We start from the raw sequence: 57,671 nt of genomic DNA, 5'->3' as shown, positions 1-57,671 counted from the left end.
CGACCACCTCTGCCACCGCCGCGCCCGGGGGTTCCACCGCCCAACCCCAGCCGCCGCCGGGCCGAGACGTCCAGGTATCCACCCGGGGTTCGAACATGGTGCCGAGGGCGGGATGAGCGTCGAAGACCGTGTCGACCGCGGCTCGTATGCGCGACTGATCCACCCGCGAGTGTGCGACCAACACGTTGGTGTGTGCGCTGGGCTCGATGTCCTCGAGCCGGGGCAGCTCCGCGAAATACGAGTACGACATGACCCGAGGCTCCGGCACAGTCCTCGATGAATTCTTGGCAGATTCTTGGAGCGCCGCCGCGCCGGCCTGTCACATTCGGGCGGCCCGTCTCGTCTGAGGGGTATGACCCAGAAAACCCGTATCGAACCCTTGCCCCCAAAGCGAGCCGGCCTGCTGGTCGGCGCCCTTTATCGGATAGCCAAACGGCGCCTCGGCGAAGTTCCCGAGCCATTCAGCGTGGTGGCACAGCACCGGCGTCTGCTGGTTGCCAATGCCGTGCACGAAACCATGGTCGAGCGAGCGTCACGGACGCTGCCGGCCGGCGTGCGAGAACTGGCCGTGTTCTGGACCGCGCGCCAAATCGGCTGCTCATGGTGTGTTGACTTCGGATCGATGCTGCAGCGCCTCGACGGCCTGGACGTGCACCGGCTCGAGGACATCGACGAGTACGCGACGTCACCGCTGTTCAGCGACGACGAGCGCGCCGCTATCGCCTATGCCGAGGCGATAACCACCGACCCGCACACCGTCACCGACGAGCAGGTGGCCGAGCTGCGGAGCCGCTTCGGTGACGCCGGAGTGGTCGAGCTGACCTATCAGATCGGCTTGGAGAACATGCGGGCGCGGATGAACGCCGCGCTGGGCATCACCGAGCAGGGCTTCAATTCCGGTGACGCCTGCCGCGTGCCATGGGCCACCGCCGAGCCGCAGTTCGGGAGGTAAGCGCAGTCAGACGCCGGCGGCACCCGGTGCGCCGGGGCTGCCGCCGCGCTGCCCGCCGTCCCCGCCGGCCCCGCCGGCCGCGCCGGTGCCACCGGGACTTCCGCCATCGCCACCGGCTCCCCCGCTGCCGCCATCTCCGGTCAGCTCGGCGTCCCCGCCGGCCCCACCCGCCCCGCCATTACCCCCGGTACCGCCGGAAAGCGCGCTACCACCGTCGCCACCGGCGCCACCCGCACCACCAGTGCCGTTGAGCAAACCACCATCACCGCCGGCCCCGCCGCCGCCACCGGCTCCGCTCTGCAGCCCGACGCTGTCCCCACCGCCGCCGCCTGACCCGCCGGCTCCGCCCAAACCGAACAGACCGGCATCCCCGCCGGACCCGCCGACACCACCATTTCCAGCGTTACCGCCCGCAAGAGGACTGATGTCCCCGCCGTTGCCGCCGGCCCCACCGGCGCCGCCGTTACCGCCAGCCCCGTTCAGCAGGCCCCCGAGGGCGCCGGCACCGCCGGCGCCGCCGGCCCCGCCATTTGCGTTCCCGCCCGAGCTGGACCCGCCAGCCCCGCCAGCCCCGGACAGCAATCCGGCTGCGCCACCAGCGCCGCCATTGCCATGCACCCAGCCGCCGTGGCCGCCCGCCCCGCCGGCGCCACCGTCGCCGGTTTGGCCGCCGCCGGTCATGGCCCCGCCGGCACCACCGGCCCCTCCTGAGCCCCACAACCCCGCGGCCCCGCCCGCTCCGCCGGCACCTGCGACCACGCCTGCGGAAATTGCGGCGCCCGATCCGCCATCGCCGCCGGCACCGCCGCTGCCGTACAACAACCCGCCCGCCCCGCCATTCGGATTGGCGGCCGTCCCGTCGGCACCGTTGCCAATCAGCGGGCGCCCCAACAGCGCTTGGGTCGGCGCATTGATCACAGCCAGCAGGTCCTCCTGCACGGTGGCCAACGGCGACGCGGCGGCCGCCTCGGCGGCCGCATAGGCGCTTCCGGCATTGCTGAGCGCCGACACAAACCGGCTCTGAAACTGCGTCGCCTCGGCGCTGAGCGCTTGATAGTCCTGGGCATCGGCAGAAAACACCGCCGCGACCGCCGCCGACACCTCATCGGCACCCGCGGCCAGCACCCCTGCGGTCGGGACCGCCGCCGTCAGGTTTGCTGCGTCCAGCGCCGCGCCGATTCCCCGCACATCCCTGGCCGCTGAGGTCAGCGCGTCGGGAATCGTTAGAACGTATGACATCGCCGACCTCCGCGCAGGCACTGTTGGCTAGGTACAGAAAGCTCAGGCTAGCCAGCGGTTTGGCGAAGTTTCGGCTTTCAGCCAAGCCTTTACGCGCGCGAAAAATCGGCTGCCATGCCGGTCAGGCGGGGCGCGCCGCCGCGACTAGCCGACGAGGTCGCGCAGGGGTGAACCGCTGAACTTGTCCGGGTTGGCGATATCCCAAAGGGCGCATACCTTTCCGTCGCGCACTGTCATCGCGGTGATGCGCGGCAACATCGCCCAATGCCCGCCGTCGCCGGCCGTGCCCAGTGTGTAGGAACCCAATTCGCCGTTGACCAAGGCCAACTGATTCGCCGTGTAGAACGCTGGGCCGTAGCGCCGAGCCAGGCCGAGCATGAACCGGGCCACCTTGTCCGCGCCGCAGATCACCCGAGCCGCGGTGGGGGCGCGGCCATTTGCGTCACCGGTGAAGGTCACATCCGGATGCAGCAGCGACACCACCGAATGCAGGTCACCGGAGGCCATGGCCGCCATGAGCCGACCAACCACCTCGTCGTGGGTGGGGTCGGGCTGAGGCGGGGGCGCCGCCGCCACGGCCTTGCGCGCCCGCGATGCCAGTTGGCGCGCGGCGGCCTCACTGGCCCCGATCACCCCGGCCACCTCGGCGAACGGCATGGCGAACCCGTCGTGCAACACGAACGCGACCCGCTGATCCGGGCTGAGCCGCTCCAACACCACCATGACCGCAAAGCGGGCATCCTCGGCGGCGACCACCGCCGACAGCGGATCAGCGCCCCCCGCGTCCCCGAGCCCGGTGACCACCGGTTCGGGCAGCCAATGCCCGGTGTAGGTCTCGCGCCGCCGGGCCGCCGAACGCAACTTGTCCAGGCCAAGCCGGCTGACCACGGTGGTCAGCCAAGCACGCAGGTCGGCCACGTCGTCGCGGCCCGGTGCCGCGTCCCAGCGCAACCAGGCTTCCTGCACGATGTCCTCGGCGTCGGCGACGGTTCCAGTCAGCCGATAGGCGACCGACATGAGATGCGGTCGCAGCGACTCGAATGTCGACGCCGCCTGCGCCCCAAGCACAGCCATCACCCGAGCGTAACGCTCCCAGAACCCCGGCACTGGGCACCGCAACGGCCAGCTTCGGCCTGTTTGCCAGCCGCGCAATAGCCGGGCCCTGCTGCCCCGCGGAGGGACATTGCGGTAGGCGCGAGCCGCCTCGCCGAGGACGAAGTCCGCACCGTGGTCCAGACGAAAAAAGGATCAAGACAATGACTTTGGCGATAGCCACGATCGGCGGCCCGGTCCGCTCTAGGGTGCTAATTAACGAAGATGTCACCGGTGACCGGCCGTTTGCTCGGTGGTGCTGACCCTGTCGGAGGTTTCGGGAATGTCGTTTGTGATCGCAGTACCTGAAGTGGTGGGCTCGGCCGCCAGCGAGGTGGCCGGGATCGGCTCGGCGCTGGGTGAGGCCACCGCGGCCGCGGCCGCCCCGACCGTACAGGTCCTGGCCGCGGCGCAAGATGAGGTATCCCAAGCGATCGCGGCGGTGTTTTCCACCCACGCGCAGGCCTACCAGGCCGCCAGCGCCCAAGCTCAGTCGCTTGGGCAGCGATTCGCCCAGGCCCTGGCCGCCGGGGCGGGCTCTTATTCCAGCGCCGAGGCCGCCGCGGCGGCGGTGTTGGCCAATCCAGCCCAGGTGGTGTCTGGGGATCTGCTCGCGGCGATCAACGCACCCGTGTTGTCGTTGACCGGACGCCCGTTGATTGGCAACGGCGCCAACGGCGCCCCGGGCACCGGGGCTAACGGCGCCGCGGGCGGCTGGCTGCTCGGTGACGGCGGAGCCGGCGGCTCGGGAGCACCCGGCATGGCCGGAGGCAACGGCGGGGCGGCCGGGCTATGGGGTACCGGCGGCGCCGGCGGAGCCGGCGGCCGAACCTTCAACGGGGACGGCGGAAACGGGGGCGCCGGTGGGGCCGGAGGCTGGCTGATGGGGACCGGCGGAGCCGGCGGGTTCTCGGGCGCCGGGGATGGCGGGTCCGGCGGAGCCGGTGGCGCCGGCGGACTGTTGGGCGGTGGCGGAGTAGGCGGCGCTGGCGGACTTTCCAACGGCGGGACTGGCGGTGTGGGAGGAACCGGCGGGGCCGGCGGGGTGCTGTCCGGTGTCGTCGGTGCCGGTGGCGGCCATGGCGGTACCGGTGGGTACGGAGCGTTTGATGGTGGCGCTGGTGGAGTCGGCGGCCATGCCGGGTTGCTCGGCGGGCCGGGGGGCGCCGGCGGCGACGGTGGGGACACCTTCGGCGGTGGCTCCGGGGGCGCGGGAGGCGCCGGTGGTGATGGCGGGTGGGCATTCGGCAGCGGCGGCACCGGCGGCACCGGCGGGTACGGCGGTGCCGGTGGTGCGGGTGGGTCCGGTGGGGATGCGGGACTGTTGTTCTCCAACGGAGGCGCCGGCGGTACCGGCGGCTTCGGCGAGACCGGGGGCGAGGGTGGTGCGGGGGGTGGTGCGGGCTGGCTGGGCGACGGCGGCGCCGGGGGCACCGGGGGAGCCGCCAACATCGGGAGTGGCGGTGACGGTGGTGGCGGCGGCACCGGCAGGACACTGCTCGGCAATGGCGGTACCGGCGGCGCAGGCGGGCACGGCCCCACTGACGGAGGTGCCGGTGGCACCGGTGGCAATGCCGTGGTAGTCGGCAATGGCGGCAACGGCGGCATCGGAGGAACCGGCCCCACCACCGGCACTACCGGCGCCGGAGGCATCGGCGGGCTGCTATTGGGGCTGGACGGATACAACGCCCCCACCAGCACCTCACCCATCCATGTCGCCCAGCAGCAGGCGCTGGTGGCGATCAACTCCCCCGTCCAGGACCTGACCGGACGGCCGCTAATCGGCAACGGCACCCCCGCACCCGCCGGCAGCGGCGCCGACGGCACCCCCGGCGGCTGGCTGCTCGGCGACGGCGGAGCGGGCGGCTCCGCCGTAGCAGGCTCGGACGGGGCCGGCGGCTCGGGCGGCGCCGCCGGACTATGGGGCACCGGCGGCACCGGCGGGGCCGGTGCGCGATCCACCACCGGTAATGGCGGAGCCGGCGGAGCCGGCGGCTGGCTATCCGGAGACGGCGGCACCGGCGGCACCGGCGGCGCCGCCGCCTTCAACGGAGCTACGGGCGGCAACGGCGGGGACGCGGGCAACGGCGGGCTGTTCGGGGCCGGCGGGAACGGCGGCGCCGGCGGAGCCGGCTTGGGCAATCCCGGGTTCGGGGGGGCCGGCGGGAACGGCGGGGCAGGCGGGCTGTTGTCCGGGCTGGTCGGCGCCGGTGGAGGCCACGGTGGCGCCGGCGGACTCGGCGTAAGTCCTTCCACACCTGCCGCTCTCGCTGGCGGGGGGATTGGCGGCGCCGGCGGGGACGCCGGATTGCTCGGTGGGGCCGGCGGAGCCGGTGGCACCGGTGGATCTGGTGCTTTCGACGTCACATCCACGGGCGGAACGGGCGGGGCCGGCGGGAATGCCGGATTCTTGTTCGGTAGCGGCGGGATCGGCGGGCCCGGCGGGTTCGCCGTCGCCGCGAGCGGGAACGGGGGGCAGGGGGGTCACGCCGGGCTGCTGTGGTCCAGCGGCGGGGCCGGCGGAGCTGGCGCGTTTAGCGTCAGCGGCCCCGCCGGTGCCAGTGGACATGGTGGTGACGCCGGCTGGCTAGGCAACGGCGGTGCCGGGGGCACCGGCGGGATCTCCCGCAACGGCAACGGGGGGATGGCGGGGCCGGCGGCAGCGGTGGAGAACTGTTGGGCGTCGGCGGAGCCGGCGGCCAGGGCGGCCAAGCCAATGCCGGCGGCGGCACAGGCACCGGTGGCGAGGGCGGCGACGGCGGCGACGCAGGCCTGATCGGTGACGGAGGCAACGGCGGTAACGCCGGCACCGACACCGACGGCACACCCACCGGCGACCCCGGCACCGGTGGCACCGGCGGCACCCTGCTGGGCGCCAATGGAAACGCCGGGCTGGGCTAGCAACCCCGCCACTGCCCCATCTACTCCCAGAACCGCAGCTTGCTCACCAGCCGGCCCCGATGTTTGGGAAGGCGCGCATCGACAACCTGCGTGACCACCTCGAGGTCGGTCTTCACCTGCTCGGCGTTTTCCTTCGTGGCGGTGCACAGGTAGCGGTTGAGGGCATCACAGAGCACCGTGAGCGCCGAAGCCAACACCGGATCGGTTGCCCGGTCGCGATGAACGGTCAACGCCGACCAGACGTCGTCGAGTTCCGGGTCGAGTTCGGCGCCGTCGCTACCGATGCCCATCTCCACCCGCCGCAGCAGATCCCGCAGCGAGGGCACCGGAGCAGACTCCGCGGTGGGCATCGGGGCGGCGGCCGGCAAGACCATCGACGGGCCGGCAGCCCCGCCGCGGGCAACGGCGGCGGCCGCCCCGACGAAGCCGCCAGTGACCGGCGCCCACCCGGACGGCAGCTCGACGGGCTGCATGACCTCGGCGATCGGCCCGGCCTCGGACCGTTCGGGGTCGATGGCCACGAACGCGATGAACCGCGACAACACCCCGAACCGGATGGAGTGCGCGACCAGCCGCTGTTCCAGCTCGTCGGTGCCGCGACCGCAGGCGTAGGCGTCCTCCAGATCGCGGACCACCGAGCGAGCCCAGATCGTCTGTACCGCACGGGCATCCGTCACCGGCCTGGCGGTCACCGTCGCGGTGTAGCGACCGGTGGCCCCGTCGGCTTCCACGTGCAGCGCGGCGTCGGCGGCGGGCCCGCGATAGCGCCCGGAGATCACGCATGGCACGCCGGCGAAGGCGTCGGGAACCCGGTCTGGGGTGACGGTGTCCTCGATGGCCTCGAATCCTTCGGCGCGCACCCTGATCGAGGTCAGCGCCGGGCGCCCGATGGTGCGAGCCAGTCGGGCCATCACCTCGTCCAGGCGGTCTTCGGACTCGACCAGCTCGGCTCGACCGCTGCCCAATCCGGCCAGCCGCTCCAGGAAGCCGGCGTTGACGGCACGGTCGACACCCACGCAGTAGATCCGGGTTCGCCCCACCGCGGGCGCCAGCGACCGCAACAGGTGGTCTACCCCGCTGATCTGGCCGTCAGTCACCAAGACCACGCTGGCCTGCCGGTCTTCGCCAGAGTCGGCGAGCATCTCGACGGCATTGGTGAGGGGTTGCGCCATGACGGTGCCGCCGCGGCTGCGCAACGAACCCAGCCACGAGGACGCGGCGAACCGGTTGCGGTCACTGGCTGGCACCAGCCCATCCGGCATCGCCGGCGGCGTTTCGATCCGGTCGTCGAAGGCCAGCACACAAAACCGGTCACCGGCATCGAGCATGTCGACGATGCGCCCGGCCGCGCGCCGGGCGGTGACCATCTTCCAGCCGCCCATCGATCCGGAGCGATCCAGCACCACCACCACATCGCGTGGGGCGCTGGACGGTTCGGCCGGCGGCACCAGGGTCAGCGACCAGGTGCCTTCTTCGGCATCGGTGGCATCCGCACCGGCCGCGTCCGCAACCAGCAGCGCCGACGACGACAGCCGGCCCTGGTCCAGGCGGAAACGCAGCACGAAATCGCGGTCGGCCCGCGCACCCGACTCGACGCGCAGCCGGGCCAGGCCGTCGGCCGCGGGCGCCAGCACGGCGGTCGGCAGCGAGGCCCGCAGGTCCGAGACGGGCAGGCCGGCACCGTCCACCGATAGGGAAATCTGCAGATCGGGACGTTCGTCGGCGTCGGTGAGCAGCGGCGGTGTCACCCGCGATGCGTCCGGTACGGCATCGGTGTCGCGGGCCACCCCGGAACCGGTCTGGTCCCCGCCCACCGGGTGGCCGGTGGTGTAGCGCGGCGCGACCACAAGCGGGAATCGGTAGGTGGCCTCGCCGTCCTCGAAGGCCAGCGGGCCGGTCAGGCACATCTCGATGGTGGCCTGCTCGCCCGGCCCGAGATTGCCGACCCGCACCGAAAAGACATCCGGGCGGTCCTCTTCCACGATCGCCGCGCGCTGCCCGGCGGCCAGCGCCTGCTCGTAGTCTTCGCGCGCCTGACCGCGTTCCTCGAGGACGCCGACCACGCGCCGTCCCGCCAGATCGGCGACAAAGTCGGTGACACCCGCGCGCGCCGGCAGCGGGAACACATAGGTGGCCTCGATCGCGGTATCGCCGGTGTTCACGAAGCGCTGGCGCACGGTTGACGTCGCGGTCATGCCGACCACGGCGGTCTGCACACTCACCGCCTTCAGCGGCAGCCGGCGGCCATCGGCCGCGCTGAGCTCACCGCAGGTGGGTGCACCCGTGGCAGCGGGCGCCGCGGGTTCGGAGGTGATCAGTGGCAGTAACTCAACGCTCATGGCGAATCCTTTCCTGGGCGTCGTTGGTGGCACCGTCGGCGCCGTTGGTGGCGGCGGTAAGCAGATCCAGCAGCGGAGCGGCCGCGCGACGCAGACTCTCCAACTCGGGCAACGGGTACGCATGGCCGTCGATCAGCAATGTGACGGTGTCGGAGAGCCGGATGGCCCGCAGATCGGTGACGCTCGGATGCTCGGCCGACCCGTCGGCGACGGCTTGGGTGGCGATGGGTTCGGGGACCTCTCGCCAGAATCGGCCGGCGGCGCGGCTGGACTCGGTGGTCGTCTCCGGGTCGCCCAGGCCGGGCGGCATCGCGCTGGGCGGGATAGCCGCCAGCGACTCCAGCTCCGCCGGTGACAGCGCCTCCAGACGCTCGGCGATCTCCCCGAGCGACAGGCCCTGGCCCTGCAACCGCTTGATCGCCACCAGCCGCAACAGGTGAGTCCGGCCATAGGTGAGCGCGCGTCCGCGGGTTCCGGGACGGGGCAGCAACCCGCGCGCGGTGTAGTAGCGGATCATCCGTTCCGCCGGTATCGGCTTGGCCTGGCGATTGTCGGGCACGGCGCCAGATGCCTGCACGGCCAAGCCAGCCGCCGCGGCGAATTCGGAGAGAGTCAGTAACGATTCTATAGTTATTTGACAGTGTCATACCATTTTCTGACACTGTCAAATAACTATTTATAACTTCCGCCACATCTGTAACAGCGCGGCTCCCCCGGATCGAGGCGGCGATCGCCTAATCTGCACAACGATGTACCTATTACGCGCCGCATCGTGCCTGGCCGCAGCCGTTTTCATGGCGGCCGGGCCGGCTCTGGTGGGCATGCCCGCCGCCCTGCCGTCGGCGTCGGCCGAGCCCAATGCCGAAGCGAACAGCGGAGCCCAGGAGTGCCCATATCGGGTCACCACCCCGCCCGCGGTGGACTCGTCGGAGGTCCCCCAGGCCGGCGAACCTCCCCTGCCGCTGGCGGTGCCCTCGGCGCCGGTCGGCGGCAACGCGCTGGGAGGCTGCGGGATCATCGCGGCGCCGGACACCCCGCCGGTACCCGGCGATGTCTCCGCCGAAGCCTGGCTGGTGGGAGATCTGGATAGCGGCGCCATCATCGCCGCCCGCGATCCGCACGCCCGGCACCGCCCGGCCAGCATCATCAAGGTCCTGGTCGCGATGGTCTCCATCAAGGAGCTGAACCAAAACAAGGCCGTGCCCGGAACCAACGACGACTCGGCGGCCGAAGGCACCAAGGTCGGCGTCAACGCCGGCGGCATGTACACCGTCAACCAGTTGCTGCACGGTCTGCTGATGCATTCGGGCAACGACGCCGCACACGCGCTGGCCATCCAACTCGGCGGCATGCAGACGGCGCTGGAAAAGATCAACATGCTGGCCGCCAAGCTGGGTGGCCGCGACACCCGCGTCGCCACCCCATCAGGCTTGGACGGGCCCGGCATGAGCACCTCGGCCTATGACATCGGCCTGTTCTACCGATACGCCTGGCAGAACCCGATCTTCGCCGACATCGTCGCGACCCGCACCTTCGACTTCCCCGGCCATGGCGAACATCCCGGCTACGAGCTGGAGAACGACAACCACCTGCTGTACAACTACCCGGGCGCGCTGGGCGGCAAGACCGGCTACACCGATGACGCCGGCCAGACCTTCGTTGGTGCGGCAAACCACAACGGCCGGCGCCTGTTCGCGGTGCTGCTACACGGAACTCGCCAGCCGATCGCCCCCTGGGAACAGGCCGCGCACCTGCTGGACTACGGGTTCAGCACCGCCCAGGGCACCCAGATCGGTTCGCTGATTGAACCCGATCCCAGCCTGGTGGCCCCCAAGGAAACTCCCGAAGCGCGCCGCCTCGCCGACGCTCAGGCCGCCGGGCTGGTGTCATCGGCCGACGCCCTGCCGGTGCGAGTCGGTGTCGCGGTGATCGGTGCCATCATCGTGTTCGGTTTGATGCTGGTCGCGCGCTCGCTGAACAACCGGCCGCAGCACTGAAATTCACGGCCGACGGGTTGTTGATTAGCCCCGGCTGCTGTGTCACGGTATCGGGATGACTGCCCTTTGCGAGGATGCCGGCTCAAGCCGGGATGGCGAAGCAATTCGCACCGGCCGCCGCCAATTCGGCTTTGCTTTCACCGATCCGGGCAGCGTTGCTGAGCCGCCCACGGTCCAGGCCACAGCCGGCTGAGCACGGACGTGCAACGGGGCATCCTGGTCGTGCTGACCGCGGCCAGCGTCGGGCTCATCTACGGATACGACCTATCCATCATCGCCGGCGCGCAGCTGTTCATCACCGAAGAATTCGGCCTGAGCACCCACCAGCAGGAGCTGCTGACCACGATGGTGGTGATCGGTCAGATCGTGGGAGCGCTGGGCGCCGGCGTACTGGCCAATGCGATCGGGCGCAAAAAGTCGGTGGTGATGCTGCTCGTCGCCTACACGATGTTCGCGGTGCTGGGCGCGCTGTCGGTGTCGCTACCGATGCTGTTGGCGGCGCGCTTCTTGCTGGGTCTGGCCGTCGGCGTCTCGATTGTCGTGGTGCCGGTCTATGTCGCGGAATCCGCTCCGGCCGCGGTGCGCGGATCGCTGCTCACGGTCTACCAACTCACCACCGTCAGCGGACTCATCGTCGGCTATCTCACCGGGTACCTGCTGGCCGGTACGCACAGCTGGCGCTGGATGCTGGGACTGGCCACCGTCCCCGCAATGCTGTTGCTGCCCTTGTTGATCCGCATGCCCGACACGCCCCGGTGGTATGTGATGAAGGGCCGCATCCAGGAGGCCCGCGCGGCGCTGCTGCGGGTGGACCCCGCCGCCGATGTCGAGGAAGAACTGGCCGAGATCGGCACCGCGTTGAGTGAAGGTAGCGGCGGCGTGTCCGAAATGCTGCGACCGCCCTTTCTGCGCGCCACCATCTTTGTGATCACGCTGGGCTTCTTGATCCAGATCACCGGGATCAACGCCATCATCTACTACAGTCCGCGGATCTTCGAAGCCATGGGCTTCACTGGCGATTTCGCCCTCCTGGGATTGCCGGCGCTGGTTCAGATCGCCGGTGTGGCGGCCGTGATCACCTCCCTGCTGCTGGTGGACCGCGTGGGCCGTCGGCCAATCCTGTTGTCGGGCATCGCCATCATGATCGTTGCCGACGTCGCGCTGATGGCCGTGTTCGCCCGCGGACAGGGCGCAGCGATACTGGGGTTCGCAGGCATTTTGCTGTTCATCATCGGCTACACGATGGGCTTTGGCTCCCTGGGCTGGGTCTACGCCAGCGAAAGCTTCCCCACCCGGCTACGTTCCATCGGGTCGAGCACCATGCTGACCGCCAACCTCATCGCGAACGCGATCGTTGCCGCCGTCTTCCTCACCATGTTGCATTCACTCGGTGGTTCGGGAGCGTTCGCCGTATTCGGGGTGCTCGCGCTGGTGGCGTTCGGCGTCGTCTACCGCTACGCCCCGGAAACCAAGGGCCGCCAGCTCGAGGAAATTCGGCACTTCTGGGAGAACGGCGGACGCTGGCCGGAGAAGCTGACGGAAGCTCCGTGACCCTCATCTGTGCCGGGTCTGTGGTCATCGACGGAGAACTTTGCCGACCCGGCTGGATACGGACGGCGGGCCACAAAATCGCGGATTGCGGCACCGGCACAGCGCCTTTGGCCGACTTCGACTTCCCGGACTCGATCGTGGTGCCGGGGTTCGTCGACATCCACGTGCACGGCGGAGCGGGCGCGTCGTTCGCCGACGCCGACGCCGGTGGCCGGGCCTTGATCCAAGCCAGCGAGTTTCACCTGCGCCACGGCACCACCACGATGCTGGCCAGCCTGGTCACCGCCGCACCCGCGCAACTGCTTTCGGCGGTAGCCAAGCTGGCCGAAGCCATCAGCTCGGGCCGCTCGGGCACCATCGCAGGCATCCATCTGGAGGGCCCGTGGCTGAGCCCCGCACGGTGCGGCGCGCACGACCACACCCAAGTGCGTGCGCCGGACCCCGCCGAAATCGATGCGCTGCTGGCGGCCGCCAACGGCACCATCCGCATGGTGACGCTGGCCCCGGAATTGCCCGGATCCGCCGACACGATAAGGCGCTTCTTGGCCGCCGGTGTGGTGGTGGCCCTCGGGCACACCGATGCGACCTACGAGCAGACCTGCCAGGCCATCGGCCACGGTGCCACCGTCGCCACTCACCTGTTCAACGCGATGGCGCCCCTGGGCCACCGCGAGCCCGGGCCCGCCCTGGCATTGCTGAAGGACCCGGCGGTGACGCTCGAATTGATCGCCGACGGGGTACACGTCCATCCCGCCGTGGTGGCGGCCGTGATCGAGGCCGTCGGCCCCGACCGGGTCGCGTTGGTCACCGACGCGATAGCCGCGGCCGGATGTGGCGATGGCACATATCGTCTGGGATCGGTGCCGATTGAGGTCGAGTCGAACGTGGCGCGGGTGTGTGGCACCCCGACGATCGCGGGCAGCACGGCCACCATGGACCGGCTCTTTCGCGCCGCATTTCGGGCTGGGGCGGGGGCCGCACTCGATGCCGGGGCGCTGGCCGCCGCGGTGCAGATGACCTCGGCGACCCCGGCGCGCGCCGTCGGGCTGGCACGACGGGGCAGCCTGCGGGCCGGCTTTGACGCCAATCTCGTTGTGCTCGATCGCGATCTGCGCGTGGCCGCGGTGATGGCCAACGGCGAGTGGCAGGCCGTCGAGGACTAGCGGCGCCGGCGGAACAGCCGCGATATCGTCAGCGCTCCAACGGCGCCCGCGATCAGCGCGGCCACCGTCTGCCGCACCCCCAGGCCTTCCTCGACCTGTATGCGCGGGCTGATGATCGCGGGGCCGGGTGGCTCAATATGTTCGGAATATGGATCTTTGGTGACCGCCCACGCGGTGGCGAAGAGCACCAGATAGGCGGTGACATTGGCAAACACCATCAACCCCAACACCGGCCCGAACGCGGCGCCGGCCGGGCTGCGCAGCACCGTTCGCAGGTAGATCGACGCCACCTGTTTGAACAGTTCGAATCCGATGGCGGCCATCAGACCGGCCTGCATCGAGGTGCCCAGACGGCCCGGCTGCCGCGGCAGCCGGGCGATCATCCAGGTGAACATCAACCAAGCCACCAGCACCGATATCAGTATCGAAATCAGTCGGAAGACCACGTTGAAGATCGCAAGCTCAGGTATCCCAAACCAGCTCAGCACCGTGGCCATCGGCCTGAGGTGGCCCAGTGCGGTGAGCGCGATTGTCAGCATGGTCACCAGGAATGTGCCGATCATCGCGGTCAGATCGGAGAGCTTGGTGCGCACGTAGCCCACCCGCTGGACCGGATGAGCCCACATCTCACTGAGCGCCACCCGCAGGTGCGACATCCAGGTCAAGCCCGCCCATGACGCGGTCGCCAGGCCGATCAGGCCGACGGATGCCCGCGCATCGATCGCCGAATTCATCAGCCCGACCAGCTGTTGACTCAAGGCCCCTGAGACCGACTCCCGGATCTTGCCGTCAATCGTCTTGAGCAGGTCGGGATGGCTGGCCAGCACGAAGCCGAATACGGCGAAACCGACCATCAGCAAAGGAAACAACGCGAAAATCGTGTAGTAGGTCAGACCTCCGGCGAAGAAGCCGCCGCGCTGCTCATTGAATCGCTTGGCGGCGCGCATCTCGTGGTCGAACCACCCATACCGGGCTCGCAGCCTATCCAAAGTTCCTGGTTTGGCCGGCTCAGTCGTCGTGGTCAAACACTTACCCCCGTTGCGGAAGAAAACCCAACCGATCGTAGACACGCTGCACGGTCTTGCTCGCGATGTCGTGGGCCCGTTCGGCTCCTGCCGCGAGCACCGTCTCGAGTTCGCTGAGATCGGCAGTGAGTTCGTCGACACGGGCTTTGATCGGGCTGACGTAGGCGACGACGGCCTCGGCGGTGTCCTTTTTCAGATCGCCGTAGCCCCGTCCCGCGTAGCCGTCCACCAGGGTGTCGATACTGACGCCGCTGACCGCGGACTGAATGCTCAGCAGGTTCGAAACGCCGGGTTTGGCCTCGGGGTCGTAGCTGATTTCGCGTTCGCTGTCGGTCACCGCCGAGCGAATCTTCTTGGCCGACACCGCCGGCGCGTCGAGCAGGCTGATCAACCCGGCGTCGGTGCTGGCCGACTTGCTCATCTTCGACGTCGGATCCTGCAGGTCGTAGATCTTGGCGGTGATCTTGGGGATGAGGACGTCGGGCACCACGAAGGTGTCCGGGAAGCGCCCGTTGAACCGCTGCGCGATGTCGCGCGCCAGTTCCAGGTGCTGACGTTGGTCCTCCCCCACCGGCACCAGCTCCGCGTCGTAGGCCAGCACATCAGCGGCCTGCAGCACCGGGTAGGTGAACAGGCCGACCGTCGCGGAATCGGCGCCCTGGCGCGTCGACTTGTCTTTGAACTGCGTCATCCGAGACGCCTGTCCGAAACCGGTGAAGCAGCCCAGCACCCAGGCCAGCTGACTGTGGGCCGGCACGTGGCTTTGCACAAAGATGGTGGCGCGAGCGGGATCGATACCCAGCGCCAGGTATTGCGCGGCGGTGACCAGCGTGCGGCGCCGCAGTGCCTCGGGATCCTGCGGGAGGGTGATCGCATGCAGGTCGACGACGCAGAAGAACGCGTCGTGGTCGTCCTGCAGCGCAACCCACTGGGTGACGGCGCCCAGCGCATTACCGAGGTGAAGTGAGTCAGAAGTTGGCTGCACGCCGGAGAAAATCCGGCGGGATCCGGTCGGGGTGCTCATGGTGTCCCCGATCCTTTCATGCGCAAATTTCGGCGATTCGCAGACACTTGCGATACCGCCGGTACCACCTTGTACTGTCGGTGATATGAGACGTCTGCTTGGCCCTTCACCCTCGGCGCCGACCCGTGCGCCGATCCACTTGGGCTCAGGAGAACCGGTGCTGCTGCTGCACCCCTTCCTGCTGTCCCAGGCGGTGTGGGAGCAAGTGGCCCAGAGATTGGCCGACACCGGCCGCTACGAGGTGTTTGCCCCGACCATGGCCAGCCACAACGGCGGGCCGCGGGCCGGTACCTGGTTCCTGTCGTCGGCGGTGCTGGCCGATCACGTCGAGCGTCAGATGGACGAATTGGGCTGGGACAGCGCCCACATCGTCGGCAATTCACTGGGCGGCTGGGTCGCATTCGAACTCGAGCGCCGGGGGCGCGCGCGCAGTGTCACCGACATCGCACCCGCCGGTGGCTGGACGCGGTGGAGCCCGGCCAAGTTCGAGGTGATCATCAAGTTCGTCATGGGCATCCCGCTGCTAGCGCTGGCTTGGCTGCTCGGGCCGCGGGTGATGCGCCTGCCGTTTAGCCGCCGGTTGGCGACCTACGCGATCAGCGCGTCGCCCGACGGCGTCAGCGACGCCGAACTGCTCGGCTGCATCGATGACGTCGCGCACTGCCCCGCCTACCTTCAGCTGCTGGTCAAGGCGCTACTGCTGCGCGGTCTGCGCGAGCTCGCCGAAAATGCCGTCCCGGCGCATCTGGTGATCTGCGGGAAGGACCGCATCATTCCCGCTCCCCGGTACAGCCGCCATTTCACCACCCATCTACCCGACGACCACCGGGTCACCGTGCTCGACAATGTGGGACACGTCCCGATGTTCGAGGCGCCGGCCCGCGTCACCGCGCTGATCAGCGGCTTCATCGAAGAGTGCTGCCCGCACCTCCGCTCCGCCGAACCGCCGGCCAGCTAGCCGTTGCCGGTCAGCCCAGCTTCTTCGCCAAATTCTCGGCGATCGCTTCGAGGAACTCCTCGCTGTTGAGCCAGGCCTGCTGGGGACCGATCAGGATCGCCAGATCCTTGGTCATCTTTCCGCTCTCCACGGTCTTGATGACGACGTCTTCCAGCGTCTGCGCGAATTGAACGACCTCGGGGGTGTTGTCCAGTTTGCCGCGGTGCGCCAGGCCACGCGTCCAGGCGAAGATCGAGGCGATCGGATTGGTGGAGGTCGGCTGGCCGGCCTGGTACTGGCGGTAGTGGCGCGTGACGGTGCCGTGGGCGGCCTCGGCCTCCACAGTCTTGCCGTCAGCCGTCATCAGCACCGACGTCATCAGTCCCAGCGATCCGTAGCCCTGCGCCACCGTGTCTGACTGGACGTCGCCGTCGTAGTTCTTACAGGCCCAGACGTAGCCGCCCTCCCATTTGAGGCAGGCAGCAACCATGTCGTCGATCAAGCGATGCTCGTAGGTCAGGCCTTCGGCATCGGACCGCTCCTTGAACTCCTCTTCGTAGATTCGCTGGAATTCGTCTTTGAACATGCCGTCATAGGCCTTCAGGCCGGTGTTCTTGGTGGACAAGTACACCGGCCATTTGGCGTTTAGGCCATAGGAAAAAGACGCCCGAGCGAAGTCCTGAATGGATTTTCTGAAGTTGTACATGCCCATCACCACCCCGCCGTCCTCGGGGATGGACACCATTTCGTGCACGATCGGCTCGCTGCCGTCAGCGGGTGTGAACGTCAGCGTCACGGTGCCCGGCCGGTCGACTTTGAAGTTCGTCGCGCGGTATTGGTCGCCGAATGCGTGGCGGCCGATGACGATTGGCTTGGTCCAGCCCGGAACCAGCCGCGGAACGTTGGAGATCACGATGGGCTCACGGAAAATCGTGCCCCCCAATATGTTTCGGATCGTCCCGTTCGGCGACAGCCACATCTTCTTGAGGTTGAATTCCCGGACCCTGGCCTCGTCGGGGGTGATGGTCGCGCACTTGACGCCCACACCGTGCTTCTTGATCGCATACGCCGCGTCGATGGTCACCTGGTCGTTGGTGCGGTCCCGGTGCTCGATACCCAAGTCGTAGTAGAGCAGCTTCACGTCCAGATGCGGGAGAATCAGCCGGTCTTTGATGAGCTTCCAGATAACGCGAGTCATCTCGTCGCCGTCGAGTTCCACGACCGGGCCGCTGACCGTGATCTTGGGTTCACCAGACATCTGAGCCCAATTCCTCCCGCGCTGTGAGTTTGGGCGAGCGGTTGCTCATCAGCCCAGATTACAAGGGCTGTTCGCAGGCTCGGGGCATGCGACGGCGATGCCGCCCGCACAGAGAGTTGGCACGAGCAAGCCGCGATACGGTAGGCTTCAGATCGGTCATGAGCGCCAGCGTCAAGCCCCGGCTTGCTGGCCGGCAACCCTCCAACCGCGGTGGGGTGCCCCGGGTGATGACCAGGTTGAGTAGCCACAGTCGGCTACACGGCAAGCGCGGGTCCGCCATGACGGGCCCCTGAGCAGACAGGGAAAGTAGCCTCATGAGCGCCGAAAACACCAGCACTGACGCAGATCCGACCGCGCATTGGTCATTTGAAACCAAGCAGATCCACGCCGGCCAGCAGCCCGATTCCGCCACCAACGCGCGGGCGCTGCCGATCTACCAAACCACCTCGTACACCTTCGAAAACACGGCGCACGCTGCCGCTTTGTTCGGCCTGGAGGTTCCCGGCAACATCTACACGCGGCTGGGCAACCCCACTACCGATGTGGTCGAGCAGCGCATCGCCGCGCTCGAAGGTGGGGTCGCCGCGCTGTTCCTGTCCTCCGGTCAGGCCGCGGAAACCTTCGCCATCCTCAACCTGGCCGGCGCGGGCGATCACATCGTGTCCAGCCCCCGCCTCTACGGCGGCACCTACAACCTGTTCCATTACTCGCTAGCAAAGCTGGGGATCGAGGTCAGCTTCGTCGACGACCCCGACAACCTGGACTCGTGGCAGGCGGCGGTGCGGCCCAACACCAAGGCGTTTTTTGGTGAGACCATCTCCAACCCGCAGATCGACCTGCTCGACACCCCCGGGGTTGCTGAAGTCGCCCACCGCAACGGGATACCGCTGATCGTCGACAACACCATCGCCACGCCGTACCTGATTCGGCCGTTCACGCAGGGCGCCGACATCGTCGTGCACTCGGCCACCAAGTACCTGGGCGGGCACGGCGCCGCGATCGCGGGTGTGATCGTCGATGGCGGCACATTCGACTGGACGCAGGGCCGTTTTCCCGAATTCACCACACCGGACCCCAGCTACCACGGCGTGGTGTTTGCCGAGTTGGGCGCGCCGGCCTATGCCCTCAAGGCACGCGTCCAGCTGCTGCGCGACTTGGGGTCGGCGGCCTCGCCGTTCAACGCCTTCCTGGTGGCCCAGGGCCTGGAAACTCTGAGCCTGCGGATCGAACGGCACGTTTCCAACGCGCAGCGCGTCGCAGAGTTCCTGGCCGACCGCGAGGACGTCGTCACGGTCAACTACGCCGGACTACCCGGTTCGCCGTGGCATGAGCGGGCAAAGAAGCTGTCCCCCAAGGGAACCGGGGCGGTGCTGTCGTTCGAGTTGGCCGGCGGCGTCGAGGCCGGTAAAGCATTCGTGAATGCGCTCAAACTGCACAGCCACGTCGCCAACATCGGCGATGTGCGCTCGCTGGTGATCCATCCGGCATCGACCACCCACGCCCAGCTGAGCCCGGCCGAGCAGCTGTCCACCGGCGTCAGTCCGGGACTGGTGCGTTTAGCAGTGGGCATCGAGGGTATAGAAGACATCCTAGCCGACCTGGAGCTCGGGTTCGCCGCGGCACGCAAGTTCAGCGGCGATTCACAGGCAGTAGCAGCCATCTGAGGAGCACCGACGTGACGATCTCCGACGTGCCCACCCAAACACTGCCCGTCGAAGGCGAAGTGCGCCTGGTCGATATCGGGTCACTGCGCCTGGAAAGCGGTGCGGTCATCGACAACGTCTGCATCGCGTTGCAGCGCTGGGGCGAGTTGTCCCCCACCCGCGACAACGTGGTGATGGTGTTGCACGCGCTCACCGGTGATTCGCACGTCACCGGCCCCGCCGGCCCCGGGCATTCCACCCCGGGCTGGTGGGACGGGATGGTCGGCCCGGGCGCGCCGATCGACACCAACCGTTGGTGCGCGGTAGCCACCAACGTGCTGGGTGGTTGCCGCGGCTCCACCGGCCCCAGCTCACTTGCCCGGGACGGAAAACCCTGGGGCTCGAGATTTCCCTTGATCTCGGTGCGCGACCAGGTGGAAGCCGACATGGCCGCCCTGGCGGCGCTGGGCATCACCCAGGTTGCCGCCGTGGTCGGCGGATCCATGGGCGGCGCCCGCGCGCTGGAGTGGATTGTCGGCCATCCCGATCGGGTGCGCTCGGCGCTGCTGCTGGCGGTGGGTGCGCGCGCCACCGCTGACCAGATCGGCACTCAGACAACGCAAATCGCAGCCATCAAGGCTGACCCGAATTGGCGAAACGGCGACTATCACGAGACCGGCTGCAAGCCCGAAGCCGGGCTGAAGGTCGCCCGCCGTTTCGCACACCTGACCTACCGCGGCGAGATCGAACTCGACAGCCGGTTCGCCAACGACGGTCAGGGCGGCGAGGATCCCGCGGACGGCGGGCGCTACGCGATCCAGAGCTACCTGGAACATCAGGGCGACAAGCTGCTGGCCCGCTTCGATGCCGGTAGTTATGTGATCCTGACCGAGGCTCTCAACAGACACGATGTCGGCCGCGGCAGGGACGGGATACACGCTGCGCTGCGGGGGTGCCCGGTCCCGGTGGTCGTCGGTGGCATCACCTCCGATCGCCTCTACCCACTGCGGTTGCAGCAGGAGCTGGCCGATCTGTTGCCCGGATGCGCCGGGCTGGAGGTCGTCGATTCCATCCGTGGCCACGACGGGTTTCTGGTGGAGTCCGAGGCCGTCGGTGAATTGATCCACAAGACACTGCGATTGGCCGAAGACCGAAGCTCGCGTCCATGGTGAGCGGGTCCGCCCAGGACCCATCGCTGTCGTTCGGTTCGGCGGCGGCCGCATACGAGCGGGGCCGCCCGTCTTATCCACCCGAAGCGATCGACTGGCTGCTGCCGGCAGGGGCGCGCGATGTTCTCGATCTTGGTGCGGGGACCGGCAAGTTGACGACCCGCCTGGTCGAACGCGGACTCGATGTGGTCGCCGTAGACCCCATTCCCGAGATGCTCGAGGTGCTGCGCGCGTCGCTGCCGAGAACGCTGGCGCTGCTGGGTACCGCCGAAGAGATACCGTTGGAAGACAACAGCGTTGATGCCGTTCTGGTCGCCCAGGCCTGGCATTGGGTGGATCCGGCGCGAGCGATCCCCGAGGTGGCCCGGGTGCTGCGGCCCGGCGGCCGGCTGGGACTGGTGTGGAACACCCGCGACGAGCGGCTCGGCTGGGTACGCGAGTTGGGCCGGATCATCGGGCGCGACAGCGACCCGGTGCGCGACAAAGTCACGCTGCCCGAACCGTTCACGGGTGTGGCGCGCCATCACGTGGAGTGGACCAATTACCTGACCCCGCAAGCGTTGATCGACTTGGTCGCATCGCGCAGCTACTGCATCACCTCACCGGCCGAGGTCCGCACCAAGACCCTCGATCAGGTGCGTGAGCTGTTGGCCACGCATCCGGCGCTGGCCAACTCGGCCGGTCTGGCATTGCCGTACGTCACGGTGTGCGTGAGCGCGACCCTGGCCGCCTAGCCAGGCAGCACCGACACGAAGATCCCGGCCGCCTCCTCCGGCCGGCCTCGCGACCAGCATGGGACTTTCGGCCCTCGTCAGGCAGCTGGTCTGCGCGATGAACTTGATCGCAGTGCTCGACAAACCCGAGGAGGCAGCCATGTCGCTCGCAGCCCCTACCGGATACCGCACGATCGCGGTTGGGATCGCAACCGGGGCGCTGGGCGCCGCGATGCTGCTGGGCAGCGCGGCGATCGCCGTCGCCGATCCCCCACCCAACTGCACGACCGCCGACCTGGCCGGCATCTCCGCCGGCGTTGCCGCCGCGACCTCGACCTATCTGTTCACCCATCCCGATGTCAACGAATTCTTCACCGGGCTCAGGGGGCAGGAACGCGATGCAATGCGTGAGAACGTGCAGAATTACCTCAATGCCAACCCGGACGTGAAAGCCGACCTGGACGGCATCCGTCAGCCCGTGGTCGACTTCAAGGACCGGTGCCAGTAAGCCGAGTCGCCCGTCGTCGCGAGCCGGCACCCCAGCCCGGCCCCGTCGGAAGGAAACCGCCATGCAACTCAGGCGTATCTATCTCTGCACCATCCTCGCGGCTGCCGCCGCTGGTGTGGCGGCGACCCTGGCCGCCTTTCCCGCCAGCTCACCGCACATCCAACCGAGCTCGGCCCCGATCCATGACCTGCCCCTCGATGACCTCGGCATCCCGGGCGTGTCGGTGGACATCGACGCCAAGGTGCCAAACCTCAACTCGGTCGAACAAGTCGTGCCCAACGTCAGCGTGCCGAACATCAACCTGCCCAACGTCAAGGTGAACCCGGGGCATGTCGGTCTGCCGGGGCGTGGGCGCTAGCGTCAGCGGAGTTCCCAAGCCGCGCAATGGCCCCGCCCGCTAACAGTCGATCTCCGCATTCAGACCGAATTCGGCGAAGATACGTGAAACGACCTCGCGCAGATCATCTTTGGTGTTGGAATGACCGACAAGATACGCAGAGATTCCGATGCACATCTTGCCGCGGCCCCGCCCCGAAGCCAGCAGCATTCGTCCACCGGTGCCCTCGAGCACGCTTTTGGCGATATCGGGCTCGACCAGTCTGATGTAGGCGAAGTCGGCATCGGTGCCGTCGGGCCGGTTGGCGGCCGGAGGCACGTCACCGACATTGGAGCAAGTGACGGGGAGAGTGGGGCCACCCGCTGCCATCCCAACCAGCCTCCTGGCCACCCACCTCGGAGTTATCGCCGCCAGTGGCAGCGGCGCCAAGAACTCGTTGTCGAGATCCTCCATCCCTTCCAGGATTGCCCGGGTGATCTTGGCGTGCATCTCCCTGAGGTCTGTCGCCGCGTGTGCCGGGTCGACCGCGACGTCAACGGCCGTCAGTGCGTTGCCACGGGTGTCGTCTTGGGTGCGAAGCGACACCACAATGCGCAGGGTGACCGTTCCGTCGCCCTGAACCCGCCCAACCCTCGCCGCCAGTCTGCAGGCAACCCCTCCCACAAGCGAGTTACTCTTCGCACCAAGCCTTTTGGCGCACGCATCCCAGTCCGCCAGGTCGATGTAGGCGGTCACGGCAGGCACCTCGACGGAATGGTCGCCACCGGCCATCCGCAGCGGCGGCGGGGCCGCTTTGATCGAGGATTGCAGTTCCTGGCGATCGCGGCGAAGCCGACGAACCACACCGCCGAACGCGTGCGCGATCTTGGGCAGCTCATTGACGGTTTGCCGGAGATCCTCGCGCAGCGCCCGCCGGAGGATGCGCGACCCCGCAGCCGGATAACCCAGATCCTGGGTCCTCCCCTCGGCCGCATTGACCACCGCCTGGCCGAAAGCGATCGCGTCGGCGATCGTGTGCGAAGCCACCAGGCTCACCGCGGTGCCGCCGTCATCGAGTCCAACGAAGCCAAGATGCCAGCCCGGCCCCCACTCCGGATCGATGGGCAGGCGCGCCCGCTCATCGGCCCATGCGCCCACATCTGCGCGCCGTCGTGGCGTTGTGGCGAAGTCGATCTTCTGCGACACCGGAGCCGAGACCCAGCGATCACGCGCGAACGGCAACGGAGACCGCTCGATCCGGCGTCCCAACAACCCGCATCCGAGATTGCGGTGGAAACGCCGCAACCCCTCGACATCGACGGCCCGGTCGTAGATCCAAATCATCTGGATCAGCGAGCCGTAGCCCGCCCGCAGCCCGAGGAATGCCGCTTGATCCAGGTAGGCGAGCCTATCGTCGGCCGGCTCGGCGGCACGCTTGCCGACCTGAGCCGCCGCGGCCGCGGGCACCGCGGCGACGCTGAGCAGGTCGGCCAGGTGGACGGCAACGCTGGCGGGGCTGGGGTGGTCGAAGATGAGAGTGGCCGGCAGGTCCACTCCGGATTGGGCCGACAGGGCTCCGCGCAGTTCCAGCGCGCTGAGCGAGTCGATACCGAGGTCTTTGAACGGCTGGTCCGGGTCCATGGCGGCCGGGTCCGGGTGTGCCAGCACCGCCGCGGTGGCGGTGAGGACCAGTTTGGTCAGCATGGCGTGTTGTTGCTCGGGGGTCAGTCCCGCCAGCCGGGCGCCGAGCGCGCGTGAGTCGGCCATGGCGGCTTGGGGCCGGGTGCTGATCAGCGCCGAGAAGATCGGGGGCAGGCTGCTCTCGCGGGCCAGGGCCGCCAGCGCTCGGGTGCTCAGCGGGGCCGGGATCAGATTGGGGTGCTGCACGCCAAGGGCAGCGTCGAAGAGAGCCAGACCCGCGCTGGTGGTGATCGGGACCATGCCGCTGCGGGTCAGGCGGGCTTGATCGCGGGCATCGAGGTGGCCGGTCATCCCCGAGGAGGGCTGCCAATACCCCCAGGCCAGACTGGTGGCTCCTGGCCCGCGCTCGCGGGCCAGGGCGTCCAGGACGGCGTTGGCCGCGACGTAGTTGGCCTGTCCCGGGGCCCCCAGGACCCCGGCGGCAGAGGAGAACAACACGAACGCGGCCAGCTCGGTGTTGGCGGTTAACTGGTGTAGGTGCCAGGCGCTATCGGCTTTGGCGGCCAGCACGGTGTCGAGCTGCTGTGCGGTGAGTTGGCTCGTCACCGCGTCGTCGAGCACTCCGGCAGCATGGATGACCGCGGTCAGCGGGTGCTCGGTGGGAATCGAGTCGATCAGGGCCGCCAACTGGGCGGGGTCGGCACAGTCGCAGGCGCTGATGGTGACCTGGGCACCCAACCCATTCAGGCGCTCCGCAAGCTCGGCCGCCCCGACGCCGCTGGGGCCGCGTCGGGACGTCAACAGCAGCCGGCGCACACCGTAGTGAGTGAGCAGGTGTTCGGCGAACAGGCCGCCGAGCATGCCGGTGCCCCCGGTGATCAACACGGTGCCCGCCGGGTCGAGTGCCGCAGGGGCGATGAGCACGATTTTCCCGGTAGGCCGGGCCTCGCTGATATCCCGAAACGCTTGGCGAGCGCGCAGCAGCCCGTAGGCCGTCACGGGCGGGGGCTCGATGACCGCGGCATTGATCAGCTCGCTCACCGCGGCCCAGGTGCGTTGCAGCCGTTCGGGCGTGGCCGTGCTGATGTCGTAGACGACGTATCTCAGGCCGGGATGGGTTTGTGCGACGTCGGTGGCTTCCCGGATGTCGCGTCTGGCGATCTCGACAAAGCACCCGGGCGCGGCCAGTAGCCGCAGCGACGCATCGACAAGATCGCCGCGCAGATCGTTCAAGACCACGTCCATCCCGCGCCCGCCGGTGGCCGCGGCCAAGGTGTCGCCGAAGTCCCGGGCGCGGGAGGAAGCGATGTGATCCTCGGGAATGCCCAACCCGCGCAGGATGTGCTGCTCGGCGGGATCGGCGGTCGCGAACACCTCGGCACCCAGGTGCTGCGCAATGCGGATCGCGGCCCGGCCAACCGCACCGGCGCCGGAGTGGATGAGCACCCGCTGTCCGGCGCGGAGCGCCGCGATATCGATCAGAGCGCTGTATGCGGTCACAAACGCGACCGGGACCGAGGCCGCTTGGGGGCAGGACCAGCCCGGCGGGATCGCCACCACAGCGCGGTGATCGGTGGCCGCGGTGGGGGTGAATGCGTTATTGGGGAAGATCCCCATCACCGCATCCCCCGGCGCGAAGTCGTCGACATCGCCGGCGGTGTCGATGACGATCCCGGCGGCTTCCACCCCAAGCCCTTGGTGGTCTTGTTGGCCCTCACCACCAGCGTCGCGGTGGCTGGTCGCGGCTGACGCGACCGCCACATCATCGGAGTTCAAGCCCGCAGCGCGGATCTGCACTCGGATCTGGCCGGGCCCCAGTTCTGCTGGTGCGGGGGTGGGGGCCAGGGTCAGGTCGGCCAAATCCCCGCTACCGCTGGTGATTAGCCGCCAGTGCGGGGTGGGGGGTGGGGTCAACGCCCGGGTCGGGGCCAGCCGGGGCATGTGAGCGACACCGGCGCGCAGGGCCAGCTGGGGTTCACCGCCCGTACCCGTGCAGCTGCCCAGCAGTTGTAGCAGCGTGTCGGTACTGCTGGCGGCGTGGTCGGTGTCGACCAACCGGATCCGGCCCGGGTGCTCGCTTTGGGCGCTGTGCAGCAGCGCCCACACCGCTGCCTGAGCCGGATTCGGCGCCCGCTCATAGGCGTTGATCGCCACCGCGCGACAGGTCAGAACCACCAGCACCGTCTCGGCCGTGTCGGGGCGGGCCAACCAGGCCGCAACCGCGGCCAACGCGTGTCGGGTCAGCGAATGCATGCTCGACACGACGGCATCGTCATCGCCGCGAAGATCCGGCGGGGACAAGGACCAAATCACCACCGGGGGACATGGCCGCACGGCATCCAAATCGGGGCTCCTGACGCCGTTGCGCAGACCAGCCGAGACGGCATCGGGATCTTCGGCAAACACCACCCACGCCGGCGGCTCGGCCACGGCGGCGGCACCGGGCGCGCCGGCCGAGGACAGCGGTGGCCAGGCCAGCTCCCACAAGCCCCGCCCGGATGACGTCGCCGTCGTGGGTGGGGTGAGAGTCGCCAGGTCGGGTAGGGCCCGCACAACAACCGTGTCGATGCTGATCACCGGCGCGCCGGCGGGATCGCTGGCGTACAGGGTGAAGGTGTCGGCACTGCTGTGGGTCAGCCACACCTGCAGCCGGGTGGCCGCGGTCGCATGCAGGGTGACCCCGCTCAAGACGAACGGAAGCCGGACCGCCGCCGACTCCGAGTCCGCCCCGGCGCCCAGGGCGGCGGCCATCGGATGCAGCGCGGCGTCCAGCAGAGCCGGGTGGATTCCGTAGCCGGTGATGTCGGTTCCGGCGGGCAGGGCCACCTCGGCGTAGATGTGGTCGGGGTCGGCCGGCTCGTGGCCGATCCCGAGCACCGAGCAGAACGGAGGGCCATAGTGCAGACCGCGGTCGGCCAGCCGCTGGTAGAAGTCCGCGACATCGAATTCCGTCACCGGCAAGGCCGCCATGGGAGGTTGGCCGGCAGCGGCTGGTTCGGCGGCCAGGATTCCGCTGGCATGTAACACCCACCCCGTCTCGCCGCGGTGGCCGGTACCGGTGCGGGCATGGACGTTGAACGCGCGCCGTGCACCCCCATCGGCGCCGGCCACGCCGATCTGGATATCGGTCGGCGTGTCTTCGGCAAGCACCAGGGGGGCGTGCAACACCAGTTCGGCAACGGCCGGGCACCCCACGTAATCCCCGACCGCCAACGCCATGTCGACGAAGGCGGTGCCCGGCAGCACCACCACATCGCCCACCCGGTGAGCGCCAAGCCAGCCCTGCACACCAAGAGCCAACCGGCCAGTGGCGATCACCTCGTCTCGGTCCGCCAACGCGGTGATCGCCCCCAACAATGGATGCCCGACGCGATCCAGACCAAGACCAGCCGCGTCATTGCCCGGTCCCGTTGTGAGCCAATACCGATGGTGCTGGAACGGATACGTCGGCAGCGGCACCGGGCGGGCGTGCGGATACACCACCGGCCAGGCCGGGCTACGACCATGAACCTGCAACCGCGCCAGCGTCGTAGTGAGGGCGTCCAGGTCGGGTCGCTCGCGATGCAGGGTCGGAATCACCACCGAGCCGGGGCGTCGCCCGTTGCTGGCGGCCAAGGTGTCGGTGATGGCCGGGGCCAGCACCGGGTGCGGGGATATTTCCACAAACACCTACTCGGCAGCGGCCAGCAGAACTTTGATGCTGTCGTAGAAGCGGACCGGTTGTCGCAGGTTGGCGTACCAGTAGTCGGCGGTCATCGTGATGGTGTCCAACGGCTGGTCCGACGTGACGCCATGCACGGTGGAATACAAGGCAATCCGTCCCGGCGCCGGGGTCAACCCGGCCAACTCGCCGAGTAGGCGCTCGCGCGCCGGCTCGACCTGTCCGCAGTGTGAGGCGTAATCGACGGTGTTGGAACGGATCTGGATGCCATCGACCTCACCGGCGGCGACGAACGCCTCAATCGCGGGGGGATCACCGCTGATGATGGTGTGGGTGGGGCCGTTGACCGCAGCGACCGTCAGCGCGTCACCGTAAGGCCGCAGCCGCGCCGCCACTTCGTCAGCGCCGAGCAACACCGACGCCATCCCCCCGGTCCCGGACAGATCCGCGAGGGCGGCACTGCGCAGTGCCACGATTTTGGCGACCTGCTCGAGGGTGAACACCCCGGCGACATAGGCCGCGGCAATCTCGCCCTGGGAATGTCCGATCACCGCGTCCGGTTCGATCCCGTAGCTGATCAGGGTGCGGGCCAAAGACACCATGACCGCGAACAACACCGGTTGGACCACATCGACCCGCTCCAGCGCCATGGCGCTGGGCTCACCGCGCACCACGGCACCTACCGACCAGCCTGTCCAGGCGAACAAAGCCTGATCACACTCGTCAAGCGCACGGGAGAACACCTGGTGACGGCGGTATAGCTCGGCGGCCATGCCCGGGTATTGGCCGCCCTGGCCGGGGAAGACGAATACGGTCTTTCCCGCCGATGTCGACCGTAGGTGGTGTTGGACGAGTTGAGGGTGCGGGTCGCCGGCAGCCAACGCCTGCAGTGCCGCCAACAGCTCAGCCCGGGGATCGGGGCTCGCGGCCGGCACCGTCACGACAGCCCGGTGCGGGTGGTGGGTGCGGGTGCAGCCCAGGCTGTAGCCCACGTCGGTGAGATCGAGGTCCCGATGGCGGAGCAGGTGTTGGTGCAGCCGTTCGGCTTGGGCAGCCAACCCTGCCGGGGTTCGCGCCGAAACGGGCCACATGGGCAGCCCGAGTTCGGCACCGTGCTGGGGCCGACCGGCCGGCTCAGGCGATCCGCTCGACGGGGTGGGGGCCTGTTGCAGGATCAGATGTGCGTTGGTGCCGCTGATTCCAAACGAGGACACCGCCGCGGTACGGGGATGATCGGTGACCGGCCAGGGCACCGGCTCGGTGAGGACGCGGACGGTGCCGGCCGACCAGTCGACGTGCGGGCTGGGGCGATCAACGTTGAGGGTCGGCGGCAGACTGTCGTGGTTGAGGGCCGCGATCATCTTGATCAGTCCGGCGACACCAGCTGCGGCTTGGGTGTGGCCGATGTTCGATTTAATCGATCCCAGCCACAGTGGATGGTCTGGGTGATGTGCAGCGCCGTAAGTGGCGATCAAGGCTCCGGCCTCGATCGGGTCGCCCAGCGTGGTGCCGGTGCCGTGGGCCTCCACGGCATCAACCTCATCGAGCCCGACACCCGCGTTGGCGACGGCCTGGGTGATGACCCGTTGTTGAGCGGGCCCGCTGGGGGCGGTCAAACCGTTTGAGGCGCCATCTTGGTTGATCGCCGATCCGGCGATGACCGCCAACACCGGGTGGCCGTTGCGATTTGCATCGCTGAGCCGTTCCAGCACCAGCACCGCGGCCCCTTCGCCCCAGCCGGTGCCATCGGCGGCGGCGGAAAACGCTTTGCAGCGCCCATCTGCGGCCAGCCCGCGCTGCCGGGCGAACTCGGTGAACACCGCCGGCGTGGTCATCACGGTGACGCCCCCGGCGAGGGCAAGAGTCGACTCTCCGGTGTGCAAGGACTGACACGCCAAATGCGCGGCCACCAGCGACGAAGAGCACGCCGTGTCGATGGCGATGGCGGGCCCCTGCAAACCCAGCGCATAGGCGACACGACCGGAAGCCACGCTGGTGGACAGACCAGTCAAGCCGTATCCCTCCGCGCCTTCGGACCCACCGCCGTATTGCTGTAACCACGCTCCGACGAACACCCCGGTCTTCGAGCGCAGCAACGCGGCCGGATCAATCTGGGCGGTTTCCAACGCTTCCCAACACACTTCCAGCAGCAACCGCTGCTGGGGATCCATGGTTTGGGCTTCCCGCGCCGAGATACCGAAGAATTCGGCGTCAAATCCGGCGACGTCGGCCACAAACGATCCAGCGCGGGCGTAGGTCTTGCCCACCACATCCGGATCGGGATCAAACAACTCCGCCAGGTTCCAGCCCCGGTCCGCCGGAAACTCCCCCACCGCCTCGGTGCCGCCGGCGACCAGATCCCATAGCGCCGCAGCCGAATCCACGCCGCCCGGGAACCGACACGCCATCCCCACCACGGCCACCGGCTCATCGGTGCTCACCCGAGGCTGCACCGGCGCGGCCACCGCAACCGATCCGCTCAACAGCTGGCCCAGGTGGGTGGCCAAGGCGACCGGCGTGGGGTAGTCGAAAGCCAGGGTTGGCGGCAATGTCAGCTCGGTGACCGTTTGCAGACGGTCAAGCAATTCGGTGGCTTTCACCGAATCGAATCCCAGGTCCTGGAACGCCCACTCGGGGTCGATGTCGTTGGGGCTGGGATAGTCCAAAACCGTCGCCGCCTGCGCGCACACCACCCCCACCAGCAGGTCATGTTGCTGGTGGCGCAGCAGCCGCAGCCGTTGCACCAACCCTGAGTCGGCCCCGGCGTCCGCATCCGCAGCCGCGGCATCGGCCACCCGCGGCCCGGGTTCGCGGAGCTGCCCGTCCAAGCGGGTGAACTCGTCGTGCAGATACCGCTGCAGGCACTCCCGTCGTCTGACCTTGCCGCTTGTGGTCAGGGGAATCGAACCGGGCGGCACCAGAACGAGATCCGCCACATTGAGACCGTGTGTCTTCGATATCGCGGCGATGACGTCACGGCGGACGACGCCCATTCGGTGCATCGTGGCCTCGTGCGACGTCTCCCGCGTCTTGAATTCGACAATGACAACCAGCTTCTCGACGCCGCCGTCATCGGGAACCGCTATCGCCACGCAGCGGCCCCGAGTGACCTCCTGGATCGTCGCCTCGATGTCGTCGGGTGAGTGGTTGCGCCCGTAGATGATCAGCAGATCCTTGATGCGGCCGATGATGAACAGCTCTCCTTCGGAGAAGGCGCCCAAATCTCCGGTTCTCAGCCAAGGTCCCGGTGGTGTGCCCGGCGACGGGCCGACAAGCGTTGCGCCGAAGGTGCGTTCGGTCTCTTGGGGCCGGTGCCAGTAGCCGGCCGCGACGTTGTCGCCGTGCACCCAGATCTCGCCGACCACGCCGGCCGGACACTCGGTGGCGGTCTGCGGGTCGACGATGCGTACCGTCGGCGATTGCGCTGCGCCGTAACTGATCAGCGCCGTACCGGTCCCGGTTGCGCACCGCTTCGCGTGGCCGGCGGTCAGTTCGTCGGAGTCGAAGTAAACGGTCACCGGCGGTTGGCCCCATTCGCGGGTTGCCACGAACACGGTGGCTTCCGCGAACCCGTATGACGGCCGTAGTGCCCTGGGATGAAGGTGGAAGCGGGCGAACCGCTGCGCGAAGCGCGCCAGCGTCGCGGGTTGTACCCGCTCGGCACCACTGAGAATGTTGCGCACGCCGCCGAGGTCAAGCCCGGCCAGGTCGTCGTCTGATGTCTTTCGTGCCGCCAATTCGAAAGCGATGTTCGGTGCTGCCGAAAACACCTGACAGTTGCTGGCCAGCAACTGCATCCACCGGGCCGGGCGCTGCAAGAACGATATCGGGCTGGTGAGCACGCTGTGGAATCCCTCCAGCAGCGGCATGATGATTCCGAACATCAAGCCCATGTCGTGAAAAAACGGCAGCCACGACACCACGGTCGTGTCGGGCGGGGCAGCGCGCCCGTGGTCGCCGAAATAGGCGGACATGCCCTGTTCGACATTGGCCAGAAGGTTTCTGTGCGAGACCACGACGCCCGCCGGCGTCCGGGTCGACCCGGAGGTGTACTGCAGATACGCAATGTCTGACCCGCTGTCGGACTCGGCGGCGGGTCCTTGCCCGGAGTCGGGGTCCAGCAGGTCAACCTCGATGACTGAGGGCGCGCGCTCCCCCGGCGTCAACGTGATGCACTCGGCGACGTCGCCGGCGATCGGGGACGTGGTGAGAATGGCCGAGGGCAACGCGTCGCGCAACACCGAACCAACGCGCTCGTCGCTGGCCCCGCCCAGCGGAGCCGAGAGCGGAACCGCGATCTGACCGGCCTGCAGTGCGCCGAGAAACGCAACGATGTAGTCAAGTCCCTGCGGCGCCAGCACCACGGCGCGGTCCCCGGTCGCCCCGCAGGCTTTGAGCTCCCGCGCGACGTTGCACGTCCGCCGATGCAGTTGTGACCACGTCAGAGTTTCCGCAATCCCCGCCCAGTCCCGTCCGTAATCGATGAAGGTGAATGCGGTCTCGCTGGGCCGCAGACTGGCACGTTCCCGCAACACTGCGGAAATCGAGTGGTCGAGCACAGCTAAGACGTTAGGGGATGATCCGACGGGTGGATAGACCGTTCGGAGAACCAAATCGGCCCAGCGAAAGCCGCCCGCGCACGGGGCGTGGCGCGCACCGCAGGCCGGGCGTACGGCCACGACTGGCAAACCGGACCCAGCCAACCTCTACGGCTTCGCCGGTGAAACCCGTCCCCCCACCGGCGGCTACTGGGTCACCAACCCCGTCTGCTGCCCCCCGAGCGGCCCGATCCCGAGGGGGTAGCCGTCAGAAGTTGAGTCCGGAGTACATCAACCGGCTGGGGTCGTATCGCTGGCGGATTTGGGTCAACCGAGACAGATTCGACCCGAAGTATCGCGAGGGCGCGGTGTTGGCTTCCAGATAGTTGACGTAGCCGCCGACCGAGAACTGTTGCACCGCTTGGTGTGCGGAGTTGATCCATTTGGTGGCAGCGGCCGTTTGCCCACTGCTGGGCGTCTCGACATACCACTGCACGACCGCCGACTGACGCCGCCATGGGAAGGCGGTAGCGGTCGGGTCGATGTCACCCACCGCTCCGGTAAGCGTGTCGACCAGCGCCGACGCCCGCCCCGACGCCGGCGGCCATTTCCCCACCGCCGCGACAATTGCTTGTGCTGCAGCGGAATTCACGGTGCCGATGACATCGGATCCGGCCACGAAGCCACGCGGTGAACTCGCGGAGCTGCCGCCGGCCAGGTACTTCACCAATTCCATGTGGTTGAACGTCTTGGTCTCGATGCCGGTGGGCTGCGCACCGACAGCGGACTTGATCGCGTCGGCCACTCCCCGCCCCGCACCCGCCGGACATGTCGCCAGCACATGGCAATTGGCCTGTGCGGCACTTACCGACATGTCGACCAGGCCCCAGGTGTCGCGGTCGGCCGCTGCCAGCCAGGTCTGCCAGCCGGCCAGCACCTGCGCCGCCGACGAAGGAGTGAAGTCGACGCGCACCACATCGGAGTCGGCGACCGGGAACGTCTCGAACGTCATCGCCGTGGTAACCCCGAAGTTCCCTCCCCCACCACCGCGCAACGCCCAGAACAAATCGGGATGATCCTCCGCGGAGGCGGTCACCGTTTCTCCGCTGGGCAACACGACGGTAGCCGACCGCAGCGCATCGCAGGTAAGGCCGGCGTGGCGGGAGTCGGCGCCCATTCCGCCGCCGAGCGCCAAGCCGCCCACACCCACGGTCGGGCAGCTGCCGGTCGGAATTGCCCGGCCGGCGCCGGCCAGCACCTGGTGCACGTCGGTCAGACTCACCCCGGCGGGCACCGTGACGGTTCCGCTGCCGGCATCGAAATTCACTCCGCCCGGCAGCCCACGCAGGTCGATCACCATCACACCGACGGCGGTCGACGCGCCAATGTAGGAGTGTCCGCCGCCGCGCGGGGCGATCTTGAGCTTGTTGGCGGCCGCGAACGCGACCGCCTTCTCCACGTCGGCCTGCGACGTGACTGTCACCACCGCCGCCGGGTTCGAGTTGTTGTAGAGCGAGTTGAAAACCTGCTTGCCGGAAGTAAATGAGGCGCCGTTGCTCGGCAGCAGCACCCGGCCCCCGATGGAGGACGCCAGAGCGCTCCAACCACTGACCGGTTCGGCCACAGCACGTGCGGATCCGAATAGGGCCGAACCCAACCCGGCCGCCGTCGCTGCGGAGGCGCCGCGAAGAAACGTCTGGCGAGAAATCATGGGCCGCATTATTGTACACCGCGCGGCCAACCGCACTGCCGCATCACGTGTTGCGTCACGCCGTGACGGGATCGTGTCGTTGCAACACCATCACGTACCGGAAGGCTGGGATACCGGCCGAGATCCAATACACATAGAGCGCAAACTTTTACGGCATCGTGTTCGAAATGTGACAACGAGCGAGCAAGGTTCCTGAGGTTGCTTGAGTGTGCCCGGATGGCCCTGGTGCGCTCCAAATCCGATGGGAGCAAGCATGAGGGCATGGCGCTACCAACCATTGACCGTTCGGCTGCTGGCGGGGGCCGCGGGCTTGCTGACCGCTTCTGCCGCGCTCGCGGCGCCGGCTGAGGCCGACTCCGTCGACGACGCGTTCATCAACGCGTTGAACGCGGCCGGGGTCAACTACGGCGACGCGGGAGGTGCGGAGGCATTGGGCCGAAGTGTGTGCCCGGTCCTGTCCGAGCCGGGTGGATCCTTCAATTCGGCGGCGTCGAAGGTCGTCGCCGGCGGTAGCGGCATGTCTCCGGAGATGGCGGCTACCTTCACCAGTATCGCGATTTCCATGTACTGCCCGTCGGTGATGGCCAGGGTGACCAGCGGCAATCTCCCCCTGCAGGGCATTCCGGGGGTGCCGGCCATACCCGGCGTACCGGGCGTACCCGGGTTCTAGGGCTCAGCCGGTACCAAGCGGATCGATCGTGGACGCGATGTAGACCATCGCGGCGCCGACCGAGGTCATGGTGATGAAGTCGGTCGCTTTGCTGCGCACCGTCAGCAGGCCGGCCCGGTCGTCGGACAACACCAACCGCAGCGCGGCGGCCACACCCACACCGATTCCGATCAACAACGAACCTCGGCGCCAGAAGTTTGCCCCGGCCAGCGCGAACGCCACCGCGAAGATCAGCCCGACCAGCAGGATTGGCCATTGAGCGCGCAGCGCGCGCCCGGCGAAATCCCGCACGGTCATCGCTGTTCGGCCAGCTCTACGACGTTGGTCAACAGAAACGCCCGGGTCAACGGTCCGACGCCGCCGGGATTGGGCGAGACGTGGCCGGCGACCTCCCATACGTCGGGATGCACATCACCGGTCAGTTTGCTGTCGACTCGGCTCACGCCCACGTCGACGACCGCGGCACCGGGGCGCACCATGTCGGCGGTCAACATGTGGGGCACCCCGACCGCGGCGACGATGATGTCGGCCTGCCTGGTCAGTGTGGGCAAATCGCGGGTTCCGGTATGGCACAGGGTGACCGTGGCGTTCTCCGAGCGGCGGGTGAGCAGCAGCCCCAAGGGGCGCCCGACCGTCACGCCCCGGCCGATCACCACCACATGTGCCCCCGCAATCGGGACGTCGTAGCGGCGCAGCAGGTGCACGATGCCGCGCGGGGTGCAGGGCAGCGGGGCCGGTGTGTTGAGCACCAGCCGGCCCAGGTTAGTGGGGTGCAGGCCGTCCGCGTCCTTGCCCGGGTCGATGCGCTCCAGTGCGGCGTTCTCGTCCAGATGCTTCGGCAGCGGCAACTGCACGATGTAGCCCGTGCAGTCCGGGTTGGCGTTGAGTTCGTCGATCGTCTCGTTGAGCGTGGCGGTCGAGATGTCGGCCGGCAGGTCGCGGCGGATCGATGTGATGCCCACCTTGGCGCAGTCGGAGTGTTTGCCGCGCACATAGGCCTGTGACCCCGGGTCCTCACCGACCAAGATGGTGGCCAGCCCGGGTGTGCGGCCCGATGCGTTCAGTTCCGAGACCCGCTGTTTGAGATCGACGAAGATCTCGTCGCGGGTGGCCTTGCCATCCAGCGTTATTGCGCCCACGCCAGACAGTCTGGCATGAGCGCATCGGGGCCCGGTCAGGCTGACCCCGCGCCACCCGGCCGGCAAACCCGGGTGCGGCGCTTGCGATCGCCATTACGCTCGCCCTTATGTCCCCCACGCCGGACGTGCTCAGCCCCGCCCAGCTCGGCCCGCTGACGCTGCGCAATCGCGTCATCAAAGCGGCGACCTTCGAGGCCCGGACACCCAATGCGCTGGTGACCGACGATCTGATCGAATATCACCGCCAACCCGCCGCGGGCGGGATCGCCATGACCACCGTCGCCTATTGCGCGGTCTCCCCCGGCGGGCGCACCAGCGGGGAACAGATCTGGATGCGCCGGGAAGCGGTGCCGGGGCTGCGCCGACTCACCGAGGCGATCCACGCCGAGGGCGCGGCGGTGAGCGCCCAGATCGGGCACGCCGGCCCGGTGGCCGACGCCCGTTCCAACAAGGCGACCGCCCTGGCCCCGGTGCGATTCTTCAATCCGATCGCGATGCGGTTCGCCAAGAGGGCGACCCGCGATGACATCGACGACGTGCTGGCCGCGCACGCCAACGCCGCCCGGTTGGCGGTCGAGGCGGGTTTCGACGCCGTGGAAATCCATTTGGGCCATAACTACCTGGCCAGTTCCTTTCTTTCTCCGCTGATCAACCGACGCGCGGACGAGTTCGGTGGTTCGCTGGAGAACCGGGCCAAGGTCGCGCGTGGATTGGTGCGGGCCGTCCGCGGCGCCCTGGACAAGGACGGGATCAGCCATGTCGCGGTGACCGCCAAGCTCAACATGGCCGACGGGGTTCGCGGCGGCATCAGCACCGAGGAGTCGCTGAGAACCGCCAAATGGCTCGAAGAAGACGGTGGGCTGGACGCGATCGAGCTGACCGCGGGCAGTTCGCTGGTCAACCCCATGTACCTGTTCCGCGGCGATGCGCCGGTCAAGGAGTTCGCCGCCGCTTTCAAACCCCCGATGCGCTGGGGGGTGCGCATGATGGGCAAGAAGTTCCTGCGGGAGTACCCCTATCGGGACGCCTATCTGCTGCGGGATGCGCGGCTGTTTCGCTCTGAGTTGTCGATGCCGTTGATCTTGCTGGGCGGCATCACCAACCGCGAGACCATGGATCTGGCCATGGCGGAGGGATTCGAATTCGTCGCGATGGCACGTGCCCTGCTGGCCGAGCCGGATCTGATCAACCGGATCGCCGCCGAAGGCAACCGGGTGCATTCGGCTTGCACGCACTGCAACCAGTGCATGCCGACCATCTACAGCCGCACCCGCTGTGTGGTCACCGGGGCGCCGGACTGAGCCGATGACCCGATCCGTGTCGGGTGCCGGCAAGGAAATCGGTGCTGCTCGCCCTACCCGCCGATCAACAGCCCACCGGCACCGACAATGCCCGCATTCCCATCTTCCCCGGGGCTTCCCGGCGGATTGCCGGCACTGGCGCCGCCGGTGCCGCCGATGAGACTGCCCGGCATGGGTGTGCCACCGCCGCTGCCGAACAACAAGCCGCCCTGTCCACCGCTGCCCGTCGAGGGTTGCGGTGAGCAAAGCGGCCAGGCGCCGGAAGGCTCGGTCGGCCGGCGACAACCCGTATCAGGCCCATTGCGGCGCGGATGCTGGTGTTTCCGGTGAGCGCGGCGGAGCAGGGTAACAAGGGAGCTTGGCTAAAGTTGATGCGATGCCTCAGCCTGCGCCGCCGGCGCTGACCGTTCGCTGCGACGGATCAGAACGCACCTTCGCAGCGGGCCACGACGTGGTGGTCGGACGAGACCTGCGCGCCGATATGCGGATCACCCATCCGCTGATCTCGCGTGCTCATCTCCTCCTGCGTTTCGATCAGGGCCGATGGCTGGCGATCGACAACAATTCGTTGAACGAGACGTTCGTCAACGGCCGTCGCGTACCCATGGTCGAGATCTATGACGGCCAGAGCCTGAACATCGGAAACCCCGACGGTCCGCTCCTGAGCTTCGAGGTGGGGCGGCACGTGGGGATGGCGGGACGCCCACCCCAAACCGAGTCGATGCGGGTCACCCCTTCGATGGTCCGCCCCTCCGGTCAGCACCCCGTTGCGCTTGGGCCGACATCGACCGGAAGCCATACCAGCCACGAGGCGCCGCCGACCGCGCGGTTTCACCCCGGGGCTGCACCGCCCGGTCCGGCCAGAACGGGCCAGCCCATGTACCCGAGTAGCTCGGCCCCGTGGCGCCCCACCGGGTATCCCGCCAGCCCGGCACCCCCACCACCGTCGAACTTCCCCCCGCCACCACCGCGTCCCGGACCGCAACCGCCGCAGCAGGCCACCAAGCCTCCCGAGGTGGCCAACCTCGCGACCAAGATGTTCCATGCGCTGCTACCCAGGTCCGGAGGCGCCGAGCGGCCGGCCGGCTCGGTCACCATTGGCCGGGCCACCGATAACGACATCGTCATCCCGGACATTCTGGCGTCGCGACATCACGCATTCCTGACCCTGACACCGTTGGGCACCGAGATCCGTGACGCGCACAGCGTCAACGGCACCTTCGTCAACGGGGTCCGGGTGGGTTCGGCGGTCTTGAGCGACGGCGACGTCGTCACCATCGGCAACGTCGACCTGGTGTTCACCGGCGGCACCCTGATCCGCCGCACCGAGGCGGCCACCCGCAGCGGCGGCCTGGAGGTCAAATCGGTCTGTTTCACCGTCGACGGCGGAAAACAGCTGCTCGACCACATCTCGCTGACCGCGCGCCCCGGCACGCTGACCGCCATCATCGGTGGGTCCGGGGCCGGCAAGACCACGCTGTCGCGGCTGATCGCCGGGTATACCAGTCCCAGCTCGGGCACGGTGACTTTCGAAGGCCACAACATCCATGCCGAATACGCGTCCATGCGCAGCCGGATCGGAATGGTTCCGCAAGACGATGTGGTGCATCGCCAGCTGACCGTCAGCCAGGCACTCGGCTACGCGGCCGAACTACGGCTTCCCCCGACACCAGCAAAGAGGACCGCGCCCAGGTGGTCGCCCAGGTTCTCGAAGAGCTCGAACTGACCAAGCACGCCGAAACCCGCGTCGACAAACTCTCCGGCGGCCAGCGCAAGCGTGCGTCGGTGGCACTGGAACTGCTCACTGGACCGTCACTGCTGATTCTCGACGAGCCGACCACCGGCTTGGACCCCGCACTGGACCGGCAGGTGATGTTGATGCTGCGCCAGTTGGCCGATGCCAGTCGGGTGGTACTCATCGTGACGCACTCGGTTGCCTACCTCGACGTGTGCGACCAGCTTCTGCTGGTGGCACCGGGGGGCAAGACGGCCTTTCTGGGCCCGCCCAGCGAAATCAGCCAGGCCATGGGCACCGCCAACTGGGCCGACATCTTCACCAACGTGGGCGCCGACCCCGACGAAGCCAACCGCCGTTTCCTGGAACAGAAGCAGGAGCAGCCGGCCTTTCCGTCCGAGGCCAGCCCGGCGGTCGACTTGGGCGAACCGGTGCACACCGACGTGCTGCACCAGTTCTCCACGGTGGCCCGTCGCCAGATTCGGCTGGTGATCTCCGACCGGGGTTACACGGTGTTCTTGGCGCTGTTGCCCTTCCTGATCGGCACACTGACCCTCACCGTGCGCGGCAAGACCGGGTACGGCATGTCGGACCCGATGGGCAACAATCCCGCCCAGCCCGACCAGATTCTGGTGATGCTCAATGTCGGCGCGGTGTTCATGGGTACCGCGCTGACCATCCGTGACCTCATCGGAGAGCGTCCCATCTTCCGACGAGAGCAGGCTGTCGGCTTGTCGACGGCGGCCTACATGGGCGCGAAGATCGTGGTCTTCTGCGCCTTTGCGGTCACTCAGGCGGCGATCGCCACCACGATTTCGGTGGTCGGCTGGGGCAAACCGCTGTCGGACCCGGTGCTGCTGGGTGATGTCAGATTCGAGCTGTTCGTCACCGTCGCCGCCACGTGCGTCGCTTCGGCGCTGCTCGGTATGGCCCTGTCGTCGCTGGCCCAGTCCCAGGACCAGATCATGCCGATGCTGGTGGTGTCGATCATGTCTCAGCTGGTGTTCTCCGGCGGCATGATCTGGGTGACCAACCGCTTCCTGCTCGACCAGTTGTCCTGGCTCACGCCCGCCCGGTGGGGTTTTGCGGCGTCGGCGTCGACGATCGACACCCACCGGCTGGTGCCGGGCCCGACCGACCCGAAGGACCAGCACTGGGACCACAAGGCCAGCGCATGGCTGTTCGACATGGCCATGCTCGCGGTGTTGTCGATCGCCTATACCGCCATCGTGTGGTGGAAGATTCGGCTCAAACGGCGCTGACACCCGCACAACTAGGGTGAAGTGATGACGCGAGCTCAGCGGCCGGTGCTGACGGTCCGGTCGGGCCCGTCGCAGCGCAGCTTTGCCGCCGGCCCCGACGTGATCGTCGGAAGTGATCTGCACGCCGACCTGCGTGTCGCGCATCCGCTCATCGACCGCGCGCACCTGCTGCTGCGCTTCGAGCAGGGCAGCTGGGTCCCGATCGACAACAATTCGCAAAGCGGGATATATGTGGACGGACGTCGGGTCCCGCTGATCGACATCCGTGACGGGCTGGCCATGAACCTGGGCCGAGCCGACGGGCCGCGCATCACGTTCGAGGTGGGACATCACCAGGGGGTGATCGGGCTACTGCCGCCGCCGGAGACCATGCCTGGAGTCGCCCCAGCCGACCGGCCGCCGTCGGGCGGCCCATCCCCCTCGGGGCCTGGGTACCGGCCGGGGCCGCCCAGCTATCCCAGCCGTCCCAGCTGGCCGTCCCCGCCGCCCGACCGTCCACCCGACCCGGTCGCCAGCGCCCAGCTCACCAGCGCCATACCGCTGCTCCCGCCGCCCGCCCGCCCAGGTGCGCACACCACCGCCTCGCACTACCCGGACCGAACGGTCGACGTCCTGGGCGCCGACTCGGGCCTTGCGCCCGCACTTGCCGACACCATCTCGATCGGCCGCGCTGCCAGCAACGACATCGTCGTCTCCGACGTGCTGGCGTCGCGCCATCACGCGTTTTTGACACCGACCCGGATCGGCACCGAGATCCGCGACGCGCACAGCATCAACGGCACCTTCGTGAACGGAATCCGCGTCGGGTCAGCGATCCTCAGCGACGGCGACATCGTCACCATCGGCAACGTCGACCTCGCGTTCACCGGGGGCACCCTGGCGCGCCACACCCAGGTGGCCACCCGCGCCGGCGGACTCGAAGTCAACGCGGTCAACTTCAGCATCAACGGCAACGGGCTGCTCGAAAACATTTCGTTGACCGCCCGACCCGGTACCTTGACCGCCGTGATCGGCGGCTCCGGGGCCGGCAAGACCACCCTGTCGCGGCTCATCGCCGGCTACACCAGCCCCAGCTCTGGCACGGTCACCTTCGAGGGCCACAACATCCACGCCGACTACGCGTCCTTGCGCAGCCGGATCGGGATGGTCCCCCAGGACGACGTCGTGCACCGAAAGCTCACGGTCAACCAGGCCCTCGGTTATGCCGCCGAGCTTCGGTTGCCACCCGACACCAGCAAAGAGGACCGCGCCCAGGTCGTCGCCGGTGTGCTCGACGAATTGGGGCTCACCCAGCACGCCGACACCCGAGTCGACAAGCTGTCCGGCGGACAGCGCAAGCGCGCGTCGGTGGCACTCGAGCTGCTCACCGGACCATCGCTACTGATCCTCGACGAGCCGACCTCCGGCCTGGACCCGGCACTGGACCTGCAAGTCATGATGATGCTGCGGCAACTGGCCGACGCCGGGCGGGTGGCGCTGGTGGTCACGCACTCGCTGACCTATCTCGATATCTGCGATCAGGTGCTGCTGATGGCGCCCGGGGGGCAAGACGGCGTTTCTCGGTCCGCCCGATCAGATCGGCCCAGCCATGGGCACCACCAACTGGGCCCACATCTTCGCCAAGGTGGGCGCCGATCCGGACGAGGCCAATCGCCGCTTCCTGGCCCAGCACCGCGCCGCAGCACCCGCGCAGCCGCAGACGCCCACCGACCTCGGTGCGCCCGCCCACACCAGCGTGCGGCGCCAGTTCTCCACCATCACCCGCCGACAGGTTCGGCTGGTGATCGCCGACCGCGCCTACTTCGCCTTCCTCGCTATCCTGCCGTTCATTCTGGGTGCGCTGTCGCTGACGGTTCCGGGTGACACCGGGTTCGGCATTGCCGACGCGACCAGTCAGACACCCGACGAAGCCGCCCAAATTCTGAATCTGCTCAGCATTGCCGCGGTCTTCATGGGTACCGCGCTGACCATCCGCGACCTGATCGGTGAACGTGCCATCTTCCGTCGCGAGCAGGCCGTGGGTTTGTCGACGTAGGCCTACCTCAGCGCCAAGGTGTCGGTGTTCTGTGCGTTTGCCGTCGCCCAGGCGGCGATCGCGACCGGCATCGTGTTGCTGGGCAAGGGCGCGCCGACGCAACCGGCGATACTGCTCGGCAATCCGAGTTTCGAGCTGTTCACCGCCGTCGCGGCGACCTGCACGGCATCAGCGATTCTCGGACTGCTGCTGTCCCCGATCGCGCGCTCGAACGAGCAGATCATGCCGCTGCTGGTGGTGTCGCTGATGCTCCAGTTGGTCCTCGCCGGCGGTGTCGTGCCGGTGACCGATCGGATCTTTCTTGACCAGCTGTCGTGGCTGACACCCGCCCGCTGGGGCTACGCCGCGTCGGCGGCCACGGTGAATCTGCGGGAACTGGTGCCCGGCTCGATGAGCCCCGAGGACAGCCACTGGACGCACTCGACGACGGCATGGCTGTTCGATATGGCGATGCTTGCCGCGCTGTCGGTGGTCTACTCGGCGGTGGTGTGGTGGCGCATCCGGCTCAAGCGGTGAGCAGCACAGTCGCCTAGTGCATCAGCCCATCCGATGCAGATCCTCATCGGCGCAACTGCTTGATGGCCAGATCCGCCGCCATCTTTCCGGACAGGCACGCCGCGCCGGCGTGTTCGCCGGCGGGACCGACTGAGGTACCGATGAAATAGGTGTCGCGCGCCGCGTCGTAGCTGGGTAGGCCGGCAAAGCCGGTGGGCGGGACAAAGGGGCTCGGCGCACTGTGCAGGCCGAGTCGGCTCGCGTACTCGACTGGGCTCAGGAACCGCTGATACATCAGCGCGTCCTTGAATCCGGGCAGATCTTTGTCGATCGTTGCCACGGCATGGGCGGACAAGTCCTGGCGTCGCCGCGCGGATGGATCACCCTCACCCCGTGGTAGTGGAATGAAGGCGTTGATCGTGTAGTGGTCGCGCGGTTGCGGCAGATCGGATCGAAAGATGTGAAAGCTTGGCCGCGAAATGGGTTGCCCGGCATCGAGTTTGCGGAGTTCTTCGCCGATGTCCTGCTGCAGCCAGGCGATGGTGTGATAACCCCGGGGATAGGTAAAGCCTTTGCGAACCGCAAAAAGCAGCACCGCGAACTCCATCCCGGCCTTGGTGGTTTTCGGGAACTCGCTCCAACGCCCGGCACTGGATAGGACGACTCGCGCAGGGACCAAGGCGTCCGAGGTATGAACGCGCTTTTCGGCCCCGACGCGCTCGACTTGCGTGCTGTGACAACCAAGCCACAGCTCGCCTCCGAGCGCCTCGAAGCGTTGGACCATGGCCGCGATCATCGCGGCCGGTCCGCCGACCGGGGTATAGCTCTTCTGGTAGCGGTAGCCGAGTTGTTTGGAGTAGGCCTGGCCCACCTGCTCGACCGTCAGGTCATCGGGGGAACGCAGCAGCGCATACGCGAGGATAGCAGCGGCCGCCATCAGAAGCCGGTCTTGAACTGCGCCGTCGATCAGTTGGCCAAGCGTTCGGCCCGGGCCCTTGCGTACGGTTCGGAATGCCGAGAAAAGCGCGGGCAGGCGCCGGGCCACCGTTGCCAGGGTTGGCAGGGTTGGCGGCATTTCAATGCGGTGTTCGCCGAGATGGAATCGCGCCGCGGGCGTGCGGAACTCCGTGCCGACGCCCAGCTCCTCGAGGTGGCGGACCAATCCTCCACCGAAGTCGTTGCAACCGGTGACGAACTCATATCCGTCCAGGGTGAACGTCCCGCACAGCCCGCCGGGAACTTCGCGACGCTCGACGACGAGAGTGCGAATGACATTGCGCTGCAAGTTGATGGCTGCGGTCAGACCAGAAATGCCAGGGCTCCGGCGTTGTTGATTAGCAGGCTTGTGAGCTGGGGAATTGTGGATTGAGGAGGTCTAGGCGACGGTTGGCGGTCAAAGCGGTGATCCGGCAGGCTTCGGCGATGTTGTCGGCGCCGTTGAGGCGGTGCAGATTGATCGCGGTGTTGCGTAGCGTTGCTAGGACCTGTGCGCCGTTTCCGGTATGTGCCCTTTGACGGTCTTCGTCGAAGGTGACGTCGCGTATCCAGTGCAGGCTGTTCTCGATTCCCCAGTGTTGACGCATCCAGGTCATGATCGCGGTAGGGCGGGCGTGCTCGAACGGCAGGCTGCAGATGGCATAGACCACCTCCACGCTGCGCTGGTCGGTGGCGGTGATCAAGCGTTCACGAGTGATCCGGATGATTTGTTTTGCGTAGGGGAAGCCGATTCCTCGTGCAGCGGTGATGATTTGCAGGGTGCGGGTCTCGACACGGCCGTGGCCGCGGGAGTCGTCGGTAGCGGCTGCGGGCACCTCGGCCCAGGGCAGCGCGGTGATACGCGCAAGTATTTTGGCTTGGTTGGACTTGACGATCATCAGGTAGTGCGACTTCAAGGTGGCGCAGATCAACTTCGCGGTGACGACCTGGGTATGCATCGCATCCACGGTGACCAGCCACCGCAAGCTACCCGGCAGCAGCGTGAGCAGGGCACGTACGCAGGGAATTTCATTGCTTTTCTCGGCGACAGCGAGTTGACCGAGCACCAATCGGGCACGGTGGGTGAACACCGACACGAGATGCGTGGCTGTCGCTTTGGCGCGTAAAGGCACCACGCAGCATCTTGCCGTCCAACGCGATCGGCACCAATCCACTGGGGTCGCTGCTGGCCACGTGTGCAGTGAAGTAACTGCCCATCCTGGCGTTGAGGTCGGCGGGGTCTAGCCGAGACAAAACAGCGCGGAAGGTCTTCTCACTGGGCCGCCGGAACCGGACCCCTAATTAGGCCAACACATCATCGGGAGCGGTGGCCGCCCATGTAGCAAAACCAGCATAGCCGCACATCCCCGCGGCAGTGGCCAGAACCGCGATCGCCAACAAAGCCATCAGCGAATACCTCCGACCGCGTGGGTCCCTCGGGTCCGGCACCGAGACCAACACATCGAGAAACTCCGATCCGATGAGCTCGCTACGCTCACCAGGACTCCAGCGGTCGAACACCTCTGGAACCGACGACACAGGCAATACTGAAACGGTAGGCACGGGCAACTCCAGACCAACGACGAACAGTAACCAACTCGATCGTTCTCCAGATAGCCCGTGCCTACACTCCGGCCCCAATAGCGCGGCACCAAAGATCATCAACCCAGCTCACAAGCCTGCTAATCAACAACGCCGGAGCCCTGACTCCGGCCCCAATAGCGCGGCACCAAAGATCATCAACCCAACTCACAAGCCTGCTAATCAACAACGCCGGAGCCCTGCCAGAAATGCCACTACCAATCACCACGGCGTCGAATTGAGGGGGCATCCGGATCTTGGCATGATATTACTGAGTAACCGCGGCCATCGCCGCCATTACATCCATGGCAAACGTGTCCCGGGTTTGATGGTAGGCCACCTTTTCCGTCTGATCCGCCCCGACCTTCTTTTTCTCTTCGTCGGACGACAGTCCCAAGCTGACGTGCTCGTACCCAAGCAATCGGGCACGCCGCACCGTCTGGTACATGGCCTGGCGGTAAACGCCGAATTTGCGATTGTATTCGTAGTCGATTCCCACAATTACCCAGTGATAGCCCAGCTTGCCGCGGTAATTCCACGAAACAGCTACTGGAAGACGTTCCGCCCGGTCATCGTAGTCCGCCTTCAAACGTAGCACTACGAATTCCCAATTTTCTTACGCCACCAACGATTTCAAAATGTGCGACGGATATTGGAATATTTTGATGCTCAAGTTGCGCTTCGCCACGTTCAGATACAGGCGGTATGCCCACTCCTGCTCCTCGGGCGACAACTCGGATTTCGTCTCCACTTCGTACATATGCTCGTACGGAATGAACTCCTGCCGCATGTGCCGTCTTCTGCGCGTGCTCGGCAGCGCCTGCAGAAACTCATCGCGGGTCTCCCATCGCATGTTTTCGATGGCGTTACTCAGGGGCATATCAATCTTCACGAAGCCTCCGTCGGTAAGCACTTGACGGATATCATCGTCGGCAGCGTCGAAGTCGCGTAGCAGTAGCGCCGTAGCGTTGCGTTCCCGCTGCCGCACGAGCACGTGACCGAGGAGAAATCGGATTACCTCCGGCCAATCCTCGCGACTGCGATCCACGTAGAGATGCTGCCCCTCGGAGAGCAAGCACCCCATGCCCATCGTCCGGCTGGTGAGATACATCGGATCCTGTTTCCGCTTCTCCTCAATTTGGGCCGAGATCGAGGCCTGGGCGAAAATATCATCCTTATACACCGAGGTGGTAAAGAACGTCGCCAATAACGGCCGCCCCGAACCGTCCCGCACAATAAAGTAGTCGAAGTCCCAGCCTTCTTCTGGCCGTGTTCGGCCACCAAACGCCTGCTCCAATGCCAGGCAACCGGCGGCGTCAAAAATGCCAGCACTGCCGAGCAGGCTGTTCCATTCGTCAGCATCAATTTCTCGGATGCTCGTGGCATGGTCCAGTCGATGCGTAGTTTCGCGCGTCGAATGGGCATGGGATGCCCCATTGATCTTGTGCGTCGGCGGCTCCAGACCGAATTGTCGCCGAACGTCCGCTTCGCTCACGCACTCGTCCTTCAAACCGGCCCGAAAATTCCGTGCGACCGCCGCAACAAACTGCTCAATGTCATCGGACTCCAGCTGCCGCTGGATGGTGAATCTCAGTCCGGTGTTCTTGACCGGAACCACGGGAAATGTACTGAGGTTGCAGTAGTAGCCATCATCGAGCATCCGCTTGACCACATTAATGCCCAGCTTCGGGGTACCGAGACAGACAAAATTAATCGGCGTATGTGTATCGGAGAGAATCGGAAGGTCGTATTCCTGGAGCAGCGCACTGCAGCGGCTGATATTGTCCGCCAACGCCCGCTGCATATCGTAGATTTCGCCGCTGAGATGAATGCGGGCACAGGCGATCGCGGCCCCTGTCACCGGCGGTGACAACGGGTGTGAGTAGCTGAACGCCCCCCCCCCCCCGAACATCCGCACCTTACGTTGTGCCTCGGCATTGGGGAAGACCGCAAATCCCCCGGTACAGCCGAAACCCTTGGCCAGAGTGGAGACAAGGATGGTGCGCGGGTGCATGCCGAAGTCACCATAAACACGTCCGGACCCATGGGTGCCATACCAACTCATCCGGTGCGCATCATCGATGTAGAGATGCAGCTGTTCGTACTCATGCATCAATTCATGAAGTTTCAGCATGGGCGCGACATCACCGTACATGGAATAGACGCCGTCGATCAGGTACCAGATTTTGCGGCGCTTGTTGCCAAATTCCTTCAGCTTGTCCTCGAGCATGTCGAGATTGCTATGCCGAATCATCTCGACCGGAACGCCTTTAGCTCGCGCAATATTCGCCGCGTGCTGCACACTGAAGTGGACGCTTTGATCGAGGATTATCGCATCGTTGGCCGTAAGAAGCGTCGGCAAGATGGAGATATGACAGGCGGAGGTGGAAGAATAGACCAGGACGGGTTTGTCGTCATAGATTTTGCTCAGGTCGTGCTCTAAAACCTCATTGATACCCGCAGACAAATAGCCGCGTGATACCGAGAACTGCAGGCCATAGCGATCCAAGAAGGCGAACCCCACCTCCTTTAACCTCGGATCCTGCCCCAGGCTCATGTAGCTGCAGGTGCCAAAGTTCAGTAATTTGCGTACACCAATTTCGAGATGCCTCTCGATGGGCACGTCGGTGTCGGTAACAAAGTACATGACACCGCGATTTTTCGCATCCGTGAGTATTTCATCGACGACATCGTAGGGATCTTGGTGGCGGATCTGCGCCATCGATTCCTCCTGGAGAAGATGTGTGATTTCTAATTGACTAGTTGGCGAGCGTATCCACGAGATCTCTGATGGTCAGGAGCGGCAATATTTCCATCGGGACTTCAATGTCCCAGTCGGCCTTGATTTTCTTAGCCAAAGCTGCGCCATCGATGGAATCAAAACCATAGGCGGCTAGATTGTTGCCGCTCTCCAGTTCTTCGGGACTCAGATTCAACAGCTCGAGGAGGTACTGCTCCATCGCGCGATACTTTGGCGATCGCGCGCCACCATCAGGTTGCTGCGGCGTCGGCGATATCGTCGCGGTACTGACACGGTCGCCGAGAATCGGCAGCTGATCGATCAACAGCAGCTGTTTGCACAGTTGCCGCTGGATCTTGCCACTGGAGGTCTTGGGAATGGCGCCGCGGGCCAAGAGAACCAGCCGGTAGGGCACCACCTCGTGGTGGCTGATGATGGCCTGAAGAATCGAGTCCATCGCACTTTCCAGGGTGTCTTGCGCCGGATCGTCTGCCGCGATTTCCGCGGCGACGCCCAGTCGCTCTTCACCATCGACCTCCAGCGTGAAGGCGGCGCAGTATCCGGGCCGGATCGCGGGGTGGGATTGCTCGACCGAGAATTCGATGTCTTGCGGGTAGTGGTTGACTCCGCGCACGATCACCAGGTCCTTCAGCCGACCCGTCACGTACAGGTCGCCATCTTGCACAAAACCCAGGTCGCCCGTACGCAAGTACTGTCCTTGGCCCGCGACGTTGCCGAAGCAGTCTTGGCTTGCGCCGGCACCGTTGAAGTAGCCCCGGCTGATATTGGGCCCCCGCACCCAGATCTCGCCCACTTCGTCGGCAGCGCATGGCTGTTGGGTCTGCGTCCAGGGCTCCGGCGTTGTTGATTAGCAGGCTTGTGAGCTGGGTTGATGATCTTTGGTGCCGCGCTATTGGGGCCGGAGTGTAGGCACGGGCTATCTGGAGAACGATCGAGTTGGTTACTGTTCGTCGTTGGTCTGGAGTTGCCCGTGCCTACCGTTTCAGTATTGCCTGTGTCGTCGGTTCCAGAGGTGTTCGACCGCTGGAGTCCTGGTGAGCGCAGCGAGCTCATCGGATCGGAGTTTCTCGATGTGTTGGCCTCGGTGCCAGACCCGAGGGACCCACGCGGTCGGAGGTATTCGCTGATGGCTTTGTTGGCGATCGCGGTTCTGGCCACTGCCGCGGGGATGCGCGGCTATGCTGGTTTTGCCACATGGGCGGCCACCGCTCCCGATGATGTGTTGGCCCAATTAGGGGTCCGGTTCCGGCGGCCCAGTGAGAAGACCTTCCGCGCTGTTTTGTCTCGGCTAGACCCCGCCGACCTCAACGCCAGGATGGGCAGTTACTTCACTGCACACGTGGCCAGCAGCGACCCCAGTGGATTGGTGCCGATCGCGTTGGACGGCAAGATGCTGCGTGGTGCCTTTACGCGCCAAAGCGACAGCCACGCATCTCGTGTCGGTGTTCGCCCACCGTGCCCGATTGGTGCTCAGTCAACTCGCTGTCGCCGAGAAAAGCAATGAAATTCCCTGCGTACGTGCCCTGCTCACGCTGCTGCCGGGTAGCTTGCGGTGGCTGGTCACCGTGGATGCGATGCATACCCAGGTCGTCACCGCGAAGTTGATCTGCGCCACCTTGAAGTCGCACTACCTGATGATCGTCAAGTCCAACCAAGCCAAAATACTTGCGCGTATCACCGCGCTGCCCTGGGCCGAGGTGCCCACAGCCGCTACCGACGACTCCCGCGGCCACGGCCGTGTCGAGACCCGCACCCTGCAAATCATCACCGCTGCACGAGGAATCGGCTTCCCCTACGCAAAACAAATCATCCGGATCACTCGTGAACGCTTGATCACCGCCACCGACCAGCGCAGCGTGGAGGTGGTCTATACCATCTGCAGCCTGCCGTTCGAGCACGCCCGCCCTACCGCGATCATGACCTGGATGCGTCAACACTGGGGAATCGAGAACAGCCTGCACTGGATACGCGACGTCACCTTCGACGAAGACCATCAAAGGGCACACACCGGAAACGGCGCACAGGTCCTAGCAACGCTACGCAACACCGCGATCAATCTGCACCGCCTCAACGGCGCCGACAACATCGCCGAAGCCTGCCGGATCACCGCTTTGACCGCCAACCGCCGCCTAGACCTCCTCAATCCACAATTCCCCAGCTCACAAGCCTGCTAATCAACAACGCCGGAGCCCTGTGTCTGCGTCGAGACAATGGCCAGCTCCACTTCGGGGCCCGCCGGACCGCAGCAAACGACCTCCGTCAAAGGCGTTGCGGCAACGTCACATTCCACGACCCGGCCCTCGTTGAGCTGGCGCTGGTCCAGCGTCAATGTCTTGACTGCGGGCCCGCGCCAGCCGGTCACGAACACCGTGGCTTCGGCCAGACCGTAACCGGGCCGAAGGGCATCCGGCCGCAGCCCGAACGGGGCAAACGCGGCCAGGAAACGGCGCATCGTCTCCGCCCGCACCGGCTCAGCGCCGCAGTTCAACGCCTTGACGCTACGCAGGTCCAGCCCCTCGCGCTGAGCCGGCGTGCTTTGCTCCACGCAGAGATCGAAGGCGAAGTTGGGCGCGCCGCTGTTGGTACCGCGGTACTGGGTGAGGCAGCGAAGCCAACGCAGCGGGTCCTGCACAAAGGCGGAGGGGGGCATCGAAACCAACGTGGCCCCCAGGTAGAGCGCTTGTAGCGCCATGAAGATCAGCCCAAAGTCATGATACTGAGGGAGCCAGGAGACAAGCAACTCATTTTGGTCTTGTTCCCAATGCCGCTCGATCTGGTGGGCATTGGACAGCAAGTTGGCCTGGGTGAGCATCACCCCTTTGGGCTGCCCGGTCGAGCCAGAGGTGTACTGCAGCAGCGCCGCGCTCTCGGGCGCATACCGCGGGGGTTGCCAGTCGGCCCGGTCGGCGCTGGCGTCGTCGGTGTTCAGCCAGGTCAGCTCCGAAAGCCCGTCGGGCAGAGTGCGCACGTTTGATTGAGAGTCCACCGACGGCAGGTCGGTCAAGAAGACGCGCGCCTGTGCATCTCGCGCAATGGCCTGCAGTCGCAGCAATGCCGGCCCCGACTTGTTCATATTCGGAACCGGCACCGGCACCGCTACCGCGCCGCTGTACAGGCAGGCGACCAGCCCCACTGTCATCTCGATGTTGTCGCGACTGGCCAGGATCACCCGCTCGCCTTGCGCCCCCCGCGCCTGCAGCACCGCCGCCAGATGGGCGGCGCGCGCGTGCAGCCCTTCGTAGCTGATCACCGTGCCGGGCCCCTCACCTCGGGGCAAAAAGCGCACCGCGTCGGTGGCCGGGTTGGCCTGTATGGCGCACATGACGGCCTCGGCGGCCGTCCGATCTTTGGCTGTCGGTCTCGACATATCTGCTCATTTCTCTGCGGTTGGAGTGTGGCGCCGCCAGCACTACCTTCGAGCGGCTCTACGCTCGAGATCACGAGATTTCCGAACCACCGCGCCGGAGCCGATCGGGTCTGGGCGACAACCGATTTCGGCGAAATGTCTGGCGGCGTTTCCGGCTAGGCCAGGCGAGCGGGCAGTGCCCGTAGGGTGGGCAACACATCAGCACGCCCCGTTGAGTCGAATTGCGGGTGCCGCGATTCGGATCAGTGGTGCGCGGGGCCCCGTATCCACACCGGGGCGAAACCGCCATCGTGAATCGCCCACGCCAACACCCGGTGGTAAAGCCCAAAGACACTACGGGAGAATGCATTCCAGCAGCTCCCGAACAAACCTGCAACGACCCCAATCCCCATGCGTATGGAGTTAACCGCACCAGGATTGACACTGTCAAGCGATGTGAAAGAACTTGAGGATCCCGCACGTTGCGCCACGGTCTCCGCGTCCTCGTAATGGTCAGACTTTCGCTGCGGACAACCATGTTTCACATCCGGGCGGCCGGAGCACGTCTCAAAATTGAGATGAACCGGTGTCCGGCAGTGGCGACTCGCACCCATTGGCGTTTCGTGCGCTCGCCCCAAGGACGGCCCCGGGCCGTCCGGTGAGGTCACGAGTCCAGGCGAAGGCCGTGCGCCAAGGCGAAGGACAACGCTTGCGGCACGTCGATACGCGCACCCGCCAACGAGGCGCTTCGCCACAACGACGGGTCCAGGTTCACACCGCGCAGATCCGCGTCGTCGAGCTTGGTGCCGTTGGTGCGTGCCCCACGTAGGTCGGCGCCGCGCAGCACACTCTTGCGCAAGTCGGTCTCGACCAGGCTGGCCTCGCGCAACCGGCAGCCACTCAAATCGACGCCCCGCAGGTCGTTACCGCCGAGCACCGCCAGGGTGAAGTCGACCTCGTCGAGAACCAACGGCCGCATCCGGCAGCTGACGAACACCGAGCCCAGCATGCTGCATTGGGCAAATGTGCTGTGCCACAGCGTGGTGCGCTCAAAGCTGCAGTTGCGAAACGCTGACCCTCGGTGTTCGGATTCGGTGAGATTGACTCCGCCGAAGTTGCATTCGCTGAACACAACTCGTTCGGTGCGCAGCCGGCTCAGATCCTCGTCGCGAAAGTCCCGGCCGGTGAATTCGCAGTCGACCCAATGCTCCACTTGCGGTTTCAAGGACGCTGGCCGCCTGCTGCTGTCAGGCTGGCCAATGCGTATTCGCTCAGCGCGATCAGCGCGTCGGTGGCTGACCTGCGGTCGCGGGCGTCGACGGTGATCACCGGTACCTCGGCCCGCAACATCAGCGCTTTGTGCACCTCGGCAACGGGATACTTTTGCGCACCGTCGAATTCGTTGATCGCAATCAGGAATGGCAGGTTGCGGTGCTCGAAGAAGTCCACTGCGGCGAAGCTGTCCTGCAGCCGACGACAGTCGACCAGGACAATCGCGCCGATAGCGCCGCGCACCAGGTCGTCCCACATGAACCAGAACCGGCGCTGGCCCGGGGTCCCGAACAGGTAGAGCACCAGGTCCTCGCCCAGGGTGATGCGGCCGAAGTCCATGGCGACTGTCGTGGTCCGTTTGTCCGGGGTGGCCTCGAGCATGTCGACACCGACCGACGCATCGGTAACCATCGCCTCGGTGCGCAGCGGCATGATCTCCGAAACCGCGCCGACGAACGTGGTCTTGCCGGACCCGAATCCGCCCGCAACGACGATCTTCGTCGATGCGGTGCCGCGCGCCGCAGAGTGCGCCTCAGAGTGCTTTAAGGCCACGCAGGGTCCTTCCTATGAGTTCGTGGCGCTCATCGCGGGTCGAACGCTCGGTCAAGGTCGCATGCACCCGAAGGTAATCGGAGGTGACCAAATCACCCACCAAGACTCGCGCGACACCCACTGGCAGATCCAGACGGGCGGAGATTTCCGCCACCGAAGGACTGGTGAGGCACAACTGGACAATCCTGCCCCGCACGTCGCTGGGTTGCCACCGGCGCGCCAGACCCGCGCGCGATGTCTGCACCGGCGCTTCCAACGGAAGGTCGATGTCGGTTCCGGTACGGCCGGCCGTCAGCGCGTACGGGCGGACCAGGCTGGCCTCCCGCGCGGCTTCCGGCGCGGCTAGCGGCGGGTCGCGTCTGTCCATTGCGGCGCGGGCCTCGCGCGGCGGGAGGACTGCACGACGCTGCCGACCCGCTCGGCCAGCAGCGCCATTTCGTATCCGATCTGGCCGATGTCGCATCCGGTCACCGCCAGCGCCGCCAGATGCGAGCCGTCACCGACGCGCATCAGCAACAGAAAGCCGTTCTGCATCTCGACCACCGATTGCAGCACCTGTCCGCCCTCGAACAGCTGGGCGGCGCCGCTGGCCAGGCTGGACAGCCCGGAAGCCACCGCGGCCAGCTGGTCGGCGCGCTCGCGCGGCAAGTACTCGCTGGCGGCGACGGGAAGACCGTCGACCGACACCAACAAGGCGTGTGCCACCCCGGGAACCTCACGGGCGAACTTGGACACCAGCCAGTCCAGCGGGCTGTCCGACAAACGGGTGTTCATTGTTGATCCGGTTCCTGACTGGCTCTATGGGCATGTGCCCGTCCAGTGTGCACACCGCCGAAATGACTGCTCATGGATGCCCGAACCGCATTGGGGTCACGCATGGCGGCCGTGTGCTGGGCGGGCTGATCGGGTGGTAGTCCGCGGTCGGACGCCGGCGGCCGATCCGCCTCGTCCTGAGTGGGCTCGTCGGAGTCGGCGGCACCCGGCACCAGCCGAGCACCCGGGGTACGCACCGGCAGGCCGTGATCCGTCCGGGACTGCACCGGTGTTTCCTGGGCCTCGGCGGCCGCCGACCAGCCGCGGTCCCATACCGACCGCCAATCCAGGTCGGCGCTATTGGCCAGCTCATGCGGATCACTGGTCATCTCGGACAACATTTTTTGGTAGATCGAGTCGTCGCGGACGGGGTCGGCCGGTGCCGACTGCGGCCCGGGTTTGACCGAAGGTGCCGGTTCATCGGGCCCCGCGCCGGCGGCCGGCGATCGCCTGGCAAAAAATGCGGCGGTGTCGGATTGTTGCGGCGCCGCTTGTTCCGGTCGCCCCGCGGGTTGCGCGGTTTCCCACCAGGGTGTCTTCAGCTCACGGCGGCGCCGTGGCGGCTGCTGTTGTTCGGGCTGCTGGCCGGGGACGTCGGCAATGCCACTAGATCCGGGATTGCGCCGCGGCAGCAAACTGACCGGGGGAAGCGGTGGGACGGCGGTGCTGTCGCCGGTGGGCGCGGACCCGGCGGCATCCGGCGCGGGGGCAGGCTCCGAACTCGGAGGTCTGACCACAAACGCGCTCCGCTGCGGCGGCTGACCGGCCGCGGATCCCGGCCGCTGGCCGTCCACCAAGACGGTCCGCGGCAGGTAGACCTCGGCAGTGGTGCCGCCGCCGGCCTCCCCGGTTGACGGGCCGCGCAACCCCACCCGAATCCCGTGCCGCGCAGCCAACCGGCCCACCACAAAAAGGCCCATGTGTCGAGCGTTGGCGGGAGTCACCTCGCCACCGGAGTGCAGTCGCATGTTGGCCATGCGCCGATCCGACTCGGTCATGCCCAGCCCGGAGTCCGCGATCCGCAGCAGGACCCCTCCCTCACTGCCACGCACCGCCGATACTCGAACCGGCGCGGTCGGCGGCGAATAGTTCAGCGCGTTGTCGATCAACTCGGCGAGAAGATGAATCACGGCACCCGCCGCGGCACCGATCACCGTGCAGTCGGCCACTCCCCCGGTTTCGACGCGCCGGTAGTCCTCGACCTCGGAGACGGCGGCGCTGATCACTGTCAACAGCGGCACCGGCTCACGGTGGTCACGCGAAATCTGCGCACCCGCCAGCACCAGCAGGTTCGCACTGTTGCGACGCAGCCGAGCGGCCAGGTGATCCAGCCGGAACAGGGTGTCGAGGCGGTCGGGATCCTCCTCGTTGCGCTCCAGCCCGTCGATGAGCGACAACTGCTGATCCACCAGGGACCGGCTGCGCCGCGACATGGTCTCGAACATGTCGTTGACTAGCGATCGCAGTCGCGCCTCGTCCCCCGCCAGCACCAAGACCTGGGCGTGCAGCTCATCGACCGCGTGCGCGACCTGACCGATCTCCTCGGTGGTGTAGACCGGCAGTGGCTCCGGAATCGGCTCGGCGCCCTCCCGCACCTTCGCGATCTCACCCTCGAGGTCGGTGTGAGCGACCTTCAACGCACCGTCGCGCAGCTGGCGCAGCGGCCGGACCAACGCACGCGCCACCAGGAGCACCACGACCACCGCGACCAGGATGGCGCCCAACACCAACACGGTGTCGCGAATCGCGGCGTCACGCCGAGCGCTGGCCCTGGCCTGCACCGCCTTGGTGACCGACTCGGTGGCGTCGTTGATGACCTGCTCGGCGATCCCGCGGGTGATCTGGATCGACTGCAGCAGCTGGGGGTTACCCGCCAGCACGCTGTCCGGATCCGAGATGATCGCCATCCGGGTCACCATCTGCTGGTGCAGGGTCTTGGCGTCCGGTGAACCGACGCCGAGCACCTCGGTCATTCCGAACAGCGTCGAAGGTTCGGTGCCGGCGAGGGTGATCATCGAGTTGCGCAACTGCGCCTCGGGAGCTTCAGCGCCGCGAGTCACCAGGATTTCTTGCAGGGTCATCTGCCCGCGGGCGCCGACGGCCCTGCTCAAACCCTGAACTTCGGCCCGGATCTGCTCGTTGTCGACGCGTACCGAGGCGTTGATGGCGTCCTCTGCCGTCAGCAGCAGCGGCACATAGGCCGTGACGCGATCGCGCAAACTGCTGGTGTTGGCCAGCGTCTGGTCCAGCAGCGCCTGCCCGCCGTTCAGCACGGAGTTGACCCCGGAGCGAACGTCGCTGAGCACGTTGGTGTTCGCCAACCTGGTCTGTAGCTCGTTTTTGCGGGCCGCGAAGTTCTTCTTGGGTCCCTCGACATCGCGTCCGGTGGAACTGGCCAGCAACGCGACATCGAGTGCCGACATGTACTTGGTGATGGCCGGTATGACGTCGGCACGAGCATCCGCCAGCCGCAGACCGCTGGAGTTGGCCATCCCGCCATGGATCCGCAATCCACCCAACACCATCGCCAGCAGCAGCGGCACCACCGCGATGGCGACGACCTTCCACCCCACCGGCCAGTTGCCCAACGACCAGGCGGGCGGGCGTTTGGGTGGAGCAGATTCGGCGCCGCTGGCAACGGGTGCGCCGGGGGCCGCCTCGACCGGTGTGGTCGGGCGGGCAAACATTGTCATGGGATTACGGCCGTGCTACCGGCCGCAGCCCCGATGTGTCCTGCTCGCACAAACCAGAGAACCATGCAAACTTCCCGCTTAATTTCGCCCGCCCGAACAGCTGGGCGCCAAGCAACGCCTGGCAATTCGACGAGTATGACAGCCCAGAGCCGTGGTCTCCATAATTGTTACCGAGCAGATAACCTCGGCCGCAACAGGCCCGCGGGCCGCCGGAGCCTAGGCCGGGCGAAGCAGCGCGACCAGGAAGTCGCAGTCATCGGTGAACGGTCGCAGATCCCAGGTGGATAGCAGCAGATCGGGCACCAACCCGGCGGCTTGCGCGTCGTCGAGGAAGTCGGCGAACGCGTAGTCGCGGCCCGCGCCGAAGCCGATCACCGCTCGGCCGTCGCTGCACAGGTGCGCACGTAGCCGGCCGAGCACTCGAGCCCGGGTGCTCGGGGCCAGGAATGTCATCACGTTGCCGGCGGAGACGATTACGTCGAACGGCTCGGCAATGCCGCGCGCGGGCAAGTCAAGCTCGGCGAGGTCGCCGACGAGCCACTGCGGGCCAGGATAATCCTGCTCGGCCGCTTCGATGAGCGCCGGATCGACGTCCACGCCGACCACCCGGTGACCGGCCGCGGCCAGATGACGACCCAACCGGCCGGGGCCGCAGCCCGCGTCAAGAATGTGGGCACCGCGCGGCGCGATCGAGTCCACCAGGCGTGCCTCGCCGACCAGGTCTTCGCCCGCGCGGGCCATGGCCCGGAACCGCTCGATATACCAGCGCGAATGTCCGGGATCGGCAGCAACCTTCTGCATCCAGATGCTCTGCTCGACCATGCGAGCATTATCGCCCGGGTGCGAGCGCTGGGCGTGGGCGGCCGGCTTAGCGGAAGGATGGCGTGTTGTGTTCAAGCTGCTATTCTACTCACCTCGCATCGCCCCCAACACGGGCAACGCCATCCGGACCGCGGCCGCGACCGGCTGTGAGCTGCATTTGGTAGAACCGCTGGGCTTCGATCTGTCCGAGCCCAAACTCCGGCGAGCCGGGCTCGACTATCACGACTTGGCCTCAGTCACCGTCCACGGCTCCCTCACGCAGGCGTGGGACGCACTGCTACCGGCGAGGGTGTTCGCCTTCACCGCCGGGGCCAGCGTCACGTTCTCCGACGTCGACTTCCGGCCCGGCGATGTGCTGATGTTCGGGCCCGAGCCCACCGGCCTGGACGCGGCGACGCTGGCCGACGCGCATATCACCCAACAGGTGCGTATCCCCATGCTGGCGGGCCGGCGCTCGCTGAATTTGGCCAACGCCGCGGCCGTCGCGGTGTATGAGGCGTGGCGACAGCACGGCTACCCGGGAGCGCTCTAGCGGCACGTCACGAGGCAGACCGGGCTGCAACCGGCCGGACTTCGACGCTCCGCCATCCGCCGACCTGTGAGTTTTCTGCCAATCAGCTACAGAAATCCCGTAAGGGAAATCGGGTGCCCCCAACCGCCTTACCGTGCGGGAAATTTCCGGCTCCGGATGTGACGTCCCGAAAGGACAGCAATGTCGTCAATAGCGGTATTCCCCGAGGCGGTATCGGCTGCGGCGGCTGACGTAGCAAACATCGGCCGGGCGCTGAGCGCGGCAAATGCGGCCGCAACGGTTCCCACCACCAACCTGCTGGCCGCCGGC

Annotated in this window: 38 protein-coding genes, 6 pseudogenes and 1 riboswitch (2 of these 45 only partly in view); of the genes and pseudogenes, 20 read left to right on the top strand and 24 right to left on the bottom strand. The window is 66.9% G+C overall.

Going from position 1 to position 57,671, the window contains the following annotated elements; translation table 11 throughout:
* Positions 1–250 carry the 5' portion of a condensation domain-containing protein gene (locus CKW46_RS08920; protein ID WP_015354785.1) on the bottom strand. It extends 194 nt beyond the left edge of the window, so only the first 250 of its 444 coding nucleotides appear in the window; it begins with the start codon at positions 248–250; its stop codon lies off the left edge, out of view.
* A gap of 69 nt (positions 251–319) precedes the next feature.
* On the opposite strand from CKW46_RS08920, the pseudogene CKW46_RS08915 reads away from it, so the two are divergent.
* Positions 320–952, top strand: a pseudogene (locus tag CKW46_RS08915) (carboxymuconolactone decarboxylase family protein); the annotation flags it as partial.
* Between the two features lie 6 nt (positions 953–958).
* On the opposite strand, the gene CKW46_RS08910 reads toward CKW46_RS08915, so the two are convergent.
* Positions 959–2,191: a PE family protein gene (locus CKW46_RS08910; protein ID WP_482053062.1), complete on the bottom strand. Its 1,233-nt coding sequence runs from the start codon at positions 2,189–2,191 to the stop codon at positions 959–961.
* A 144-nt stretch (positions 2,192–2,335) separates the two neighbouring features.
* Positions 2,336–3,265, bottom strand: a complete 930-nt coding sequence (locus tag CKW46_RS08905) for a sigma-70 family RNA polymerase sigma factor (RefSeq protein WP_161966762.1) — start codon at positions 3,263–3,265, stop codon at positions 2,336–2,338.
* A gap of 301 nt (positions 3,266–3,566) precedes the next feature.
* Between CKW46_RS08905 and CKW46_RS08900 the strand changes: the two genes are divergently transcribed.
* Together CKW46_RS08900 and CKW46_RS08895 are read left to right on the top strand one after the other, a co-directional pair.
* Positions 3,567–6,059: a PE family protein gene (locus CKW46_RS08900; RefSeq protein WP_482053061.1), complete on the top strand. Its 2,493-nt coding sequence runs from the start codon at positions 3,567–3,569 to the stop codon at positions 6,057–6,059.
* Positions 5,960–6,184 carry a PE-PGRS family protein gene (locus tag CKW46_RS08895; protein ID WP_259594188.1) on the top strand — a complete coding sequence of 75 codons (225 nt, stop codon included), beginning with the start codon at positions 5,960–5,962 and terminating at the stop codon, positions 6,182–6,184. Before CKW46_RS08900 ends, CKW46_RS08895 begins: the two co-directional genes overlap by 100 nt.
* Before the next feature lie 20 nt (positions 6,185–6,204).
* Here CKW46_RS08895 and CKW46_RS08890 read toward each other — a convergent pair whose 3' ends face one another.
* Together CKW46_RS08890 and CKW46_RS08885 are read right to left on the bottom strand one after the other, a co-directional pair.
* On the bottom strand, positions 6,205–8,523 hold the full coding sequence (locus CKW46_RS08890) for a VIT domain-containing protein (RefSeq protein WP_482053060.1): 2,319 nt from the start codon (positions 8,521–8,523) through the stop codon (positions 6,205–6,207).
* On the bottom strand, positions 8,513–9,082 hold the full coding sequence (locus tag CKW46_RS08885; RefSeq protein ID WP_020727327.1) for a helix-turn-helix domain-containing protein: 570 nt from the start codon (positions 9,080–9,082) through the stop codon (positions 8,513–8,515). The genes CKW46_RS08890 and CKW46_RS08885 overlap by 11 nt, the downstream gene beginning before the upstream one ends.
* Before the next feature lie 190 nt (positions 9,083–9,272).
* Between CKW46_RS08885 and dacB1 the strand changes: the two genes are divergently transcribed.
* The 3 genes from dacB1 (at position 9,273) to nagA (ending at position 13,234) form a co-directional block, all read left to right on the top strand.
* Positions 9,273–10,520 (top strand): D-alanyl-D-alanine carboxypeptidase DacB1, encoded by a 1,248-nt coding sequence (dacB1, locus tag CKW46_RS08880; RefSeq protein WP_482053059.1) that lies wholly within the window; start codon positions 9,273–9,275, stop codon positions 10,518–10,520.
* A 201-nt stretch (positions 10,521–10,721) separates the two neighbouring features.
* A complete protein-coding gene (locus tag CKW46_RS08875) occupies positions 10,722–12,071 on the top strand; it encodes a sugar porter family MFS transporter (protein ID WP_015354779.1) in 1,350 nt (449 codons plus the stop codon).
* Complete coding sequence (gene nagA, locus CKW46_RS08870; RefSeq protein ID WP_015354778.1) at positions 12,068–13,234, top strand: N-acetylglucosamine-6-phosphate deacetylase; 1,167 nt, start codon at positions 12,068–12,070, stop codon at positions 13,232–13,234. The genes CKW46_RS08875 and nagA overlap by 4 nt, the downstream gene beginning before the upstream one ends.
* On the opposite strand, the gene yhjD is transcribed toward nagA, so the two are convergent.
* Together yhjD and trpS are read right to left on the bottom strand one after the other, a co-directional pair.
* Positions 13,231–14,259 (bottom strand): inner membrane protein YhjD, encoded by a 1,029-nt coding sequence (yhjD, locus tag CKW46_RS08865; RefSeq protein WP_482053058.1) that lies wholly within the window; start codon positions 14,257–14,259, stop codon positions 13,231–13,233. The two genes, nagA and yhjD, sit on opposite strands and share 4 nt — an antisense overlap.
* 4 nt (positions 14,260–14,263) lie before the next feature.
* Entirely contained in the window at positions 14,264–15,283 is a 1,020-nt protein-coding gene (gene trpS, locus CKW46_RS08860; protein WP_117436973.1) for a tryptophan--tRNA ligase, read from the bottom strand.
* A 160-nt stretch (positions 15,284–15,443) separates the two neighbouring features.
* On the opposite strand from trpS, the gene ephH reads away from it, so the two are divergent.
* Positions 15,444–16,241 (top strand): epoxide hydrolase EphH, encoded by a 798-nt coding sequence (ephH, locus tag CKW46_RS08855; RefSeq protein WP_041300076.1) that lies wholly within the window; start codon positions 15,444–15,446, stop codon positions 16,239–16,241.
* A gap of 10 nt (positions 16,242–16,251) precedes the next feature.
* Here ephH and CKW46_RS08850 read toward each other — a convergent pair whose 3' ends face one another.
* The gene (locus CKW46_RS08850) at positions 16,252–17,478 is read right to left on the bottom strand and encodes an NADP-dependent isocitrate dehydrogenase (protein ID WP_015354775.1); all 1,227 of its coding nucleotides are present in this window, start codon (positions 17,476–17,478) and stop codon (positions 16,252–16,254) included.
* A 154-nt stretch (positions 17,479–17,632) separates the two neighbouring features.
* Positions 17,633–17,752: riboswitch (SAM riboswitch) on the top strand.
* Positions 17,753–17,792: 40 nt separating this feature from the next.
* Here CKW46_RS08850 and CKW46_RS08845 point away from each other — a divergent pair.
* From CKW46_RS08845 to CKW46_RS08825, 5 genes are all read left to right on the top strand, one after another.
* A complete protein-coding gene (locus tag CKW46_RS08845; protein ID WP_012393065.1) occupies positions 17,793–19,142 on the top strand; it encodes a bifunctional o-acetylhomoserine/o-acetylserine sulfhydrylase in 1,350 nt (449 codons plus the stop codon).
* An 11-nt stretch (positions 19,143–19,153) separates the two neighbouring features.
* Positions 19,154–20,293 carry a homoserine O-acetyltransferase MetX gene (gene metX / locus CKW46_RS08840; RefSeq protein WP_015354774.1) on the top strand — a complete coding sequence of 380 codons (1,140 nt, stop codon included), beginning with the start codon at positions 19,154–19,156 and terminating at the stop codon, positions 20,291–20,293.
* Positions 20,287–21,024 (top strand): class I SAM-dependent methyltransferase, encoded by a 738-nt coding sequence (locus CKW46_RS08835; RefSeq protein WP_011739589.1) that lies wholly within the window; start codon positions 20,287–20,289, stop codon positions 21,022–21,024. The genes metX and CKW46_RS08835 overlap by 7 nt, the downstream gene beginning before the upstream one ends.
* A gap of 139 nt (positions 21,025–21,163) precedes the next feature.
* The gene (locus tag CKW46_RS08830; RefSeq protein ID WP_015354773.1) at positions 21,164–21,511 is read left to right on the top strand and encodes a heme-binding protein; all 348 of its coding nucleotides are present in this window, start codon (positions 21,164–21,166) and stop codon (positions 21,509–21,511) included.
* A gap of 61 nt (positions 21,512–21,572) precedes the next feature.
* The gene (locus tag CKW46_RS08825; RefSeq protein WP_011739587.1) at positions 21,573–21,869 is read left to right on the top strand and encodes a hypothetical protein; all 297 of its coding nucleotides are present in this window, start codon (positions 21,573–21,575) and stop codon (positions 21,867–21,869) included.
* Between the two features lie 39 nt (positions 21,870–21,908).
* Here CKW46_RS08825 and CKW46_RS08820 read toward each other — a convergent pair.
* Positions 21,909–31,688 (bottom strand): annotated as a pseudogene (locus CKW46_RS08820) (fatty-acid--AMP ligase).
* Positions 31,689–31,935: 247 nt separating this feature from the next.
* Positions 31,936–33,387, bottom strand: coding sequence for an FAD-dependent oxidoreductase (locus tag CKW46_RS08815; protein ID WP_117436979.1), 1,452 nt, complete (start codon positions 33,385–33,387; stop codon positions 31,936–31,938).
* Positions 33,388–33,631: 244 nt separating this feature from the next.
* Here CKW46_RS08815 and CKW46_RS08810 point away from each other — a divergent pair, with 244 nt between their 5' ends.
* Complete coding sequence (locus CKW46_RS08810) at positions 33,632–34,048, top strand: DUF732 domain-containing protein (protein ID WP_482053057.1); 417 nt, start codon at positions 33,632–33,634, stop codon at positions 34,046–34,048.
* 3 nt (positions 34,049–34,051) lie between these two features.
* Here CKW46_RS08810 and CKW46_RS08805 read toward each other — a convergent pair whose 3' ends face one another.
* Both CKW46_RS08805 and CKW46_RS08800 read right to left on the bottom strand, forming a co-directional pair.
* A complete protein-coding gene (locus CKW46_RS08805) occupies positions 34,052–34,345 on the bottom strand; it encodes a DUF3017 domain-containing protein (protein ID WP_011739583.1) in 294 nt (97 codons plus the stop codon).
* A complete protein-coding gene (locus tag CKW46_RS08800) occupies positions 34,342–35,187 on the bottom strand; it encodes a bifunctional methylenetetrahydrofolate dehydrogenase/methenyltetrahydrofolate cyclohydrolase (protein ID WP_015354771.1) in 846 nt (281 codons plus the stop codon). The genes CKW46_RS08805 and CKW46_RS08800 overlap by 4 nt, the downstream gene beginning before the upstream one ends.
* A 107-nt stretch (positions 35,188–35,294) precedes the next feature.
* On the opposite strand from CKW46_RS08800, the gene CKW46_RS08795 reads away from it, so the two are divergent.
* From CKW46_RS08795 to CKW46_RS08780, 4 genes and pseudogenes are all read left to right on the top strand, one after another.
* On the top strand, positions 35,295–36,488 hold the full coding sequence (locus tag CKW46_RS08795; protein ID WP_012393056.1) for an NADH:flavin oxidoreductase: 1,194 nt from the start codon (positions 35,295–35,297) through the stop codon (positions 36,486–36,488).
* Between the two features lie 41 nt (positions 36,489–36,529).
* The gene (locus CKW46_RS08790; protein WP_015354770.1) at positions 36,530–36,730 is read left to right on the top strand and encodes a hypothetical protein; all 201 of its coding nucleotides are present in this window, start codon (positions 36,530–36,532) and stop codon (positions 36,728–36,730) included.
* Between the two features lie 134 nt (positions 36,731–36,864).
* A pseudogene (locus CKW46_RS08785) lies at positions 36,865–39,485 on the top strand (FHA domain-containing protein).
* Between the two features lie 24 nt (positions 39,486–39,509).
* Positions 39,510–42,036 (top strand): annotated as a pseudogene (locus tag CKW46_RS08780) (ATP-binding cassette domain-containing protein).
* Positions 42,037–42,079: 43 nt separating this feature from the next.
* Here CKW46_RS08780 and CKW46_RS08775 read toward each other — a convergent pair.
* From CKW46_RS08775 to CKW46_RS08755, 5 genes and pseudogenes are all read right to left on the bottom strand, one after another.
* Positions 42,080–43,300, bottom strand: coding sequence for a phytoene desaturase family protein (locus CKW46_RS08775; protein ID WP_015354769.1), 1,221 nt, complete (start codon positions 43,298–43,300; stop codon positions 42,080–42,082).
* 49 nt (positions 43,301–43,349) lie between these two features.
* A pseudogene (locus CKW46_RS08770) lies at positions 43,350–44,553 on the bottom strand (ISAs1-like element IS2404/ISMul1 family transposase).
* Between the two features lie 286 nt (positions 44,554–44,839).
* Positions 44,840–45,160 carry a GNAT family N-acetyltransferase gene (locus tag CKW46_RS08765; protein ID WP_252872740.1) on the bottom strand — a complete coding sequence of 107 codons (321 nt, stop codon included), beginning with the start codon at positions 45,158–45,160 and terminating at the stop codon, positions 44,840–44,842.
* A 27-nt stretch (positions 45,161–45,187) separates the two neighbouring features.
* Positions 45,188–47,293 carry an aminotransferase class I/II-fold pyridoxal phosphate-dependent enzyme gene (locus tag CKW46_RS08760; RefSeq protein ID WP_499019041.1) on the bottom strand — a complete coding sequence of 702 codons (2,106 nt, stop codon included), beginning with the start codon at positions 47,291–47,293 and terminating at the stop codon, positions 45,188–45,190.
* Positions 47,294–47,330: 37 nt separating this feature from the next.
* Positions 47,331–48,125, bottom strand: coding sequence for an acyl carrier protein (locus tag CKW46_RS08755; RefSeq protein ID WP_482053054.1), 795 nt, complete (start codon positions 48,123–48,125; stop codon positions 47,331–47,333).
* 177 nt (positions 48,126–48,302) lie between these two features.
* Between CKW46_RS08755 and CKW46_RS08750 the strand changes: the two are divergent.
* Positions 48,303–49,506: pseudogene (locus CKW46_RS08750) on the top strand (ISAs1-like element IS2404/ISMul1 family transposase).
* On the opposite strand, the gene CKW46_RS08745 reads toward CKW46_RS08750, so the two are convergent.
* The 7 genes from CKW46_RS08745 to CKW46_RS08715 form a co-directional block, all read right to left on the bottom strand.
* Positions 49,503–50,582, bottom strand: a complete 1,080-nt coding sequence (locus CKW46_RS08745; protein ID WP_499019039.1) for an AMP-binding protein — start codon at positions 50,580–50,582, stop codon at positions 49,503–49,505. The pseudogene CKW46_RS08750 and the gene CKW46_RS08745 sit on opposite strands and share 4 nt — an antisense overlap.
* A gap of 760 nt (positions 50,583–51,342) precedes the next feature.
* Positions 51,343–51,891, bottom strand: coding sequence for a pentapeptide repeat-containing protein (locus CKW46_RS08740; protein ID WP_041300074.1), 549 nt, complete (start codon positions 51,889–51,891; stop codon positions 51,343–51,345).
* An 8-nt stretch (positions 51,892–51,899) separates the two neighbouring features.
* The gene (locus CKW46_RS08735; RefSeq protein WP_117436376.1) at positions 51,900–52,502 is read right to left on the bottom strand and encodes a GTP-binding protein; all 603 of its coding nucleotides are present in this window, start codon (positions 52,500–52,502) and stop codon (positions 51,900–51,902) included.
* Entirely contained in the window at positions 52,483–52,869 is a 387-nt protein-coding gene (locus tag CKW46_RS08730) for a DUF742 domain-containing protein (RefSeq protein ID WP_015354764.1), read from the bottom strand. The genes CKW46_RS08735 and CKW46_RS08730 overlap by 20 nt, the downstream gene beginning before the upstream one ends.
* The gene (locus tag CKW46_RS08725; protein ID WP_011740748.1) at positions 52,845–53,276 is read right to left on the bottom strand and encodes a serine protease inhibitor; all 432 of its coding nucleotides are present in this window, start codon (positions 53,274–53,276) and stop codon (positions 52,845–52,847) included. The genes CKW46_RS08730 and CKW46_RS08725 overlap by 25 nt, the downstream gene beginning before the upstream one ends.
* Positions 53,273–56,008 (bottom strand): ATP-binding protein, encoded by a 2,736-nt coding sequence (locus tag CKW46_RS08720; RefSeq protein WP_240275051.1) that lies wholly within the window; start codon positions 56,006–56,008, stop codon positions 53,273–53,275. Before CKW46_RS08720 ends, CKW46_RS08725 begins: the two co-directional genes overlap by 4 nt.
* Before the next feature lie 216 nt (positions 56,009–56,224).
* Complete coding sequence (locus CKW46_RS08715; RefSeq protein WP_011740750.1) at positions 56,225–56,830, bottom strand: class I SAM-dependent methyltransferase; 606 nt, start codon at positions 56,828–56,830, stop codon at positions 56,225–56,227.
* A gap of 67 nt (positions 56,831–56,897) precedes the next feature.
* Between CKW46_RS08715 and CKW46_RS08710 the strand changes: the two genes are divergently transcribed.
* Positions 56,898–57,362, top strand: a complete 465-nt coding sequence (locus CKW46_RS08710) for a tRNA (cytidine(34)-2'-O)-methyltransferase (protein WP_012393046.1) — start codon at positions 56,898–56,900, stop codon at positions 57,360–57,362.
* 180 nt (positions 57,363–57,542) lie between these two features.
* Positions 57,543–57,671 carry the start of a PE family protein gene (locus CKW46_RS08705; RefSeq protein ID WP_482053053.1) on the top strand. 1,395 nt of this gene lie beyond the right edge of the window, so only the first 129 of its 1,524 coding nucleotides appear in the window; the start codon lies at positions 57,543–57,545; the stop codon falls past the right edge of the window.

Source organism: Mycobacterium liflandii (assembly GCF_022354805.1).
GTDB classification, from domain to species: Bacteria; Actinomycetota; Actinomycetes; order Mycobacteriales; family Mycobacteriaceae; genus Mycobacterium; species Mycobacterium marinum.
This window is presented reverse-complemented; position numbering and strand designations above follow the sequence as displayed.

What these genes read in the sequence shown, in the direction of transcription:
- CKW46_RS08830 (WP_015354773.1), top strand. Translation starts at nt 21,164, where the DNA reads ATGTCGCTCGCAGCCCCTACCGGATACCGCACGATCGCGGTTGGGATC.
- CKW46_RS08815 (WP_117436979.1), bottom strand. Translation starts at nt 33,387, where the DNA reads ATGCGGCCCATGATTTCTCGCCAGACGTTTCTTCGCGGCGCCTCCGCA.
- CKW46_RS08850 (WP_015354775.1), bottom strand. Translation starts at nt 17,478, where the DNA reads ATGTCTGGTGAACCCAAGATCACGGTCAGCGGCCCGGTCGTGGAACTC.
- CKW46_RS08795 (WP_012393056.1), top strand. Translation starts at nt 35,295, where the DNA reads ATGTCCCCCACGCCGGACGTGCTCAGCCCCGCCCAGCTCGGCCCGCTG.
- CKW46_RS08760 (WP_499019041.1), bottom strand. Translation starts at nt 47,293, where the DNA reads ATGGCGCAGATCCGCCACCAAGATCCCTACGATGTCGTCGATGAAATA.
- CKW46_RS08730 (WP_015354764.1), bottom strand. Translation starts at nt 52,869, where the DNA reads ATGGACAGACGCGACCCGCCGCTAGCCGCGCCGGAAGCCGCGCGGGAG.
- CKW46_RS08900 (WP_482053061.1), top strand. Translation starts at nt 3,567, where the DNA reads ATGTCGTTTGTGATCGCAGTACCTGAAGTGGTGGGCTCGGCCGCCAGC.
- CKW46_RS08725 (WP_011740748.1), bottom strand. Translation starts at nt 53,276, where the DNA reads ATGAACACCCGTTTGTCGGACAGCCCGCTGGACTGGCTGGTGTCCAAG.
- trpS (WP_117436973.1), bottom strand. Translation starts at nt 15,283, where the DNA reads ATGAGCACCCCGACCGGATCCCGCCGGATTTTCTCCGGCGTGCAGCCA.
- CKW46_RS08715 (WP_011740750.1), bottom strand. Translation starts at nt 56,830, where the DNA reads ATGGTCGAGCAGAGCATCTGGATGCAGAAGGTTGCTGCCGATCCCGGA.
- CKW46_RS08910 (WP_482053062.1), bottom strand. Translation starts at nt 2,191, where the DNA reads ATGTCATACGTTCTAACGATTCCCGACGCGCTGACCTCAGCGGCCAGG.
- CKW46_RS08810 (WP_482053057.1), top strand. Translation starts at nt 33,632, where the DNA reads ATGAGGGCATGGCGCTACCAACCATTGACCGTTCGGCTGCTGGCGGGG.
- dacB1 (WP_482053059.1), top strand. Translation starts at nt 9,273, where the DNA reads ATGTACCTATTACGCGCCGCATCGTGCCTGGCCGCAGCCGTTTTCATG.
- CKW46_RS08835 (WP_011739589.1), top strand. Translation starts at nt 20,287, where the DNA reads ATGGTGAGCGGGTCCGCCCAGGACCCATCGCTGTCGTTCGGTTCGGCG.
- CKW46_RS08720 (WP_240275051.1), bottom strand. Translation starts at nt 56,008, where the DNA reads ATGACAATGTTTGCCCGCCCGACCACACCGGTCGAGGCGGCCCCCGGC.
- CKW46_RS08905 (WP_161966762.1), bottom strand. Translation starts at nt 3,265, where the DNA reads ATGGCTGTGCTTGGGGCGCAGGCGGCGTCGACATTCGAGTCGCTGCGA.
- CKW46_RS08825 (WP_011739587.1), top strand. Translation starts at nt 21,573, where the DNA reads ATGCAACTCAGGCGTATCTATCTCTGCACCATCCTCGCGGCTGCCGCC.
- CKW46_RS08845 (WP_012393065.1), top strand. Translation starts at nt 17,793, where the DNA reads ATGAGCGCCGAAAACACCAGCACTGACGCAGATCCGACCGCGCATTGG.
- CKW46_RS08890 (WP_482053060.1), bottom strand. Translation starts at nt 8,523, where the DNA reads ATGAGCGTTGAGTTACTGCCACTGATCACCTCCGAACCCGCGGCGCCC.
- CKW46_RS08805 (WP_011739583.1), bottom strand. Translation starts at nt 34,345, where the DNA reads ATGACCGTGCGGGATTTCGCCGGGCGCGCGCTGCGCGCTCAATGGCCA.